At 44.3% G+C, this 57,671-nt stretch carries 49 protein-coding genes and 1 pseudogene (1 of these 50 running past the window's edge); 18 read left to right on the top strand and 32 right to left on the bottom strand.

What is annotated here, in order from left to right; genetic code table 11:
• Nucleotides 1-14: the 3' end of an ISAs1 family transposase gene (locus PSI22_RS11825; protein WP_273579919.1), read on the top strand. The gene continues 1,108 nt to the left of window position 1, outside the view; only the last 14 of its 1,122 coding nucleotides appear in the window; its start codon lies off the left edge, out of view; it ends in the stop codon at nucleotides 12-14.
• 53 nt (nucleotides 15-67) lie between these two features.
• On the opposite strand, the gene PSI22_RS11820 is transcribed toward PSI22_RS11825, so the two are convergent.
• Nucleotides 68-364, bottom strand: coding sequence for a hypothetical protein (locus PSI22_RS11820; RefSeq protein WP_273579918.1), 297 nt, complete (start codon nucleotides 362-364; stop codon nucleotides 68-70).
• Nucleotides 357-557, bottom strand: a complete 201-nt coding sequence (locus tag PSI22_RS11815; RefSeq protein ID WP_273579917.1) for a hypothetical protein — start codon at nucleotides 555-557, stop codon at nucleotides 357-359. Before PSI22_RS11815 ends, PSI22_RS11820 begins: the two co-directional genes overlap by 8 nt.
• A gap of 594 nt (nucleotides 558-1,151) precedes the next feature.
• On the opposite strand from PSI22_RS11815, the gene PSI22_RS11810 reads away from it, so the two are divergent.
• Both PSI22_RS11810 and PSI22_RS11805 read left to right on the top strand, forming a co-directional pair.
• Nucleotides 1,152-1,616: a VapA/VapB family virulence-associated protein gene (locus tag PSI22_RS11810; RefSeq protein WP_273579916.1), complete on the top strand. Its 465-nt coding sequence runs from the start codon at nucleotides 1,152-1,154 to the stop codon at nucleotides 1,614-1,616.
• A gap of 487 nt (nucleotides 1,617-2,103) precedes the next feature.
• The gene (locus PSI22_RS11805; RefSeq protein WP_273579915.1) at nucleotides 2,104-3,321 is read left to right on the top strand and encodes an MFS transporter; all 1,218 of its coding nucleotides are present in this window, start codon (nucleotides 2,104-2,106) and stop codon (nucleotides 3,319-3,321) included.
• 97 nt (nucleotides 3,322-3,418) lie between these two features.
• On the opposite strand, the gene livF is transcribed toward PSI22_RS11805, so the two are convergent.
• From livF to PSI22_RS11725, 16 genes and pseudogenes are all read right to left on the bottom strand, one after another.
• Nucleotides 3,419-4,120 carry a high-affinity branched-chain amino acid ABC transporter ATP-binding protein LivF gene (livF, locus tag PSI22_RS11800; RefSeq protein ID WP_273579914.1) on the bottom strand — a complete coding sequence of 234 codons (702 nt, stop codon included), beginning with the start codon at nucleotides 4,118-4,120 and terminating at the stop codon, nucleotides 3,419-3,421.
• A gap of 1 nt (nucleotide 4,121) precedes the next feature.
• Complete coding sequence (livG, locus tag PSI22_RS11795; RefSeq protein WP_273579913.1) at nucleotides 4,122-4,895, bottom strand: high-affinity branched-chain amino acid ABC transporter ATP-binding protein LivG; 774 nt, start codon at nucleotides 4,893-4,895, stop codon at nucleotides 4,122-4,124.
• Nucleotides 4,892-6,166, bottom strand: a complete 1,275-nt coding sequence (locus PSI22_RS11790) for a high-affinity branched-chain amino acid ABC transporter permease LivM (protein ID WP_273579912.1) — start codon at nucleotides 6,164-6,166, stop codon at nucleotides 4,892-4,894. Before PSI22_RS11790 ends, livG begins: the two co-directional genes overlap by 4 nt.
• The gene (livH, locus tag PSI22_RS11785) at nucleotides 6,163-7,089 is read right to left on the bottom strand and encodes a high-affinity branched-chain amino acid ABC transporter permease LivH (protein ID WP_273579911.1); all 927 of its coding nucleotides are present in this window, start codon (nucleotides 7,087-7,089) and stop codon (nucleotides 6,163-6,165) included. Before livH ends, PSI22_RS11790 begins: the two co-directional genes overlap by 4 nt.
• Nucleotides 7,090-7,159: 70 nt before the next feature.
• Complete coding sequence (locus tag PSI22_RS11780) at nucleotides 7,160-8,272, bottom strand: branched-chain amino acid ABC transporter substrate-binding protein (protein ID WP_273579910.1); 1,113 nt, start codon at nucleotides 8,270-8,272, stop codon at nucleotides 7,160-7,162.
• Between the two features lie 528 nt (nucleotides 8,273-8,800).
• Nucleotides 8,801-9,060, bottom strand: a pseudogene (locus PSI22_RS11775) (ISAs1 family transposase); the annotation flags it as partial.
• A gap of 356 nt (nucleotides 9,061-9,416) precedes the next feature.
• Nucleotides 9,417-10,385, bottom strand: a complete 969-nt coding sequence (locus PSI22_RS11770; protein ID WP_273579908.1) for a hypothetical protein — start codon at nucleotides 10,383-10,385, stop codon at nucleotides 9,417-9,419.
• 252 nt (nucleotides 10,386-10,637) lie between these two features.
• Nucleotides 10,638-11,549, bottom strand: a complete 912-nt coding sequence (locus PSI22_RS11765; protein WP_273579907.1) for a hypothetical protein — start codon at nucleotides 11,547-11,549, stop codon at nucleotides 10,638-10,640.
• Between the two features lie 223 nt (nucleotides 11,550-11,772).
• Nucleotides 11,773-12,726 (bottom strand): hypothetical protein, encoded by a 954-nt coding sequence (locus PSI22_RS11760; protein ID WP_273579906.1) that lies wholly within the window; start codon nucleotides 12,724-12,726, stop codon nucleotides 11,773-11,775.
• A gap of 127 nt (nucleotides 12,727-12,853) precedes the next feature.
• Nucleotides 12,854-13,825, bottom strand: coding sequence for a hypothetical protein (locus PSI22_RS11755; protein WP_273579905.1), 972 nt, complete (start codon nucleotides 13,823-13,825; stop codon nucleotides 12,854-12,856).
• A 26-nt stretch (nucleotides 13,826-13,851) separates the two neighbouring features.
• Complete coding sequence (locus tag PSI22_RS11750) at nucleotides 13,852-17,022, bottom strand: toxin VasX (RefSeq protein ID WP_273579904.1); 3,171 nt, start codon at nucleotides 17,020-17,022, stop codon at nucleotides 13,852-13,854.
• A gap of 18 nt (nucleotides 17,023-17,040) precedes the next feature.
• Nucleotides 17,041-18,252 (bottom strand): DUF4123 domain-containing protein, encoded by a 1,212-nt coding sequence (locus PSI22_RS11745; RefSeq protein ID WP_273579903.1) that lies wholly within the window; start codon nucleotides 18,250-18,252, stop codon nucleotides 17,041-17,043.
• Entirely contained in the window at nucleotides 18,252-20,261 is a 2,010-nt protein-coding gene (tssI, locus tag PSI22_RS11740) for a type VI secretion system tip protein TssI/VgrG (RefSeq protein ID WP_273579902.1), read from the bottom strand. The genes PSI22_RS11745 and tssI overlap by 1 nt, the downstream gene beginning before the upstream one ends.
• Nucleotides 20,262-20,273: 12 nt before the next feature.
• Entirely contained in the window at nucleotides 20,274-22,016 is a 1,743-nt protein-coding gene (locus PSI22_RS11735) for a type VI secretion system baseplate subunit TssF (RefSeq protein ID WP_273579901.1), read from the bottom strand.
• Between the two features lie 620 nt (nucleotides 22,017-22,636).
• Nucleotides 22,637-23,308: a DUF4276 family protein gene (locus tag PSI22_RS11730; RefSeq protein ID WP_273579900.1), complete on the bottom strand. Its 672-nt coding sequence runs from the start codon at nucleotides 23,306-23,308 to the stop codon at nucleotides 22,637-22,639.
• Nucleotides 23,305-24,417, bottom strand: a complete 1,113-nt coding sequence (locus PSI22_RS11725) for an AAA family ATPase (protein WP_273579899.1) — start codon at nucleotides 24,415-24,417, stop codon at nucleotides 23,305-23,307. Before PSI22_RS11725 ends, PSI22_RS11730 begins: the two co-directional genes overlap by 4 nt.
• Nucleotides 24,418-24,621: 204 nt before the next feature.
• On the opposite strand from PSI22_RS11725, the gene panM reads away from it, so the two are divergent.
• A complete protein-coding gene (panM, locus tag PSI22_RS11720) occupies nucleotides 24,622-25,023 on the top strand; it encodes an aspartate 1-decarboxylase autocleavage activator PanM (RefSeq protein ID WP_273579898.1) in 402 nt (133 codons plus the stop codon).
• Here the strand turns inward: panM and PSI22_RS11715 are convergent.
• The 5 genes from PSI22_RS11715 to ftsY all read right to left on the bottom strand — a co-directional run bounded on the left by PSI22_RS11715 (nucleotide 25,011) and on the right by ftsY (nucleotide 30,585).
• On the bottom strand, nucleotides 25,011-26,150 hold the full coding sequence (locus PSI22_RS11715; protein WP_273579897.1) for a glycerate kinase: 1,140 nt from the start codon (nucleotides 26,148-26,150) through the stop codon (nucleotides 25,011-25,013). The two genes, panM and PSI22_RS11715, sit on opposite strands and share 13 nt — an antisense overlap.
• A gap of 106 nt (nucleotides 26,151-26,256) precedes the next feature.
• Nucleotides 26,257-27,111 carry an RNA polymerase sigma factor RpoH gene (gene rpoH / locus PSI22_RS11710; protein WP_038195889.1) on the bottom strand — a complete coding sequence of 285 codons (855 nt, stop codon included), beginning with the start codon at nucleotides 27,109-27,111 and terminating at the stop codon, nucleotides 26,257-26,259.
• Between the two features lie 227 nt (nucleotides 27,112-27,338).
• On the bottom strand, nucleotides 27,339-28,319 hold the full coding sequence (ftsX, locus tag PSI22_RS11705; RefSeq protein ID WP_273579896.1) for a permease-like cell division protein FtsX: 981 nt from the start codon (nucleotides 28,317-28,319) through the stop codon (nucleotides 27,339-27,341).
• Nucleotides 28,312-28,977, bottom strand: a complete 666-nt coding sequence (gene ftsE, locus PSI22_RS11700; protein ID WP_273579895.1) for a cell division ATP-binding protein FtsE — start codon at nucleotides 28,975-28,977, stop codon at nucleotides 28,312-28,314. Before ftsE ends, ftsX begins: the two co-directional genes overlap by 8 nt.
• A 6-nt stretch (nucleotides 28,978-28,983) precedes the next feature.
• Nucleotides 28,984-30,585 carry a signal recognition particle-docking protein FtsY gene (gene ftsY, locus PSI22_RS11695; protein WP_273579894.1) on the bottom strand — a complete coding sequence of 534 codons (1,602 nt, stop codon included), beginning with the start codon at nucleotides 30,583-30,585 and terminating at the stop codon, nucleotides 28,984-28,986.
• A gap of 330 nt (nucleotides 30,586-30,915) precedes the next feature.
• Here ftsY and rsmD point away from each other — a divergent pair, with 330 nt between their 5' ends.
• The 3 genes from rsmD to PSI22_RS11680 all read left to right on the top strand — a co-directional run bounded on the left by rsmD (nucleotide 30,916) and on the right by PSI22_RS11680 (nucleotide 34,356).
• A complete protein-coding gene (rsmD, locus tag PSI22_RS11690) occupies nucleotides 30,916-31,494 on the top strand; it encodes a 16S rRNA (guanine(966)-N(2))-methyltransferase (RefSeq protein WP_273579893.1) in 579 nt (192 codons plus the stop codon).
• Between the two features lie 41 nt (nucleotides 31,495-31,535).
• A complete protein-coding gene (locus PSI22_RS11685; RefSeq protein ID WP_273579892.1) occupies nucleotides 31,536-31,805 on the top strand; it encodes a DUF1145 family protein in 270 nt (89 codons plus the stop codon).
• A 247-nt stretch (nucleotides 31,806-32,052) separates the two neighbouring features.
• A complete protein-coding gene (locus PSI22_RS11680; protein ID WP_273579891.1) occupies nucleotides 32,053-34,356 on the top strand; it encodes a zinc/cadmium/mercury/lead-transporting ATPase in 2,304 nt (767 codons plus the stop codon).
• Nucleotides 34,357-34,568: 212 nt separating this feature from the next.
• Here PSI22_RS11680 and tusA read toward each other — a convergent pair whose 3' ends face one another.
• Complete coding sequence (gene tusA / locus PSI22_RS11675; protein ID WP_038209016.1) at nucleotides 34,569-34,823, bottom strand: sulfurtransferase TusA; 255 nt, start codon at nucleotides 34,821-34,823, stop codon at nucleotides 34,569-34,571.
• A 176-nt stretch (nucleotides 34,824-34,999) separates the two neighbouring features.
• On the opposite strand from tusA, the gene PSI22_RS11670 reads away from it, so the two are divergent.
• Nucleotides 35,000-35,668, top strand: coding sequence for a 7-cyano-7-deazaguanine/7-aminomethyl-7-deazaguanine transporter (locus PSI22_RS11670; protein ID WP_273579890.1), 669 nt, complete (start codon nucleotides 35,000-35,002; stop codon nucleotides 35,666-35,668).
• Nucleotides 35,669-35,891: 223 nt separating this feature from the next.
• Nucleotides 35,892-36,992, top strand: a complete 1,101-nt coding sequence (locus PSI22_RS11665; RefSeq protein ID WP_273579889.1) for a glycerol dehydrogenase — start codon at nucleotides 35,892-35,894, stop codon at nucleotides 36,990-36,992.
• 31 nt (nucleotides 36,993-37,023) lie between these two features.
• Here the strand turns inward: PSI22_RS11665 and PSI22_RS11660 are convergent, their stop codons facing one another.
• The 3 genes from PSI22_RS11660 to PSI22_RS11650 form a co-directional block, all read right to left on the bottom strand.
• Nucleotides 37,024-37,227 carry a DUF4172 domain-containing protein gene (locus tag PSI22_RS11660; RefSeq protein WP_273579888.1) on the bottom strand — a complete coding sequence of 68 codons (204 nt, stop codon included), beginning with the start codon at nucleotides 37,225-37,227 and terminating at the stop codon, nucleotides 37,024-37,026.
• Nucleotides 37,228-37,665: 438 nt separating this feature from the next.
• Entirely contained in the window at nucleotides 37,666-37,821 is a 156-nt protein-coding gene (locus PSI22_RS11655; protein ID WP_273579887.1) for an MbtH family NRPS accessory protein, read from the bottom strand.
• Nucleotides 37,769-41,005, bottom strand: a complete 3,237-nt coding sequence (locus tag PSI22_RS11650; protein ID WP_273579886.1) for an amino acid adenylation domain-containing protein — start codon at nucleotides 41,003-41,005, stop codon at nucleotides 37,769-37,771. Before PSI22_RS11650 ends, PSI22_RS11655 begins: the two co-directional genes overlap by 53 nt.
• Before the next feature lie 930 nt (nucleotides 41,006-41,935).
• Between PSI22_RS11650 and glpT the strand changes: the two genes are divergently transcribed.
• Nucleotides 41,936-43,285 carry a glycerol-3-phosphate transporter gene (glpT, locus tag PSI22_RS11645; RefSeq protein ID WP_273579885.1) on the top strand — a complete coding sequence of 450 codons (1,350 nt, stop codon included), beginning with the start codon at nucleotides 41,936-41,938 and terminating at the stop codon, nucleotides 43,283-43,285.
• A 542-nt stretch (nucleotides 43,286-43,827) separates the two neighbouring features.
• Entirely contained in the window at nucleotides 43,828-44,904 is a 1,077-nt protein-coding gene (glpQ, locus tag PSI22_RS11640; protein ID WP_273579884.1) for a glycerophosphodiester phosphodiesterase, read from the top strand.
• 87 nt (nucleotides 44,905-44,991) lie between these two features.
• Here glpQ and epmA read toward each other — a convergent pair whose 3' ends face one another.
• Nucleotides 44,992-45,969 (bottom strand): elongation factor P--(R)-beta-lysine ligase, encoded by a 978-nt coding sequence (gene epmA, locus PSI22_RS11635; RefSeq protein WP_238099838.1) that lies wholly within the window; start codon nucleotides 45,967-45,969, stop codon nucleotides 44,992-44,994.
• 851 nt (nucleotides 45,970-46,820) lie between these two features.
• Between epmA and frdA the strand changes: the two genes are divergently transcribed.
• The 6 genes from frdA to PSI22_RS11605 all read left to right on the top strand — a co-directional run bounded on the left by frdA (nucleotide 46,821) and on the right by PSI22_RS11605 (nucleotide 50,900).
• Nucleotides 46,821-48,617 carry a fumarate reductase (quinol) flavoprotein subunit gene (gene frdA / locus PSI22_RS11630; protein WP_273579883.1) on the top strand — a complete coding sequence of 599 codons (1,797 nt, stop codon included), beginning with the start codon at nucleotides 46,821-46,823 and terminating at the stop codon, nucleotides 48,615-48,617.
• A complete protein-coding gene (locus PSI22_RS11625; RefSeq protein WP_038256325.1) occupies nucleotides 48,610-49,344 on the top strand; it encodes a succinate dehydrogenase/fumarate reductase iron-sulfur subunit in 735 nt (244 codons plus the stop codon). The genes frdA and PSI22_RS11625 overlap by 8 nt, the downstream gene beginning before the upstream one ends.
• A 14-nt stretch (nucleotides 49,345-49,358) precedes the next feature.
• Complete coding sequence (frdC, locus tag PSI22_RS11620) at nucleotides 49,359-49,754, top strand: fumarate reductase subunit FrdC (protein ID WP_273579882.1); 396 nt, start codon at nucleotides 49,359-49,361, stop codon at nucleotides 49,752-49,754.
• A 13-nt stretch (nucleotides 49,755-49,767) separates the two neighbouring features.
• Nucleotides 49,768-50,124 carry a fumarate reductase subunit FrdD gene (gene frdD, locus PSI22_RS11615; RefSeq protein WP_273579928.1) on the top strand — a complete coding sequence of 119 codons (357 nt, stop codon included), beginning with the start codon at nucleotides 49,768-49,770 and terminating at the stop codon, nucleotides 50,122-50,124.
• Between the two features lie 147 nt (nucleotides 50,125-50,271).
• A complete protein-coding gene (locus tag PSI22_RS11610) occupies nucleotides 50,272-50,547 on the top strand; it encodes a type II toxin-antitoxin system HicA family toxin (RefSeq protein ID WP_196243558.1) in 276 nt (91 codons plus the stop codon).
• Entirely contained in the window at nucleotides 50,544-50,900 is a 357-nt protein-coding gene (locus PSI22_RS11605) for a type II toxin-antitoxin system HicB family antitoxin (RefSeq protein WP_273579881.1), read from the top strand. Before PSI22_RS11610 ends, PSI22_RS11605 begins: the two co-directional genes overlap by 4 nt.
• A 70-nt stretch (nucleotides 50,901-50,970) precedes the next feature.
• On the opposite strand, the gene PSI22_RS11600 is transcribed toward PSI22_RS11605, so the two are convergent.
• Genes PSI22_RS11600 through PSI22_RS11585 form a run of 4 tightly spaced genes read right to left on the bottom strand, consistent with a single transcriptional unit; the run spans nucleotide 50,971 to nucleotide 56,401 of the window.
• The gene (locus PSI22_RS11600; RefSeq protein ID WP_273579880.1) at nucleotides 50,971-52,746 is read right to left on the bottom strand and encodes an acetyl/propionyl/methylcrotonyl-CoA carboxylase subunit alpha; all 1,776 of its coding nucleotides are present in this window, start codon (nucleotides 52,744-52,746) and stop codon (nucleotides 50,971-50,973) included.
• The gene (locus PSI22_RS11595; protein ID WP_273579879.1) at nucleotides 52,743-54,341 is read right to left on the bottom strand and encodes a 5-oxoprolinase subunit B/C family protein; all 1,599 of its coding nucleotides are present in this window, start codon (nucleotides 54,339-54,341) and stop codon (nucleotides 52,743-52,745) included. The genes PSI22_RS11600 and PSI22_RS11595 overlap by 4 nt, the downstream gene beginning before the upstream one ends.
• A gap of 31 nt (nucleotides 54,342-54,372) precedes the next feature.
• Nucleotides 54,373-55,140, bottom strand: a complete 768-nt coding sequence (locus tag PSI22_RS11590) for a LamB/YcsF family protein (protein WP_273579878.1) — start codon at nucleotides 55,138-55,140, stop codon at nucleotides 54,373-54,375.
• A 10-nt stretch (nucleotides 55,141-55,150) separates the two neighbouring features.
• On the bottom strand, nucleotides 55,151-56,401 hold the full coding sequence (locus tag PSI22_RS11585) for an NRAMP family divalent metal transporter (RefSeq protein ID WP_273579877.1): 1,251 nt from the start codon (nucleotides 56,399-56,401) through the stop codon (nucleotides 55,151-55,153).
• A gap of 353 nt (nucleotides 56,402-56,754) precedes the next feature.
• Here PSI22_RS11585 and PSI22_RS11580 point away from each other — a divergent pair, with 353 nt between their 5' ends.
• Complete coding sequence (locus tag PSI22_RS11580) at nucleotides 56,755-57,414, top strand: GntR family transcriptional regulator (protein WP_273579876.1); 660 nt, start codon at nucleotides 56,755-56,757, stop codon at nucleotides 57,412-57,414.
• Nucleotides 57,415-57,671 lie beyond the last annotated feature (257 nt).

Raw genomic sequence — 57,671 nt, 5'->3', positions numbered from 1 at the left:
TTAATCAATTTTAGCCTACTAAAATTTCATGCGTAACCCCTGTGTGAGCCACTTAATTGAATTATATCTATCGATTGAAGTTGGTCATAAAATCAGATTCATAATCATTGTCACAGAAAGACAAATTCAACGCTGAAACGATTTTATCCGTATTCTCTTCTGAGATATGTAGCAGCCCTATGCAACGGTCAAAATGGGATTTATTGCTGTTCATCATATCGACAGATTCCCGATATTCATCAAGCAGCATGACAATCGCTGTACCGCCTGCAAAATAACATTCAGCATCTTCGATAAAATCGGCATCAAGGGATTCAAGAATACGCGCTATCTTGGCGTGATGTTCCAGCCGGTATTTATACATTTAAAATACCGCCGCCGTATTCTTTTACCAATTTATCGATTAGCGCCTTCTCATGCGGTTCCAGCGCCTCTGGCTCTACATATTTCCAGTTGCGCTCATAAAAGGCTAAAGCTTCCCTTTCATCTAATTCAGCGTCATCTTTTAGATACCATGCGATCTGCTTCATTTGAGGATAATCAGCAACGTGCAACATAATTTCCTCCGTTAGGTTCTAATGTGCATATGTACGTAGTATAGCGCTTTTTATCAGCAACATCCAACACTGGATAAATACGTAATTAACTGATATTAAACATAATAGTCTATATTACAAAGAGCCAGATTCAACCTACTTTATTCGCTAAGTCGTTTGTTCAAATCGCGCAGCAAGACTCTGTAAATGAACTGCCAGCCTTCACCATACACCTTGCCATAGTCCAGCGTGGGCAATCCCACACATTGCCTGATATAACGTTGCAAAAAGTGGGCTAACTTATGCGTAATAATACCTATTATTTATTATAATTACTTGAAAATATTTTCTTGTGTACTAGACTTTAAAGTAGAAGCTGATCCATCAATTTATAATAATGTTGGAATAGCTTTTAGTTTGTAGCATATCGCCTTAAAAAAAGACGAATATGACAGAATTATTTTACATAAAAATAAAAATCAATTTCTATCACCAAAATAACTAAATTTTATTTCTAATAAATCTATAAATTATGCTTCTATTATATTATTCCAAATGAAAATAGATATTTAATATCCTGATAACTTTTTATTCCTTATACTAAGGGTGAATTTTATGAAAGATACTAAATTGGTATTGCCAGATGAACTTAAAGCTGAGGCTATAAAGGCTTTCTGTGATTCAATGAGTGGTAAAAGTTCATCTAAAAATATTGATAAAACAATCAAAATGATGTTCGATAAAAATGATGAATATTTGTTTGGTGCATCAGTATCTATAATAAGTGAAATCATTCATTATCATGTCACGGCAACACTTGACGATGGTACCAAAAAATTTTCGGGAGGAGCTTGGGGAGCAAGTACAGCAGGTTACGCAGATTATTGGTCGGGGACTGTAACGACTGCAAATCCTCCTGATCTTTTTGCGAAAACAGTTCATTTTTGGGCCTATACATGGACATTTGCGGGTAAACTTATATTTCAGGATAGTAACTATTATCCGTTGGGAGGCTTTATGGGAAAGGGAGCTGGCACCCTTACAGGCCTAGCTAAGGGCGATGGTGATTGGAATCCGTGATTAAGCAGTCACTTTTTTAATCATAATTTGATAACGTCTAAATTAAATTTACAGGGTGATTGTTAAAATCTCATAATCACCCTGGATTTTTATTTATCCACATATCCAATAAGTTAATTGGCCATTGTACGACAGATCAATTTAATAAATCAGCAATGCTAATATTCTGGATTTCAATCTCATGCAAAAACTCAATAATATCGCCATGACATCAATTAAAGTTTCAATCGTAGAATATTAACAATCAATTATTTAACTTAAATTAACTATCACATTAAGTAAAAAATAGTTATTACAGCACCGATAAATCCGCCTATAGCAGTAACAAACTGAAAATTCATAGTAATAATTATGTTTATTTGTAATATTAAAGATTCAAATGGCTTATGATGACTGCCCATTCCCAAATTTTATTGATATTGCTAAGATCAATAAAATTACAGGAAACTTCTTAGAAATTCTGTCTCAATTAGGTAAAGATTAGCTGATGAGTGAATTTTCTTCATTAATAAAAAAACTGCCTTTTTCAGTAAAGGCATTATTATGTTGCAGTTTCCTTCGTGCAGTAAGTTTTTTTGCTCTGATCCCATTTTGGCCGATCTTTCTTCATGAAGGCTGGGGGCTCTCTCAAGATAGCTTAGGCTTCGTGCTCGGCTCTACAATGCTGATTGCCGAGTTAATCAGTCTTTATGGGGGGTTTTTAGCAGACCGCTACGACAAGCTGTGGTTGATTATCTCTCTCGACACCATAGTCGTCGTCCTCTACATCATTCTGACTATGGTCGGAAATCTGGGTTTGATAGTGCTCCTCTTTGTCTTGGCAACAAGTGCATCATCATCTATTGGGGTTGCAGGTAATGCATTATTAACGGATCTTCTGGAATCGGGTTTGCGCACTAAAGTCATTTCACTGCGGTACGCAATCCAAAATATTGGTGGTGCTCTGGGCCCCGCTCTTGGTGCGTGGGCTGCACTAGGACATAGCCGTGGGCCGCTTGTTGTGGCTGCTATTGCTATCGGGTTATCTTTATTAATATTGTTTATGACACGGCGTTCCTTTAACGCTGTGGATGCGGCTTCTTCCGAAGAAAAATCTAACCTGAACTTTGCCCCGACTATAAAAATATTAATCCGGGATCGTCAGCTAATGTTGTTTCTGGCAGGTGGCATCCTGAGTATGACGGTTTATGGGCCATTGCTCACCTATCTTCCGCAATACCTGAGCACACTCGAATTTACAGCATCAGAGGCTTATCAGAAGGTAGCTATGGCAGCGACTGTCAACTCTGTCGTTGTTATTGCATTACAGTACTATCTCGGGGGCCGCGTCACCACTAAACACCTGTTGGCATGGATTAATGTGGGAACAATAGCATTAATTATCGGTCTCCTCGGACTGGCATCAAGCTCCCTGCTTATCGTCTGGATGATTGCAGTGACAATCTTCACTCTCGGTGAAATCATACTTCTTCCAGCAGAATATGCAGCTATCGAGCAACTCGCCCCAAAACACCTCCGCGGCAGCTACTTCGGTGCCCAAAATCTCGTATATCTTGGACTGGCTCTCGGCCCCATAGTATGCGGCATCGTGCTCACCTATATGGTACCTGTAGCCATGTTCTTTTTCTTAATCGGCATTGCACTGATCAGCTTGATTTTTTATTACCTTGCTTTCCGCAGGATGAACAAAAAACAAAGTGACTAATCCATCGGACAATCCACCCATAGATGAGCGAGACAATCTGTTTTTTTTGGTTCCAGTTAGCGGGGACAAGTTCGTTGAGGGAAATCTTTTCTGGCAATTATCCGCCAAGATAAGCACTCCGAACGGCTTCATTGGCTAACAGCGCGGCTCCGCGGTCTTCCAGAACAATATGACCATTTTCCAGCACATAGCCGCGATCGGCCAATTTCAATGCCTGATTAGCATTCTGTTCAACCAGAAAAATCGTCATACCTTCATCGCGCAATTGCTGGATGGTGTCAAAAATCTGCATGATGATAATCGGCGCCAATCCCAATGAGGGTTCATCCAGCAATAGTAATTGAGGCTGGCTCATCAACGCCCGGCCAATCGCCAGCATCTGCTGTTCACCACCAGACATCGTACCTGAACGCTGGCTGCGCCGCTCAAGTAAACGGGGGAAGAGCTGGTAAACCCGGGTGATACGTTCATGGTATTGCTGCTTATTCGCAAAAAATCCCCCCATCGCCAGATTTTCTTCTACTGTCATGCGGGCAAATACCCGCCGCCCTTCCGGTACGATGGCAATCGCTTCACGCATGATACGTGCCGTCTGCCATTGAGTAATCTCGTTGCCCCGAAAGATAATGCCGCCTTCCGTTGCCCTTGGATCACCACACAAAGTACTGAGCAGAGTGGTTTTTCCTGCCCCATTGGTGCCAATCAGGGTGACGATTTCCCCTTGCTGAATGTTCAGGCTGACTTGGTGCAGCGCCTGTATTTTGCCGTAATGAGCAGATACTTGATTAAACTCCAACATGTTAATAGGCCTCACCCAAATAGGCTTTAATCACTTCCGGGTTATGACGGATCTCTTCCGGACGCCCTTGTGCCAAGGGTGCGCCCTGATTCACAACGTAAATACGATCTGAAATTCCCATCACCAGTTTCATATCATGCTCAATCAGCAAAATAGCAACCTGATACTGCGTTCTTAATTCTACAATTAAGGCATCCAACGCTTCCGTCTCTTTCGGGTTAAGTCCTGCGGCGGGTTCATCCAGCATTAATATTTCCGGGCGTGTCACCATACAACGGGCTATCTCCAAACGGCGCTGCTGCCCATAAGCCAGATTGCCCGCCTGACGGTTTGCCAGTGGCAGCAATCCAACCCGTTCCAGCCAGATAGCTGCGCTGTTGAGCGCCTCAGCTTCCGCCCGTCGGAATGCCGATGTTTTCAATAAACCCGCAAAAATGTTGTTTTTGAGAAATCGATGTTGGGCAACCAACAGATTTTCAATCACGGTCATTTCACGAAACAGCCTGACATGCTGAAAGGTGCGGATAACGCCCAACCGGGCAATTTCTTGCCCAGACAAGCCTTCGAGGTGTTTTTCCCGCAGTTTTATCATGCCGCGGGTTGGCCGGTAAAAACCGGTCAGGCAATTGAATATCGTGGTCTTTCCTGCCCCATTGGGACCAATCAAAGAAACGATTTCACCTTGGTTCAAGGCCAGCTCTACGTTATCAACTGCGAGCAAACCACCGAAGCGCATGGTCAGCCCTGAGACCTGTAATAAAGGGGTCGCATTCATGCTTTGTCGCCTCTCTGTTCAGTACTTAATTCAAGCTGACGACGTTTCATCGGCAATAATCCCTGTGGCCGCCAGATCATCATCAACACCATCAAAGCACCCAGCAGCAACATGCTGTATTCGTTCAAATCACGCATCATTTCACGGGAAACTACCAAGATGATGGCAGACAGGATCACCGCGGTCTGAGATCCCATTCCTCCCAGCACAACAACCGCCAGAACAAAAGCAGATTCAGCAAAAGTAAAAGATTCTGGGCTGATGAAGCCCTGTCTGGCTGCAAATAAGGTGCCAGCAATGCCAGCAAAAGCCGCGCTGATAGTAAATGCAGTCAGTTTAATGCGCGTCGGGCTAAGCCCCAGTGAACGGCAGGCAATTTCATCTTCACGCAGGGCTTCCCAAGCCCGTCCCAATGGCATCCGCAACAGGCGATGAATGACAAGCAGCGTCATTACCACCAGTAGCAAAGCCACCAAGTAGAGGAAAATGATCCGGTCACTGGGGTCGTATTTCAACCCAAAGAAATTATGGAAGGTATCCCAGCCGCCCTCTTTGACACTACGGTTAAATTCTAATCCGAATAGGGTAGGTTTAGGAATTTGGCTTATGCCGTTTGGCCCACCGGTGATTTCTGTGTTGTTCAGCAATAGGATACGGACGATTTCCCCAAAGCCCAGTGTGACAATCGCCAGATAATCTCCCCGCAATCGCAGAACCGGAAAACCCAGCAGCAACCCGAACAATGCCGCAGTCAAACCCGCCAGTGGCAGGCTCTGCCAGAATCCCAAACCGTAATAGTGGTTCAATAACGCATAGGTATAAGCCCCAATCGCATAAAAACCGGCATAGCCCAATACCAATAACCCTGACAGACCGACCACAACATTCAGCCCCAAGCCGAGCATGACATAAATCAGGGTCAGCGTGGCAATATCGACGCTACCGCGCGAAACCACAAAAGGCCAAATAATGGCGGCAGCAACAATGAGTACTACCAGTAATTGCTGTTTTCGGGTTGATCCATCCAAATCAGCTAACTTCCGGCTTTTTGACGGGATCTTCTGTACTGCCTGCTGGATCATGGGACGACATAATTGAAATAGAAAAACGATCGCACAACCTACGGCAATCCACATCCAGCGCACTTCGTCAGCACGCTGCACCACAAGTTTTGTGCCTTGCAGGGACAATTGCATGCCCATCATGAAAGCCGCCAAGATAAACAGCGTTACCGTAGCAATAATCGCATTAATCCAGTTGGCTGTTTTCATACTTTTTCTACCTCCGGACGGCCTAAAATTCCGGTCGGCATCACCAACAGCACGCCAATCAGTAAAGCGAATGACACGACATCTTTATATTCCGTACTTAAGTAAGCTGAGGTCAGTGCTTCCGATACACCAAGGATCAATCCCCCCAGCATCGCTCCCGGAATACTGCCGATACCGCCCAGCACAGCCGCAGTAAAGGCTTTCATCCCTGCCATAAAGCCGATATAAGGATTAATCACACCATAGAACTGCCCCAGCAACACCCCTGCCACCGCCGCCATTGCTGCACCAATGACAAAAGTCATGGAAATCACGCGATCAGTATTAATGCCCAGCAAACTCGCCATTTTCAGATCTTCAGCACAGGCACGGCAGGCTCGTCCCATGCGGGAGTAGCGGATAAACAATGTCAGTGCCAACATAGCTACGATTGTGACGATCCAGATGGTTAGCTGCATTGCGGTCACACTGGCAGCAAAACCGTTACTTTCTCCTAATGTCCACTGCCCGCTGATCAAACCGGGCAGTGCCAGATCACGGGAGCCCTGCGAAAGGCTGACGTAATTTTGCAGAAATATCGACATACCGATGGCAGAGATCAGGGCAATCAAACGCTTGGAATGACGCACAGGCCGATAGGCGACGCGTTCAATGCTCCAGCCATAGGCGCTCGCAATGATGATCGAAGCCAAAAATGCCGTCGCGATCAGCAACCAGCCGACATCAATACCCATCATCATCAGGGCGGCAATCACAATAAAAGAGAGGTAACTGCCTATCATATAAACTTCACCGTGGGCAAAGTTGATCATTCCGATAATGCCATAAACCATAGTGTAACCGATGGCAATCAACGCATAGGTACTGCCAAGAGTCAGGCCGTTCAGCATCTGCTGAATAAAATAAAGAATGTGTTCTGACATAAGACATCTCTCTGAAAAATCGCCCCTGCGCCAAGACAGGGGCTAAAGGCGATGTAAAAGCCTATTCTTTTTATTTTGCTGCTGTGGATGTCCCGTCGGCATGCCACTCAAATACACCAAATTCGAAGCCTTTCAGGTCACCTTTTGCATCCCAGCTCAGGTTCCCCATTGCGGTATCAACGGGATTAGCTTTCAAATCTGCCGCCAATTCAGCGGGTTCGGTGCTGCCAGTGCGTTTCATGGCTGTACTCAGAGATTGCAAGGCAGCATAAGTTGTCCAGACAAACGGGCCGGTTGGATCTTGTTTTTTCGTCTTGATGGCATCAACGATAGCTTTGTTCGCCGGAACCTGATCGTAACGTTTTGGCAGTGTTACCAACATGCCTTCCGACGCAGCTCCAGCAATATTGGACAGTGACGTGTTGCCCACGCCCTCCGGCCCCATAAAACGGGCTGTCAAACCTGCTTGTTTTGCCTGACGCAGGATTTGCCCCATTTCAGGGTAGTAACCACCGAAGTAAACAAAATCAACGTTCTCTTTTTTCAGGCGGGCAACCAGTGCCGAGAAATCTTTATCGCCCGCAGTCACGCCCTCAAACAAAACGGCAGTGATACCGGCTTTTTTCAGACTATCGCGCACGGAACGCGCCAGCCCTTCTCCGTATTGTTGTTTGTCATGAACGATAGCCAGACGCTGTGGTTTGATACTATTGCCAATAAATGTAGCGGCAGTCGGTCCCTGATCAGAATCCAGCCCCGTGGTACGCAGGATCGTCTGATAGCCACGGGTTGTCAGATCGGCATTGGTTGCCGCTGGAGTGATCATCATCACGCCTTCATCTTCATAAATATCAGAAGCGGGCTGTGTCGAGGAAGAACATAGATGGCCGATGACATAACGGATATTGTCGTTAATAATTTTGTTCGCGACTGCAACGGCTTGTTTCGGGTCACAGGCATCATCGTATTCCACACCGACCAACTTATCGCCATTGATACCGCCTTTGGCATTGATATCTGCAATAGCCTGACGTGCTCCTGTAAATTGCATATCGCCATATTGCGCCACCGGCCCCGACATCGCTCCCACGACTGCGACTTTGATCTCTTTTGCCCACACAGACTGGCTCATCGCCATTGCGATAAAACCGGCCAAAACTGTTTTCGTTTTTGATGCCTTCATCTGGTTATCCCCGCTTTATGATTAGTTTGTTGTGTTTATTTTTTTAGATGTTTCATTATCTTAGGCGGATAAATGTTGTTTCTTGCCAGTGATGAATGAATCATGGTTTTTTATTAATAAGATTTTATTTATCATGATATTAAACAGGAGTTTTATCCTGTAAATCAAATCAATGAGGCAGTAAAAAGCATTAATAACAGAATAAAATAAGGGGGTAATTGCTTGTGTTTTGCTCAAAGAATGGTGTGATGTGCTACTAATATGTGATAGGCCCAATTTTTAACTCGGAAAATTCATGCTGTTAAAAATATTTTTCCAATAATTTTGGAAAAATTGATATAACTTACCGAAATAGTTAAATTTATCCAATTTATACAGTAGATTATAGAAAATTAACAATTAAACACGCTATGATTTCATTCACTCTGAATATTATATCTTCGTTTGTATTAATTCCCTGAATACTCCCGATATGATTGCCAAGCAGGCTTTCAATAATCATTGGAATACCTATGAGAAAAGTTATATACGTTTTTGCGTTGTTTCCAGTTTGGCTAAATTTAATGCCAAGCGCCTGATGATAGCCAGAGATTCAGCCTCATTCCTGTCATGAACTCGACATACATCTTCTTGATAAACCACATCAGTGTCCAATGAAGACTATTTTCAACGCGCCAGTGCTCACGGATTGATGCACCAATAAATTCAGGAGCGATGTCAGGCGAAGACGGATAAAAAGACGTATCCACCGTATTTAATTTCTTATCTTTCCGATGCCTTCTTATAGACCATCAAAATAAAATAATAACTAGGGTGGTTCCTTCCTTCTTCACCATAAGAAGATTTCGAGATATTATAAACCAATTCTGATTCTCCCAATCTAAAATCAGGTAATAGAAAACTATAAATCATCTTTATTTTTTCTTTTTTTTAAAAATTGGACTAATAAATGAATTTAATTTCGTTATCTTTAGCCATACAAAACAATCCCATATAAAAATTTAATATAAATGATAATAAAGTAACGATTTACAATATAATTTTTTAAACTTTAAAAATAGCACCGAGATAATTATAACATTCTTCGGTGCTATTTTTTCTGGAATAAAAATATAACTCACTGTATTAATATTTTTTCCAGCGATTATTTAGGATAAGTCGCCCCTTTCGGTGGCCCAAGCCTATCCAATTCAGCTAAAATTGCCGTAATCTGAGTTTCCCAATCCGTTGGTTTTATTTGCTTACGAAACCACGGTAATCGCTCTTGACGTTTAAAATCAACTGAACTGACAGCCTCTTTTCCTTGTAATAAATATTTTGACATAAATGCAAAAATATAAACTTTATCCTCGTCTGAGTTGAAAAGACTAAGATAAGGGATAAAAAACTGATATGTCAGTTCATTCTTTTCGTTCAGCCCATAACATTTAAAATGCAAAATATTATTAGCAAACGCTACGCCTAATTCTTTATAGCGAGATACATACACCTTCCCTTTTTTCCAAGTATAAAAAAGTTGTCTTTCATGATCAATGATGAAATTTGCAGGCTTACGTAATCTTAAAAAAATGCTGATAATAAGAATATTGGCACTCAGGAAAAACAACCCGAAACTGGCATCTATAATCAGGTATCGCCTAGCCCTTTCTTCACCATAATAGCTATCTTTAGAATAACGTATATATAGATATTTTAGCAGTGACACTTCTTTATCATTCGTTATTACTCTTAACGATTTAGTATATGCAGGTGCATTTGGGTTTAAATTAAATTGTTCTCCATAATATTTTTTTGCATTCTGAACAGACCAAAGAAAATTCCTTTCGTTAGCTTTCCATCCCTTAACAAAATCATTAATAAAAAATCCAAAACCTAACATAAACCCAATCATCACAGGTACTATAACTTCTTTTCTTGCTCTGATAAGATTATGACGAAAATGACACTCCTTGCTATTTATCTCATCCAAAAATCCTGCACGTTTTACGGTTTTATTATCCAGCAGAATTAGTTTTTGCTCCAGAACAGGATCACCAAATGTAGATAAAGGCTCTGTTGGAGGTGTCTTCACTCTAAAAATTTTCTTGAATATTTTTTTAATTAATATACTCATTTAACGTAATACCTCATCTTCATATCCATAAACCGCATTTTCCAACGTTGGCTCTTTTCCCCATTTATAACGCAAGGGTGAAATAGTATCTTATTTAAGCATATAGTACCAAGAAATATCTATATATAGAGAGTCATCAGTATCCATTTTTACAATTAGTATTGCCAGATCATTTATTAAAGAGGTTTTACAGAGCGTTAATAAACGCTCTGCATTCTATTTATTAATTATTGTAAAACTTGATTTTCTTCATTAAATATTGTCCTCAGATGTTTCCTCAGCCTGAGATACATTTGGAGGCATAATTTTATCTAACTTAACCAAAATATCTTCGACTTGAGATTTCCAATCAGTTGGTTTTGGTTCTTGACGCAAAACAAATAGCGATGCAAATAACGTTCTTTGACGTTGAAAATCGACTGAACTGACAGCCCCTTTCCCTTGAATTAAGTATTTCGCCATAAAGGTCAATAAATAGAATTTTCCTAACCATGAACTATAGATATTGGGAATACGAGGTCTGAAAGTATGAATAAACAAGTTATTATTTTCATCAAAACTATAAGTTCTTAAAAGCAAAATATTTTGAGAATGTACAACCTCTAATTGTGTATAGCGTGCAACATACATTTTTTCTTTTTCCCACGTATAAAAAATTTTCTTTTCTCTATTAATGATAAAAGGAGCTAATTTATGAGAGAAAAACAGAAAATACGAAAGAAAAGAATTCGCAGTAAGGAAAAGCAGAAAAAAACCACCATCCAATAATAAATAACCTCGTACAGTGGATTTTTTATAGAATCCATTATCCATATATCTAATATAAAAATATTCTGGTAACGATATAGTTTTGGAATCAGCAATATATTTATATGGTTTTAAATCCTCTGGTAATTTAGAGTTTAAATAAAATTCATCACCATATACATCCTTAGCATACTCAACCATTCTAAAATATCCTTTTTCATTACCTTTCCATGCTTTAATAAAATCATTAATAAAAAAACCGAATCCCAATAAAAATCCTATAAGAGTAGGAATAATAATATTATTTCTATAATTGTTAGTCTCGTTAATTATTACACAACCTTTATCATTAATTAATTCAACAACTCCCTCATTTTCTAATTGCTCCTTATCTAATATTACAATATCTTCCTTCAAAAGAGAATCGCAAACAGTTGACATTCGTGATAATTTAATTTCGTTATCTTTGGCTATACAAAACAATTCCATATAAAAAATTAATATAAATGATAATAAAGTAACGATTTACAATATAATTTTTTAAACTTTAAAATTAGCACCGAGATAATTATAATATTTTTCGGTGCTATTTTTTCTGGAATAAAAATATAACTCACTGTATTAATATTTTTTCCAACGATTATTTAGGATCAGTCGCCCCTTTCGGTGGTCCAAGCCTATCCAATTCAGCTAAGATTGCCGTAATCTGAGTTTCCCAATCTGCTGGTTTTGAGTTTTTATGTAAAGGAAATATTGATGATTGGCGTTTAAAATCCACTGAACTGACGGATTCTTTTCCTTGTATCAGATATTTTGCGACAAAAGCCAATAAATACTTTTTGCTTATTATGTCGTCTATTAGGTTAGGGATACGGGGTTCAAAAGCATAAATCATCAGTTTGTTATTTTTATCAAATCCATAAACTCTTAAATACAGAACATCATATAGATTAACAACATCGACTTGAGAATAACGCGCAACATACATTCTTCCCCTACGCCAGGTATAAAACAGTTGCCTTTCCAGATCAATAACAAGAGGGGATATTTTACGAAGTAAAGATAATACCCATAAATGAATTAAAATCATGGTAATAGAAAATAGAAAAAACCCACCATCTAGTAACAAGCCTTTTCGAGCTCTCGATTTACCGTAGAAACCACTATCCGTATAACGAATATGAAAATATTGAGGAAAAGAGATGCTCTCTGCATCAGCAATATACTCATAACTTTTATAATAATCTGGCAATTTAGGATTTAGATAAAAATCTTCCCCATATTTATTTTTAATAATACTAACAATTCTTAAATGAGATTTTTCATTAGCTTTCCATGATGTAATGTAATCATCAATAAAAAAACAAAAACCTAATAAAAAACCGGCTAAAGAAGCAAGTAAAACATTTTCACGATAATTACTCCTGCCATATCGTATTTCACATTTTTTATCATCAATTAAATCAATAAAACCCTCTGTTTTTATTTGCTCTTTATCCAGTATGCCAATGTCTTCATCCAAGAAAGGATCACACACTGTTGAAAGCAGGTTAACTTTGATATCACTAGTTTTTTTATAGTCCATATATTTCATAAATAATTTCTTCATTTATTTCATAATTGGAAAAAGCCTCTTTCCAAAATAGTTACAGAGCGCTGATAAACGCTCTGCTGGAAAGTTATGTATTTGAGAAATCCTAAATTTTTCTATCTACTTTCCATTAAACTCTTTCCTTATAAAGACTTTCAGACACAGAAACATGAGGTGAACCAGATTGACCTACTTCAGCCAAAATTGCTGCAACCTGTGACTCCCAATCTGCCGGTTTTGGCTCTTCACGTAACCAAAAAAGTGGTTTTCTACGTTTAAAATCAACCAAACTAACAGCATCTTTTCCTTGCACAAAATATTTTGATAAAAAGGTCAGTAAATATTCTATATCTATCCTTGTATTAAATACGCTTGGAAATTTAGGTGAAAAAAAATAGTTAATAATCTTATTGTTCTTACCGTATCCACAGGCTTTGAATCCTAAATTACCTGAGGAATTATAGACTTCCAATTGAGCATAATTTGCTACATATACCTTCCCTTTCACCCAAGTATAAAAAATCTGCCTTTCTCTATCGATGATAAAAGGAGGGATAGTACGAACTTTAAGTAAAAAATAAAAAGAAACAATAATAAAAAATAGATAAAGTAAGAAAAAACCACCATCTGTCATTAAAAAATATCTTGCCCGCTCTTCACTATAAAACCCATCTTTGGAGTAACGAATATGCCAATATTTTAAAAGTGAAATACTCTTATCGTGTGCAATATACTCATACATTTTTTGGTAATCTAGCACTTTAGGATTTAAATAAAAATACTCACCATATTGTTTCTTTGCATAAGCTACACTTCTAAAATAACCTTCCTCACTCGCATTCCATACTTTTAAATAATGGTTAATAAATGTCCCCATTCCAATCAAAGAACCAATAAAGTACAAATACATAAAGAACCGCCTCATTAAATTTAAGCTATTTGTAAAACGGCATTCTGTATCATTAATACTCTCTAAGCATGCTATTTTTTTTGCCTCTTTTTTATTGATTTTTCTGAATTTTTCGTTAAGAGCATCAGGGCATAACTCTGAAAAATTTTTCGTTTCAATAATATTTTTTTTAATAGAATATGTTCTACTCATAAGACAATCCTTTTTTACAGATAAAATTATCCACGCAATACTTCATCATCATAACCATAAATAGCATTTTCTAGTATTGGTTCCTTGCTCCATACATAACGCAGAGGAGAAATAACAGATTCAGTAGGCATATAATACCAAAATATTTTACTGTGTGAGGCTTCAAGTGAATCCATTTCTACTGTTAACGTTGTTAAACCACCTTCATCAGTTAATTTTTCATATCCCGCTTTCATCAATTCTTCAAAATTATTTTTAGCTGATTGCCGTATACTAATGTTTGATGCAACGACATTTGGTGCAGCAGGTGCATATGGTGAGCCAACCGCTAGCGCAGAAAGAGTAGAAGGTATTACCTGATAAAAAATCTCCGATTTTCCCCATTGAAAGCTGGGTAATGTGAAACGATATATTGCTTTTTTATCTTTAAACTCTCTTTTTAATGTTGGCGCCATAAAAAGATTAGCAAATTCCTGATATTCAACTTTAGTAGCATTACTAATTTCATTACTCATTTCTATTATTCTCTCGAACTGCACCTCAATTTTTTCGGGGCGTGGATCATCCCTACTCCAAAAAGCATACTTTTCCCCATTTCCCCAAAAACAGTTCTGCAATAAGTTTTCAAACTCATCCTTACTAAATATAAGAAGGTATAGTATTCCCAGAATGACAATAAATACTCCCACCCAAAAAAATGCTAAAGCGGCGCCAGTCAATGTAACTGCAGCCGCTTCCATTGTGGCTGCCCCTGCTACAACTCCTGTCGTAGTAGATGCAGTAGTTACCGCCGCATACCCATATGCAAGTGTCATCAGCAAGGTACCCGAACCAATCGAGATATGGGAATATCCTTCCCCCCGATTACCTAATCCAAAAGCATTGACCGCATCAGTATAAGACAGAATAGCACTAGCTACCCCAGAAGTACCGATACCTAACCGTGTAAAGGTGACCATATTTGCACTATTAAGTAGCATCTTACTTGATGCTTTGCCCACGAATGCCCTTGCGGCCGGACTACCCAATTTCGGTACTAATGCTCCGGCACTAATCATTGCCCTACCAATAAGGTTAGAAGTTCCCCTCACAGCAATAAGCCCACCTAATATGGTATTCATGAATGTCCCGGCAAAATACATAGGAAGCCTGTTTGTACCAAAAGGAGAATTATTATCAAAACTCGACTGAGCTAATAACGTATTTAGCGTATAAGCCTTCATAAACAAATCTAGCCCCACTAAACTACTATCCAATAAATGACTAATATATTTGTTATTATGTTGAAAGAATTTTATTCCCGTATTGAACTTAGGCTGCTCATAATGAATAGCAGACATTTTTATTTTCTGGCGCCCAGTATAATTATCAATACATTTAGCCCAATCAAATACTTTCTTTATTCCTGCTTTTTGTACATGAGATTTAATTTTATCTGCTGCTTTTTTCAAATATTCTGATTGTTCTTTTGGTTCTATCTGTTTCAAAAAATTATAAAAATCTTTTTCTGTCAGTGTTACATATTGACCTTTTTCTATACGTATCCCCCAAATGGCCAGACACTTAGGTATCAGAACCTGAGTTATCTTTTCTATACTTTTTATATGCAAGTCCAGTGCTTTTTTATGTGTTTTTTCTGCAAGAAATACATAAAATTTCCCCAGTATCGGACCAATAGCCTCCAATAATGTATCCACTCCCTGTGCAAGATTTTTAGCGACCAGTGTTTTGTCAGCACCAGCATGACCCAATGTATTCACAATACCATTACGGACAACATCCCATGTACTACTTGATTCAGATGCTTGTACTCCACCCAATAGTTGTTCTACCTCTCGTATCCCTATTTCAGAATTAAGTAATGGACCAATTAATTCAGCAAATAAAGTACAAAATACTCTAAATTCTTCGGCATCTCTTTCGGTAATAACATCCTTTTTTTTAGTTACAGAGAAAAAATATTTAAAATAGTGCGCCAATCCCCCTCTCTGATCTGAAATGGAATTTTTCTCAAAAAAAGATTTATATAGACTGACTGTTTCTTTCAGTTTTTCTGTTGTCTCAGAAATCGGAGTATTTAATTTAGGCCACCAAGTTTTCCAGTTCTCCTGATGAATACAATCCTTAAGATATTTTTTAATTTTTTCATCCTTTGACATCTCCATTTGTTCAACAAATTGCCCTATAGAGATAGGATGCATATAGGTTGCTACATAATTTATTTGCCAAGCCGAAAGTAACTCATACGCCATTAAAATATCACGCTGATATCCCACCGGATCATGCAAGACCACAATCTTCGCTTTATCTTTGTAATAAGGGCAGATAAGACTGTCGATATAACGCATTTCCATCTCGGCATCCATGAAAAAACTGCCTTCCGTCGTGATATCCCCCAAATCAGCAGCGTGTAAAAGCGGATCGGATAATTGATTTTTGTATGCCTGAAATTGTTTTTCAGGATCTTTGAAATCTTCCACTAATCCGTCGAAATGTTCTTGTCTGGCATCAATGGCATAATCTGATACCTCACTGTCTAAATCCACAAATTGCATCGCACTCTTGCGGAAGTTTTTATCGTTATCCATCTTATTCAGGACAGATTTAGCCAGCTCGACTTCACTGTAAACGAGACTGATTTGGGTCACATCTTTATCTATCGCCAGAAAAGGATAGCCTAATCCCGCGGTACCGCTGGCAGGGTGGATTTCTTCCCACGATGAGCTTCCGGCTTTTTGCTCATATTTAGTGTATTTTGTGACCATCCCCCTTTTGCCCTCTAAGGTGACAATTTCAGGGCTGAATTTGAAAATCAGTAATTTGCCACCCTGTTGGGAGCCCCTAGTTTTAATCGGCCCTTCTTCTTTGACATAGATCCAACCCGGTCTTGGCATGCGAATGCTATAGCCCCCCAGAACGCTGGCACTTAATGAATCATCATCAGGATCAATAAACGTACTTATTGACGGCGGTAATTGAGCATCTATCCATGTGTCACCAAAGAAATTCATATAGGCATATCTGACAGGATAAACTGGCCGGATATTGGCGTCACAGGGCCTGACAACGGTATCCATGTCCAGCTCATGAGGTATGCGTGCCTTCGCCTCATCGACCATTTTTTCAAACGTTTTTGCCGCTTTTTTCGCGGCGGTCTCAAGAGCGTCACCCGCGCTCGTTAATATCGATTTTTCCATTTCTCTTCTCTCCTTGTGTTAACTTAATGCCCGGTTTTTAAAACAATATTCATAACAAGCCAGCGCCCGTACCTCTTGCGCCTGTGCTTCGGCACAGGCATGCTGCCATGCCCGCTGCCAGAGTGCTTCGTTACCCCGCGCCAGACTTCTGCCCGCCACCAGATACAGAATGGAACGCTGATGGGCGAAACCCGCCAGACAGGCAAGATTGGCCTGTTGCACCACAAAGGCGGGCAGCTGTTCTTGCTGTTCGGGCGACAGTTCAGGCTGGGTCTCTGCAATAAATTTCACTATCTGCGCCACCGCCCGCGCTTGGGTCTGCCCCGCCAATATGCCCACCAGAGAACGGTTGATGGCCACGGGAGCCGTTTTTTCCTGATCCAGGCTGTTTTCAGCCACAGAAAGGGCGTAGTACTGCCCCGTCTGGCTGTCGAAATAACCGATCCGCATTATCGGGCGCATAAAGTGCATCAGTTGTTCATCCGGCAGGCTTTTCAGTAGCGGAAGCAAGCCTTGCGGCACATAGAAGCGGTAAAACACCCAGGATTGGTGTTGTTCATTTCTCAGATAGGTGAATTTACGCAGGTGATTACGGATCACAGGAAATGGCTGGTCACTGTCGATAAAAATGCCCGGCTCCGGGGTGATCGGCTGGGTGATCTTCTGCTGAAAAACCGAGTGAACCGTTGGGTCATCCGTTAACTCCACCAGATAAGGGGCGCTGTCTTCGAGCGTGATTTGGGTTTCTCCCTGAAACAGGCTTTCCCATCGCAGGTTGGAGACCATCAGGTCTGGCACGATAAAACTGCCCATGACCCGGCGGTAAACCGTGGCATCAATCACCATATAGCGGTATTGCCCGCTCGCTCTGGCGGGCAGGGTTTCCGTCACGGCAAACTGCAATACGCCACGCGCGGCCGGTAGGAGGGGGTTGTTATTGTATTCGTCCAACGGGATCACCCGGGCATTCCGCTCCACCCCCTGCCGGAACTGCCGCAATAGCGGCAATTCGACATCAGCGCTGGCGGCAAGGTATTCAGGCAACGGCTGAATACCTTGGTATTGCCCCGGTGAATCTCCCGCCTGCAGGACATATTCTGCCAGTGCCGACAGCGCCTGCTGCTTACTCGTTGCATGGACAATCGCCCGGGCAGAGTCATGTTCGCCTTGTGGCGTGGTATAGGCATAATCCACCACCCAATGTTCGGCATAATCGGGTATCCAGGACATTATTCCGATGACTCCTGCTGCTTACGGGCTTTTTCCCGGCAATCCTCGGCCATGACCAACCCTTCATTAGCTGAGCCGCTGAGTGACGGCACCGTGCCCGGGCTGCCCCCCGTTACCGACACATCCCCTTGCAGGGTGATTTTGCCGGTGATCGTCACCCCTGAACTATCCAGCTTAATCGACCCTGCCTTGCCTTTGATCAGCACGGATTCGCTGGCCTGTAGCGTATGGACTTTCGTCAGGCTCTGGATGTTGTTGACCACATTCAGGGTGTAGTTGTTGTTGATTCTGGCGGTTTTGTCCCGGCCCACTTCTTGCAGGTGATCCGCAAAGATATTTTCCTGCCAGTTGTTGTTGATGCGGGTTTTGCGATCTTTGGTGATGGTTTCAAACTGGTTCAGGTCAATCTGGATGTGCTGTTCATGCATGATCCGGATGAATTCATCGTGACCGATTTCATGTTTGCGGTTGTTCAGAACATGGTGGCTTTCATCGTGACCCACACGCTGGGTCTTATCGTGGTTTATCTCGATAAGCTGATCTTTTTGGGCGTGGATATAGATCTCTTCACGGCCTTTCGCATCTTCAAAGCGCAATTCGTTAAACCCCTCACCTTTGTGGGTGCGGGTCTTGAAGGTGGTGCGCGTTTTTTCCGCCGGCAGATCCAGCGGTGGGCGGTTGCGTCCGTTGTAGGTACAGCCGGTGACGATCGGACGATCAATATCCCCGTTCAGGTAGGAAACAATCACCTCCTGACCGATGCGCGGGATCGCCATAAAACCATAGCCATCACCATTCCAGCCCTGCGCCACCCGTACCCAGCAGGATGCCCGGTCGTCCGCGTCATCGTAACGGTTCCAGTGGAAATGCACTTTGATAGCGCCCTGTTTGTCGACGTAGATCTCTTCCCCCTCCGGCCCCACGACGGTGGCCACTTCATCGCCATCCGCCAGTGGCTTGTAACGGAAAGGCGGGCGCCAATCCTGCCTGCCCGGAATAAAGGAAATCTGGTTGGTCAGGGTGGTCCCCTCCCCGGCCTCACCGGAGGCTTGTGGCTGATGCCCCTGATGGGAAACCGTGACTATCTGCCAGCGATCATTCATGGCACCAATCGGGTGGGATTGCAGAACGAAAATCCGCCCCGGTCTTAATTTGATACAATTGGTACTCGCTTTACCGACTTTGCTCTGGTTCTGCAACTGCTCCAGCCGCAATTGGGTGAAAGGACGACCTTCTGCATCCTTCTGAAAACGGCCATAACTTTCAAAAACTGAATGCCCCATGCCTTTTTCCAGTGCAGCGGTATGTTGCAATGGGTAGGAGGGGCGCAGGAAGTTGTTGTCTTTATGGAGGGTTTCATCGGGGCAGAGGTATTCGCCATAATTCCACTGCCATGCGGTTGAATCACTGTTGTCGGTATTGGCCTGAACGTTGTAGGTCAGGGTCAGTGCCGCCAACATGCCAAGGTGAGCGTTGCTGTAGAACAGCTTGTCCTCTTCAAACCAGAACATGATGCCCTCTTCCGCTGCCAGACGGCACCAGAAATCGTAGGCAGATTCACGTTTTTGGGTGGTGTATTCCCGTATCGCATGTTGCTGATGATCTTTATAGAATTTACTCTCCGCCTTGATGCGATGCTCTTTCAGCAACCGGGCGAGAATATCCGGTACGGATTGGTAATGAAAAATCCGGCTGTCCTGATTGAGCGTCATCAACCACATTTCAGGACGGACAATAAAGGTGTAATAGGTACGCAGACCGTCAGTATTGCCCTGCTCTGCCCCCGCTACAATGCCGTTGACGGTGCGTTCAGTGACGCCATCGCGCATGACGGTCAGAGAAGCGCTGGTGCCAAGCTGCTCGCTGAGCGCCACGTTATCCAGTGAACTGACGACGGTCATGGTCAGGTGAAAAAGTTGCGATAACCCTTCCTGTAAACTGAAATCCACGACCTGAAAGGTGGTTTTCGGCAGTCGGCCTATCCGGCAGGTAAAAACTAATCCATCCATTGTAGAAATTCCTTACATGATTGAGCGATAACCTTCCAGCATTGAAGGTGACAGATACCATTCCGTCCTTGAAGGCTGGCTGAGCACGCGCATTCGCAGCCATGTCCCCTGGGCAAGGCAGAACGGGAAGAATTGGTATAATGAATTGGCGAATCGGTACATTTCACCGGCACTGGTATAGGCTGATTCATCCATTTCCAGGGTGATAAGCAGGCAGCGGACAGGCCTGCCCCGGATAAGCCTGTCGCCCCATTTCGCGGTGATATTGCTGATCCCGTCAATCATGCGCCGGATGCTGCGGCTGCCCGGGCGATCACCCTCTGGGTACAGGTCAAAATCCTGCAACAGTTGCCTGACCGATTCCACGCTCTCTAAGGCGTAGCTGCCAATGGCATAGTGTGACAGGAAATCCCAATAGCGGAGGCTGTCGGTAATGGGGGGATAGGTGCGTGAAGTGGGCGTGATGTTTTTTAATTGCAAAATCTCGGGAACATTTTCACCGCCCAGATAAATCGCCCCGGATGTCAGGGGGGGCAGGTTCTGTTCAAAGCCATAAAAATGGCAGATGAATTCGCACTCCGGCGGTTTATGCATTAATTTCCCTTCCCTGTCATAGAACACCACTTGGTAACGGACTCTATTCCATTCATCATGGGGGGTTTCAAGTCCGTAGAACCCGGCGTTGTCATATTCAGGGTGGTAACGCTCCATGCCGGTCAACAGGCTCGCCGGATAGAACCGATACTCATTCCCACGGTGCTCTTCTTCGCTGCCCGGCTCATTTTTCAACTCAATGCCGACGATATGCAAAATTCCCTGATTAGGTGCCAGCGGCAGAGGATAACGGGCGGTTTCGGCGGCAAAAGGCAGTGTAACCTGACAGTTGCGCTCCATGTTGACAACAGGGACACAATGTAGCTGAAATGCCGATTCGATTTGTTCCGCAGATAACGGCAGTAGCGTATTTAATGTCAATTCCACACTGAATTCGCGATGTTCCGCCAGTTTGAGTTGTTTCGCCATTATTGGCAGGGGTAAATCCAGAAATTGGTTGATATGTGGCAGATAGAGCGATTCTATGAGCAACTGGGGTGCCCAATTGTCATCTTTGGCCGATGACAGTGCCAGACGGGATGCACCGAAACGGGCTTCAAATCGCTCTCCCTGAGCTTTATAAACCTGCCCGTTGTGGTGCAGCTCGGCATCGGTGTAATACTGCATAAGCCCCAGCATCAGTATATCGGCGACTGGCTCATCACTGCTCAGGAACAAGCTTATCGGTCTGGTCTGCCACTCCGCTTCTTTACCGGTGTAACGAAATTTCAGGATGATTTTGGTCGCCTGTATCTGATGTATGATTTCACGGGAAACCAATGTCAGGGGGGCAACCGGGCACGGACGACACATCACAAATGGCTGACCTGCCTCGGTATAAACCTCGGTTCCTGCCGGGATGGAAAAATCGGAATCTCCCTGCCCATGACTGTCGAACTGGATAATACTGGTTGCAGGAAGGCCTTTCAGCGGCTGGGCACGCAATTTTTGCAACAATGGCCGCGTCAGTTCAGGAAAGCCATCCTCGATTTTTTGCTCCAGGCGCGCCGTTAACACAGAGGCGCCCTCAAAAAGTCTTTCGACATCAGGATCCCCGCCCCCCAGTACATCACGGAGGTGCGGGTTTTCTTCACTCACAATTTTCGCAAGTTGCCTTAAATAATCGAATTCCCGCTGATAATAATATTCAAACGATTTCACAACTGACTCCTTTTCCTTAAAGCGGCATGTTGTGAGAATGACCACTTTGCCTTTATACCCGTCCTTCAAGTTGCAGCGTTGTTGGCGTCCTGAAATACATAGGGCATATGTTGAGTTTATTAATTTCAGGTAAGTGAAAAATCTTCATCAATTCTTATCAATTAAAAATAACTGCTTAATATATACGTTGTCGGGGGTATGTCAAAACAAAAATAGCACACATATTGTTCCTTTATTCCCCCTTTATTCATCGCAAAAATATTAGAGGCTCTCAATATTATTATTTAAAATTAATAAATCAATTTGATGAATTGATGCGTTCGCCATTAAAAACTTTAAAGCGGTACTGCTCCCCACGGAAGGAGCCCGTGCCAAAGCAGATTTTGTTCAAAGAATGGTGTGATGTGCTACTGATATGCGATGGGCTCAATTTTTAACTTGGAAAATTCATGCTGTTAAAATTTTTTGCCAAAAATATTGGAAAAAGTAAGATAAATTACGATTAACGTTGGAATTTATTTCATTGAGGTCGGTGAATATATGAAGTTAACAATTAAACAAATAATGGTTTCTAACTAGCCTGCGGTCATCAACCTTAACAGCAGATGACCGCAAACTGTTCAACGACTTAAGTTTTCCAATTGGGTAACCCACTCATTAAAATGCCTACATTTTTCTCTCAATTTCTGCAATCCAATATGTTCAACAACAGAAACACCTGCGCTAACTTTATCGTAATCAGAAAGTGCGTTAAAAATTCTCTTTGATGGGGCTGTTTCTTTGCCATCATTAATAAGCTCTGGATTTTGATCTTCAGCCATACTAACCAAAGAAGCGATGGCAGTATCATGCTCAAGGTATTCCCAATCTAATTTCGCAGGGTCAGAAAAAATTAAAGCTTCAAACTCATGGAGCTGTATATATGGAATGAATCTTTCATCCTTTACATCGTTCAAGAATGCATCCTCAAGCATTTGAACTCTGGAATAGGCATCTTGCTGATTAGCTTGTCGATAATTTGGAAAATCGTCAGGCAATGCATATAAATCAAACATTGTTGTAAATCGACAGTTACTGTCCCGATCTTCTTTCATCCAAGTTTGAATATCCGCTTTTGCCTTTTGATAACTAAGTAATCCTCCACGATATTCTTTTGATACCCGCTTATCTCTACCCGTCAAGACACAGCGGGCATCAGCATACACGCCAAAGGCCGCTAAATGAGGTGCCAAAACGCGGGAAACGAAAGCCTTCTCTGTTTGACCTTCAGCCGTCACGTGTAATCTAATCACGGCTGCCCTCCAAGAACGTTCTTCTCCCATAGTTCAGATAAACTATAGCGCTGAAGCCATTCACTCAAACTTTCATGTTTTAACTTTTTAAAGGTGCTTGCTCCAGTCTGATTATCACGCTCAACAATTATCAGCTGTTCGGCATCAAACTCATCTACTAACCGTGTAGATTGGGTTGCAACAACAATCTGTGTGTTTTTTGAAGCACGTTTGATCATTCCTGCCAACTCGGTAATTGCTTCGGGGTGCAAACCCAATTCAGGTTCATCAAGTACAATCACTTTAGGCAATAATTCTGGTGGCTGAAGCAATAAAACCGTAAGAGCCATAAAACGAAGAGAGCCATCTGATATCTGTTCCGGCCCAAATAAATGATCAGGGCGGTAATTGTCAGACCAATTCAAACGAACAAATAACTCATTCCCTGGCAAGACATCCAACACAAAATCTTCAAATTGGGGCATTACCTTACGTATATGCCTAACTATACGATCGTAATAAGTTCGATACTGAGCACTATCCTTCATCATCTTAAGGAAAGCGGCAAGATTTCCAGCATCGCTTCTCAAATAGCTCGCATCATCAACATAAGCTCGGTCTTTGATGCGTGATGTATCGGATGTATCGTGAAATTGAAATGTTTTTATTCCGGCAAGGAAGGCAGTTATTTTTTTGCTTGTCGTATGTTTGTCACTGTGTAACCCTGATTCACTTCCATCTCTTGGTAAAACATATTTCGACTGTGTTGCATTATTCTGTTTTTGAGACGTTACACACTCATCGCTAAAAAAAAGCCGATCTGAAAGAGCATAAGACAACGTGGCCTCATAGGTATCCCATGCAGCTTCATCTTCTAATCGAATACTGAAGTTCATTGACTCAGTGACTTTTGAGCCATAATGCAAGAGTTGGCTGACCCCCTGCCGCCCAATATATTTCTGCAAAGCTCCCGATGTCATGGATACCAGCATACGAAAGAAAGATATTAAGTTGCTTTTACCTGAGCCATTGGCACCGAGCAGCAACGTAATATTGCCAAATACTATGGTTTGCCCTTTCACATTATCAATGGATTTAAAGCCTTTGAGGCTTATCTCAGTAAGCTTCATTCTGACCCCTTAATGTTATGGAGTTTATCTCGTATGACTTAAAAACTACTATAAAGATACCATCTACTCTACGCCATGTTAAATCTCCTGACATGATTATTAATTTATTCAATAAGTTGAAATTAGGAGCGATTTTTGTTTGCTCACAGCATGGTGCAATGTGCTATTAATTGACTGATTGCTTCATCATCGTGGAACAACTCTATGAAATTAACAATTAAACCAATAAGGATTTTATCCCCACAGGATAAGATTGATTTGAAAAAAATTTGGCCGGAACAAGATACGCAGGAGTGGGAAGCGCTGTTAGCAGGTGATCAAAAACTGTTTGTAGCACAGTTTAATGGCCGTCTACTTGCCGCGGTTAAAGTGACACTCAATCCATCAACAGGGATACTGGAAGATTTTTGTGTACGGGAAGTGACCCGTCGGCGCGGCGTGGGGGCTTATCTGCTGGAGCAGGTCAAGGCCGCGTTCCCGGAGATCAACCGTTGGGAATGGAGCCTGAATCATTTTCCTGATATCCACGCTCCAGCGTTGCGGGGTTTTATGGATGCCTGCGGTTTCCGCTATGATGCACAAAAGAATGACTATTATTGCGAATAAGCCATACGCCAAACCGAGGCTACGTTACGCGCCGTTACCCGTAAGTTATCAGCACCATTGGCAAGGGCATCGGAAAGGGGGCAAACACCCGGTACAATGGAAAACACTGCATCCAACCCGTGCTGATGCACGACATGATAATCACGGCTCATTCCCCCAACCAAAGCGATGGTGGGAATACCAAACTTTTTGGCGACACGGGCAACGCCAATCGGCGTTTTGCCCTGTATGGTCTGGCTATCCATACGACCTTCACCCGTAATCACCAAATCCGCACCCTGAATGGCTTCTTCCAGTTTCAGGGTATTAATGACAATCTCAATACCCGACTGCAAGTTGGCATCCAAACAACCTAACAGGGAAGCGCCCATACCTCCCGCAGCGCCTGCTCCCGCGACATCAATCACTTTTTTGCCCGTCAGTGATTCAATTTTCATCCCATAATGATGCAATGCCGAATCCAACGCTTTGACCATTTCCGGTGTCGCCCCTTTTTGTGGGCCAAATATCGCGGATGCCCCCCATTCGCCACATAATGGGTTATTCACGTCACAGGCTACAGTGATTTCAAGCTGATTAAGACGTGGATCAAGAGAGGAAAGATCGATGCTTTCCAATCGGGTGAGTGCCGCACCACCCAATGGCAGGATGCGGTTGTCCCCATCCCAAAGTTTCGCACCCAGTGCCTGCATCATTCCTGCACCGCCGTCGTTGGTAGCGCTACCGCCAATACCCAAAATCAACTTCTGCACACCGTGTTCCAGCGCAGCCAGAATGAGTTCTCCAGTACCGTAACTCGTCGTTATCAAAGGGTTGCGCTGTTCCGTCGGCACGAGATGTAAGCCAGAAGCGGCGGCCATTTCAATGACGGCAGTTTTCCCATCGCCCAGCAAACCAAAGAAAGCATCAACCGGCTGCCCTAAGGGATCGGTTACTGAACATGAAATTCTCTGCCCGCCCGTTGCGGCCACCAGAGATTCCACTGTACCTTCGCCGCCATCTGCCATTGGCAACTTGATATAAGTTGCCTGCGGAAAGATTTCCCGAAATCCCTGCTCTATCGCCTCCGCGACTTGCAAGGCACTCAGGCTTTCCTTAAATGAATCAGGAGCAATCACGATTTTCATAACAATGTCCTCTATGCTCTGGTGCTTCTAGCCAGCGTTTCGTCGGGCAGCAGGCACAAAAAAAGCGATAATTTAATTATCGCTTTTTAATCCGTCAGTGATGAGTTTACGCTTCAATTGCCAGTCGCAATTTCTTCATCGCGTTCTTTTCTAACTGTCGGACACGCTCGGCTGATACACCATACTTATCCGCCAGTTCCTGCAAGGTGGATTTGTTGTCATCATCCAGCCAACGGGCGCGGATAATGTCCTGACTACGCTCATCCAGCCCTTCCATCGCCAGAGAAAGTTTATCCGCCGCGTGGTTTTCCCAATTGTCTTCTTCAATGCCATCGGCAAAGTCAGAAGCCTTGTCCTGCAAATAAAGCACCGGAGCCACTGGCTGGCTGTCATGACTGTCATCATCAGACATATCAAACGCCATATCCTGTGCCGACATGCGGGATTCCATCTCACGGACGTCTTTGCTGGTCACCCCTAATTCTTTGGCAACCAAATCAACTTCGTCCTGATTGAACCACCCCAGACGTTGTTTAGCCTTGCGCAAATTAAAGAACAGTTTACGCTGGGCTTTTGTCGTTGCGACTTTCACAATGCGCCAATTACGCAGTACATATTCATGGATTTCTGCCTTGATCCAGTGAACAGCAAAAGAAACTAGACGAACGCCTACTTCTGGATTAAATCGGCGAACTGCTTTCATCAGGCCAATGTTGCCTTCCTGAATTAAATCCGCCTGTGGCAGACCATAGCCAGAATAACTGCGAGCGACATGAACAACGAAGCGCAAGTGAGACAGAATCAGCTTTTTCGCTGCATCCAGATCTCCCTGGTAATGCAGCCTTTCTGCCAGTTCCTTCTCTTCCTCTGCGGAGAGCATAGGATAAGCATTGGAGGCACGGACGTACCCTTCCAAACTACCTTGTGGAACTAATGCCAAAGTTTGCATTTCTTTTGTCATTCAAATTCTCTCAAATCAGATCCAAATTGATGGCCTTGTAAATTTTGCCTGAGCTAACCGATAAGGTTTATTCAAGCCAAAGATATGTCTATTTTACCATCATAGAGATCATATTCAAATCATCTAAATGGTATGAATATGGATACAAATTGCTAACTGTGTTTTCGACCGCAATTTCTTCGACCGTAATGCAGCCCAAAAGTTCACCTGAAAACCAACAAACGGACTCATTCCGGCCTGAAACGGCGTAAATGCTGAATAGTCGCAAGCCATGCCGCAAGCCAGCCTATCATGCCCGAAATCAGTACCAGCAACAGGGATTCATCCCATCCCAAACCGTACAATTTAAAAGTAGTGCCAAAGACACCTGCAACGTCCGTAACGACATTGGAGAGTTTCCAAACCAGTAACGATGAAAGGATCAGAGAAAAAATCGCGCCCAATCCCCCCAGCAATACGCCGCCATTGAGGAATGGACGCAGAATAAAGCCATCTGTTGCGCCAATCAGTTTCATGACATTGATAGTTTCGCGACGACTAAAGATACTGAGACGAACGCTGTTACCAATGACCAACAGCAGCGCAACCACCATCAAAATGCCTATTACGGCAGCAATCTGGCCAATAAGATTTGCTAAGGCAGTGAGACGGGTAAACCAGCTCTCATCCATTCTGACTTCTTCGATACCTTTGATCTGGGAAACCCGATCACGTAATGTTGTTAATATCGTCGAATCTTGAAAATCCATTTGAGGAGAAATAATCGCAACCGCTGGTAGCGGGTTTTCTTCCAATAGATTTAAAGCACCAGCAAAACCAGACCATGCACGAAATTCATTCTCGGCTTCTTCACGGGACAGGTAATTCACCGATTTCACACCATCCATGACTTTCAACTGCTCAATCACCTGTTTGGCGCCGCCGTCGTTCAAGGATTTATCCAGATAGACCGTAAGTTGCGGAACGGGATACCACTGTTCCACCGCTTGATTGACATTTTTCCAGACGATGTAAAACACGCTCGGCAAGGTCAATGAGATGGCGATCACCATGATAGTCAGCAACGTCGCCAGCGGCTGGCGCAGCATATCTGACAAGGTGCTTTTCCACGCGTAACGCTGCTGTACGCGCCAGCCCCCTTTCAATGATTTGGACTTGGGTTTAGGCGGTGTTGTTTTTTTCGCTGAATGACGGACATTTTTAACCATGATGTCCTCCTTGCATACGCCCCTGATTCAACGTCAGGATACGGTAATTTCTTCGTTCAATGAGAGCAATGTCATGCGTCGCCATCAGAACCGTCACACCAACGCGGTTAAACTCTTCAAACAGGCGCATGATCCCCTCAGACAGTTCCCCATCCAGATTTCCCGTGGGTTCATCCGCCAGCAGAACGGTAGGTTTGTTTACAACAGCGCGGGCAATACCAACACGCTGCTGCTCACCCCCAGAAAGCTGAATGGGAAAGTTTTTCGCTTTGTCCAGCAAGCCTACCTTATCCAACGCCGCAGATACCCGTCGGCGAATATCCTCGGCGCTTGCCCCTGAGATGATCAGCGGCATAGCGACGTTCTCGTAAACCGTGCGATCCAGCAGGAGATGATGATCCTGAAAAATCATGCCGATCTGACGACGCAGAAAAGGGGTTTCACGGGATTTCAATCGGCTGATGTCATGCCCCCCAAACCAAATATGGCCTGCACTTGGGCGTTCTATACCGCAGATAAGTTTCAAAAGCGTACTTTTACCCGCTCCTGAATGACCGGTTAAGAATGCCATTTCCCCTGGAAGCAGATGAAAATCCACCCCTTGCAGCGCTTGCCGCCCTCCCAGATAGGCTTTACTGACCTGTTCAAAGCGAATCATTGATAGTTAATCCTCTCGGGCAAAAAGAGCCTCTATAAAATCGTCAGCCTTAAATGGACGGAGATCTTCAATGCCTTCCCCAACACCGATGTAACGAATAGGGATATCAAATTGGTCGGCAATGGCGAAGATAACCCCTCCTTTGGCAGTACCATCCAGTTTGGTCAGTGAGATCCCGGTCAATCCAACCGCTTCATGAAAGAGTTTAGCCTGACTGACCGCATTTTGGCCTGTGCAGGCATCCAGAATCAGCATAATTTCATGCGGAGTCTCTTCGTCCAGCTTTCTCATCACCCGGACAATTTTTTTCAGTTCTTCCATCAGATGGGATTTATTCTGCAAGCGCCCTGCGGTATCAGCGATCAGAATATCAACGCCTTTCGCCTTGGCAGATTGGATCGCATCAAAAATGACTGAGGCCGGATCTGCGCCGGTATGCTGTGCAATTACTGGGATTTTGTTGCGCTCTCCCCAGACCTGCAATTGTTCCACCGCTGCCGCACGGAAGGTATCCCCCGCCGCTAACATGACGGATTTGCCCTGAGACTGGTACTGACGCGCCAGTTTACCGATGGTTGTCGTCTTACCAACGCCATTCACACCCACCATCAGGATGACATAAGGCGATTTACCTTCTATATCCAGTGGCTTATCAACTTTTGTCAGAATATCTGACATTTCTTCTTTCAGTTTCGTGTATAACGCTTCCGCATCTTTTAATTCTTTGCGGCTGGCATGAGCGGTTAAATTGTTAATGATCTTACGGGTAGTTTCGACACCAACATCCGCAACCAGTAACTGCTCTTCCAATTCTTCAAACAGATCATCATCAATTTTCTTGCCGCGGAATAACCCTAAAAATCCGGAACCCAGATTCTGGCGGGTTTTCACCAAACTACGTTTCAAGCGCGCAAAAAAGCCTTCTTTACCCGGGCGCTCCTGTTCTTTGGGTAATGCGGATGGTTCTTCTGCCAGACGCTGCTGTTCGGCTTCTTCCGCAGCACGACGGACGGTTTCTTCGGCCAAACGTTGCTGCTCGGCTTCTTCCGCGGCACGACGGGCGGCTTCTTCGGCTAAACGCTGCTGCTCGACTTCTTCCGCTGCGTGACGGATGGCTTCTTCGGCTAAACGTTGCTGTTCTGCTTCTTCCGCTGCGCGACGGGCGGCTTCTTCGGCTAAACGTTGCTGCTCGGCTTCTTCCGTTGCGCGACGGGCGGCTTCTTCGGCTAAACGCTGCTGCTCGGTTTCTTCCGCTGCGCGACGGGCGACTTCTTCGGCCAAACGCTGCTGTTCTGCTTCTTCCGCTGCGCGACGGACGGTTTCTTCGGCTAAACGTTGCTGTTCTGCTTCTTCCGCTGCGCGACGGGCGGCTTCTTCGGCCAAACGCTGCTGTTCTGCTTCTTCCGCTGCGCGACGGACGGCTTCTTCGGCTAAACGCTGCTGCTCGGCTTCTTCCGCTGCGCGATGGGCGGCTTCTTCGGCTAAACGCTGCTGCTCGGCTTCTTCCGCCGTTGATTTTTCTTGTTCAAGTCGTTCTTCTTGCTGTTTCTTTTCCTGACGACCACGTCCAAACCAAGAGAAGAAACCTCTTTTTTTCTCTTCTGCCATTGGGCACTACACTCCTCGCGGTTAATTATGGCGTTTAACAGCCTATCCCATTAAGCTATTTTCTTTACCCGTTTGCGGGTGCAATTAATTCTTATTGGGATAAGCTAAAAACCTATCCCCGCAGACGCTTTGTTTTTCAACCACTACGCCTGCTGCGATAGGTTCTAACGGTGATAAAATCCAGTCTAACATTTTCATCACATCACAACACATATCTATGTGTGGATTTCGTGGTAAATTAATCAATGTATTTCTTCATTCTCATTTTTTGTATCCGTCGTCTATTATGCAAATAGCATCGGATGACAAATGCTTAAACTATGTAAAATTATGACTAAAAAATCACAGAGCGCGTCTTTGGGACAAATCCGCATTATTGGCGGAAAATGGCGCGGGAGAAAATTACCCGTTCCTGATAGTGAGGGGCTACGTCCGACGACTGATCGTGTCCGTGAGACACTCTTTAACTGGCTGATGCCCATCATTCAGGAAGCTCGCTGCCTGGATTGCTTCTCCGGCAGCGGAGCTCTTGGGTTTGAAGCCTTATCGCGCAATGCAAGTCACGCGACCTTGCTTGAATATGATCGTAATGTAGCAAAACAATTGTCAGCCAATTTAGCCTTACTTAAGGCCGAAAATGCTAATGTGGTACAGGGAAACGCCCTGCAATATCTCAACCAGACAGGCACACCTTTTGATGTGGTTTTCCTCGATCCCCCATTTCGCAAGGGGATGCTTGCTGAGACAATCAACTTACTGGAAGCCAACGGTTGGCTGGCTGAAGAGAGTTGGATTTATGTTGAAGCGGAATCAGAATCTGCTGCAACAGAAGCTCCCGCAAACTGGCAGTTACATCGGGAAAAAATTGCCGGGCAAGTTGCTTACCGACTGTATATCCGCCGCCAGTAGTCTGGCAACAGACCTGCTTAAATACGATTTTGGAGTTAATGATGTTTATTCAATTAGGAAAAGTTATCATGGTTCTCGTTTGGGGAATTATGATTTTCAATTTGATCCAGCCCTTTCCTAAGCCATTAAGATATTTCATGGATATCGCCATGGTTTTCACAGTGATAATGCATGCCTTTCAACTTTTGCTATTAAAAAACTCCCAGCCCAAAGATCAAAAGTTTTCTGTTTTTCTTCAGACCAAAATCTTCTTCTTTGGTGTGTTTGAGTTATTGGCTTGGCAGAAAAAACAGCGTCAAGATAAGAAATAACGTCCCATTCCCTTTCTATTTGGTGTCAGTGATGCCGACGGTATTCTGTCGGTATCATTTATTTTGATTATTCACTCACTGGTTATCTAATCAAATAACAAGAGAAGAGGGGATAAATGTTTTCATCTCATTTCAAAGAGCACAAATCATCAAAAAAATTCATTGTTTTGAATTTGACTCTGGAGTTTACTCCAGAGTGTAGAGTTAACTGTAACCCATTTGGATTAACTCTATTGAGAGGCCGCCTATGTTCTCCATATTTAAAAAACATAAGCAATTACAGCACGGCTCTTTGTCTTACAAAAATAAAGAGCATCAAGATAAAAACCACGAGCATTCCCACGGCTCTCATGGCAAAGAAGATAAAGATTCACACGACTCCCATCAACATGATCAAGGGCACTGCTCACACGACCATGCCCATACCATACGGGATACAACCCCCCTTGAATTAACCGCCAACCAACGTTTTAACTGGATCATCCACGGCATGGATTGCCCAAGCTGTGCAGGCAAAATCGAAAATGCGGTTAAAAAATTGCCTGAAGCTAAACAGGTCAAGGTGCTGTTTACGACGGAAAAACTGGTGGTCGATGCTGATTCTGATATTCGCGCAGCCGTCGAACAAGCGGTAAAGCAGGCGGGTTTTGAAATCAAGCAAACGGATTCGACGACTAAATTACCTCCAGCGGCAAATCACTGGAAAACCTTTTCCCCAATTCTCATTCTTATAGCATTAATGGTCATCAGTTGGGGCATTGCAAAAACAAATCCACCCGCTGGACAGATTGCTTTCATTATTACCACGTTGATAGGGTTATATCCGGTCGCTACCAAAGCCATCAAACTGATCCGTTCAGGGACTCCCTTTGCTATTGAAACTCTGATGAGTGTCGCCGCTATCGGTGCTCTATTCATTGATGCTACCGCAGAGGCGGCAATGGTTATTCTGCTGTTCAAATTGGGAGAAGTACTGGAATCTTATGCCGCAGGGCGGGCCCGCCGTGGTGTCAGCGCCTTGATGGCTCTGGTTCCTGAACAGGCGCTACTGGTGACAGGAGGAGAAAAGAAAACCGTTCCGGCGGCTGACCTGCGTCCGGGGGATATTATTGAGATTGCGCCGGGTGCCCGTTTACCTACCGATGCCGAGCTACTCAGTCCGTTCGCCAGTTTTGATGAAAGTGCTCTGACGGGTGAATCTATTCCAGTTGAACGCCAGCAGGGAGAAAAAGTTGCTGCGGGTTGCCTCTCTGTCGATAGCGCAGTGCAAATGAGAGTGATCTCTGAACCGGGACACAATGCCATCGACCGCATTCTTCAACTGATAGAAGAAGCGGAAGAGCGCCGTGCTCCCATTGAGCGCTTCATCGATCGATTCAGCCGTATTTATACACCGCTGATTATCTTGTTCTCTGTACTGGTCGTGGTAATCCCTCCCCTCGTCCTTGCCGAGCCTTGGGAAACTTGGCTCTATCGTGGACTGACTTTGCTATTAATCGGCTGCCCCTGTGCGCTGGTTATCTCAACGCCCGCCGCGATCACTTCTGCACTGGCGGCAGCGACCCGTCGTGGTGCCTTAATCAAAGGCGGAGCGGCATTGGAACAGCTCGGTTCAGTCACCACCATTGCGTTGGATAAAACCGGTACACTGACCGAAGGAAAACCCCGGGTCACGGAAATCGAACCCGTGGAAAACATCAGCGTAGAAACACTGCTGGCGCTGGCAGGGGCGGTCGAAAGCGGCTCACACCACCCATTGGCAAAAGCTATCCTCAACGCGGCAGAAAATAAAGGCGTGACGGTTGTCGAAGCTGAACACCGTAAAGCGTTGGCTGGGATCGGGGTTGAAGGGCTATTGTCGGGGCAGAAGATTCTGGTCGCGGCTCCGGGGCGGCTGCCAGAAAATACGTTATCCACCGCATGGAAACAAAGGGTCACGGAGCTGGAAAGCAGCGGTAAAACGGCGGTTGCCGTGGTACAGGGTGAGCAATTTGTGGGTTTGATTGCCATGCAGGACACCTTGCGTCAGGATGCCATAGACGCGATCCGCGCCCTGAAAAAACAAGGCGTCAATGCCGTGATGCTGACTGGCGATAACCCTCGTGCTGCGGCCGCTATTGCAGATCAATTGGGGATCGATTATCGCGCGGGTCTGTTGCCGGAAGATAAGGTAAAAGCCGTCACTGAGCTAAATGAAAAACACCATACCATGATGGTCGGTGATGGCATCAACGATGCCCCTGCCATGAAAGCGGCCAGTATCGGCGTCGCTATGGGGAGTGGTACTGATGTTGCGCTGGAAACAGCAGACGCCGCCTTAACACACAATCGGCTGACAGGTTTGCCTGAAATGATCACCCTGTCCCGTACAACGCACTATAACATCCGCCAGAATATCACCATTGCGTTAGGCTTGAAGGCGATATTCCTTATTACCAGTCTATTAGGCATCACGGGGCTGTGGATGGCCGTGCTGGCTGATTCAGGCGCCACGGCGCTGGTTACAGCGAACGCCATCCGGCTGCTGCGGGTTAAGTCGCAGAAACGATGATTGATTAATCCGCGGATTGATTAAGGACCCAGACCTCTTAATCAAGAGATAAACAAGATAAATTGAAAAGGTGCAAAAATGCACCTTTTCAAGATTACAGTGACTCAAGATTGCTATTAAGGAAAAAGGAAATATGGCACCCAGTGAGGTGATTGATGCTATCCAAGTGCCATATTAGAAGCCTAGCACAGCCCATTTTTTCTGCCAGTCACTTAAGCTACATTTTCGCTTTTTTTGATCAAATATCGATAAGGAGTTTGCCCTGTCTCCTGTGCAATCAAGGCGTGCTCCATAAAACGGCAAAAACCCGGAATATCTCGGGTCGTCGCCGGATCATCAGCAATGATCAATAACGTCTGGCCAGCATCCATATGGCGAACGATCTTACGTACCATCATCACGGGCTCAGGACAGCGTAACCCCTGCGTATCAAGCGTTTTGTCAGGGTTAGCAAAAACATTGGACATAACAATCTCTGTAGGTTCAAACACACTATGGCGATGGATTATATTACAAAATATCATCAACTGCCGCACTTTGCTTTTGTTGCGCAACGCGCGTATGATGCGTTTCACCTGATAATTCAGGCAAAGAAAGTTTGTTTTTTTGGGTTCCCTTACCCCATTCATCAAAAAGGTACAATATGTTCCATTTGACCACGCAGCAGAAAGCCACGGCGTTGATCTGGCTTTCACTTTTCCACATTTTGATCATTACTTCCAGTAACTATCTGGTGCAATTGCCTGTCTCCATTTTTGGTTTTCATACCACTTGGGGAGCATTCACATTTCCTTTTATCTTTTTGGCAACCGATCTGACCGTACGCATTTATGGTGCACCATTGGCACGAAAGATCATCCTCACTGTTATGCTGCCAGCACTGCTGATTTCCTATTTCATTTCCGCGCTATTTTTTCAAGGAACGTGGCAGGGATTCGGGGCATTAGGAACCTTTAATCTGTTTGTTGCCCGTATTGCAGCCGCGAGCTTTATGGGTTATGTCCTCGGCCAGATATTGGATGTGGGCGTTTTCAATCGCCTGCGTCAGAAACGCCGCTGGTGGATAGCACCGACTGCCGCCATGTTTTTCGGTAATTTGCTCGATACACTGGCATTTTTCTTTATCGCATTTTATCGCAGCAGTGATGCATTCATGGCGACGCACTGGGTAGAGATTGCTCTGGTGGATTACGCTTTCAAGCTGTTCATCTGTATGCTTTTCTTCCTGCCCGCTTATGGCATCCTGTTGAATTTAATCCTGAAATTTTCCTTCTCTCATTCAACAGATAAAACACTGGTCAACAATCATTGAAGCAACATTACGCCCCGAATCAATCAGGGCGTAAATAAATCTTTCGATTTTATCTCACAGATCGCGCATTTCCTGCTTTGGCTCATAACTTCCCTGTATATTTTATCGTATAGTGTTGGCGGACAGGCAAACAAATACTTTTATTCGAAACTGCTAATGATCTGCCACACGCCAGTGTTATGACAGTTCATGTTGAGTTTCCAGTGAAGAAGGAATATTTCTTATGCTGAAAGTGATCCAGTCTCCATCCAAATATATCCAAGGGCCAGGTGCGTTATCTCACATCGGCCAATACACCAAAATGCTTGCTGATCACGTTTTCGTGATTGCCGATAATTTCGTGATGAGCCTCATTGGAGATACCGTTAGCAAAAGTCTGGAAGAACACGCAGTAACCAGCCATTTTGAGATCTTCAACGGTGAATGCAGCCGTGGCGAAATCAAACGCCTGTCAGACATTTTAGTGAAGAATCAATGTCAGGCCGTGATTGGGATCGGAGGCGGCAAGACTCTTGATACCGCCAAAGCTATAGCGCATGAATGTAAATTACCGGTAATCATTTCCCCCACTATCGCTTCCACAGATGCCCCAACCAGCGCCCTTTCCGTTCTGTATACCGAACTGGGTGAATTTGATGGCTACCTGCTGTATCCACAAAATCCCAATATCGTACTGATGGATACCCATATTATTGCCAAAGCACCGGTTCGTCTGCTTGTGTCAGGAATGGGGGATGCACTTGCCACCTATTTTGAAGCCCGGGCAAGTAGTGCGGCTCATAAACCAACGATGGCTGGTGGTGCGACATCCAATGCCGGGCTGGCTCTGGCCAAACTGTGTTACGACACCTTACTGGCAGAAGGTTATAAGGCAAAACTCGCGGTAGAAGCAGGTGTCAGTACTCCGGCAGTGGAAAATATCATTGAGGCGAATACTTATCTCAGTGGTATCGGTTTTGAAAGTGCGGGGCTTGCCGCTGCCCACGCCATTCACAATGGCTTCACCGTGCTGGAGGAATGTCATCATCTCTATCACGGAGAAAAAGTGGCGTTCGGCACACTGGCACAATTGATGCTGGAAAACAGCCCGAATGAAGAGTTGGAAACCGTGCTCGATTTCTGTGTTCAAGTCGGTCTTCCTGTCACACTGGAGCAACTCGGCTTGCGAGACAGTGAGAAATTGCACCAGAAAATCATGGAAGTTGCCAAAGCCAGTTGTGCCGAAGGTGAAACTATTCACAATATGCCGTTTAAAGTCACCCCAGAACAGGTCTATGCAGCAATAATGGCCGCAGACCGCATGGGCATGGATTGGTTGTATTAATTTATCTAGTACGCCATAAAAACCCCGTCCTTCAGTTAGCTAAGACACTAAATAATAGTGTCTTAGCTAACTGAAGGACGGGGAGGATGTCAACAAGTGTCGTCTGCTCTGTGTTTTCAGTCTCAGATCTACCTAGCAATAGCCCCTGATTAAAATGAATCTGTCGCAGAACTGGCGCCAGTACACTTTCGTCCCATTGAAAATCAGGCCAATCTTCGTGCTGCCAAATCCACATTAGACATTCACCTCATGATGCAAATAATCAACGCATTCTACTCACAAGGTGAGGCGATTAACAACGCTATTCGCCTCACAAAATGAGGCAAATAACACGCCTAATTGCCTCATACCCTCAACGCCCGGAATACGCTTAGTCAATTCAATAGAATAGGCCGCTCAGCCCATTTTTTCCATGTGGCACGGGGTATGGAACGCCATTTTCCGCGGAATCTGTTTCAATCGCAAAATATATTCAAAATCTACAGTTGCTGTTTGATAAGGAACAAAAACGAACTCAAAACGCGCATAGAATGGAATAAGAAAACCAGTATTGTGATAAACAGCACTCTATCTGACAAGATAGGAATAGAAGAATAAATAAAAGGCATGCTCCTTCTGGAACATGCCTACTATTTATAATGAATATTTATTAATATGACTTAATATCCGTCATCTAGTTTGTTGGCTTCGGCCAAATACCAGCAATATGATTGAGGCATTCTTCTTTAGAACCTATCATCCCGATTGCCACCCACCCGACTGGAAGCACATAGGCCTCAGGCCAGACCGAATACTTTTTTCTGCTGTTCACGACCACTATCCAATTCATGGCTTCGTTTCCTGTTAGCTGTTCCAAGATAGGCCTCCGGTTTGAAGTTTTCTGGCAGTGCTGCGGGTAAGAAACCTGTATCTATCAAATATTGCAATACTTGATGGACATATCCTGCCGTAATGACGGGGCATTTAATGTCAGTGTTGGCCAATAATGCCAGCGTTTGCTTCAACTCCAGTTCTGGGTGAATTTCATGAACATAAACCGGATCTAACGCTCGATAAGGTTTCTCTGTCATGTCCCTAATCAATGGGATCAATGGATACAACGGGTGTGTATCATCCAGTGCAAGGATCTTCTCTTTACCCTCATTGAAGGGGACTGGGTTGAGGATATAACCAAATTCCTGTACCCAATCGAAAAATTGCCGGATAGAGACTTGAACCGGATTAAACAAGTTAAAGAATTTACCATCGGATTTCGGTTGCTTGGAGATATGAACCAACGATGCAGCGACATAATCAACCGGTACAATATCAAGCAGCAATCCATGCTCAGGGTAAAAGCCCATTGCCAGATAACCTTTCAGGGAAGCAACGAGATAATCATTGCCTTGTGCAGCTCCTGTGCGGGTATGCCCAAGGATCAGACCCGGACGATAAATACTGACGGGTACGCCTCGCTGGCGGGCAATATTGATGATCCCTTCAGATACCCACTTACTGCCTGAGTAACCTGAAGGATCTCGTACCGACTCGCTCATAACGCGATCATCTTCCATAAATGGACGGGGTGATTCTGTGGCAAACAGGGCATTCACGGAAGAAACATAATGGAAATGTTTCAGCCGTGCTGTGCAGGCAAATTCCAGCGCGGTTCGGGTTCCATCGACATTAATGCTCTTCAATGCGCTATAAGGATAGATAAAGTTAACCAACGCCCCGTTGTGATAAATCACATCAACGTTTTCAGCGAGCTGTGCCCATGTTTCCGGTAACAAGCCAAAGCGTGGCTGCCCCAGATCTCCGATAATGAAATCTACGCGCTCAAGCCCGTTAGCAACATCAATCTGGTACTTGTCAAACCCGGCCTTAATTCTGTCTCGTGCGTGTTCTTCATCAGAGTCACGGCACAAACAGACAATTCTGGCCGCAGTCTGTTTCAACAATTGCTCCAGCAAATGCAAACCAAGATATCCTGTGGCTCCGGTGAGCAATACTGTATCCGGCTGATACCAGTTAGCATGAGGCAGGCCATCAGGGCGCACGCTTTCTTTCAGGTAGACATCCTTTCTGAGCGTTTCTGCATGTTGCTGAATTAATGCCTCACTATGATAGACTCCCCCAGCGCTAGCCGGATTTGCCTGATATGCTTCCATCATTTCATCCAGAATAGAGGAGATTCTGGCAACCGTAGGTTCAACATAGATACCTGAAATCGGTATCCGGAGTGAAAAGGCTTTCTCAATCCGTTCCACCATGCGGGCAACCAAAATAGAATGCCCCCCAACCTGGAAGAAATTATCGGTGACACCCAATACGTCTGTCGCCAGCAGGTCACGCCAAATTGCATAAACCTGTTTTTCAGTTTCTGTTTGAGGCAGTACAACGTCATAGCTGGCATTCAACCGCTCTGCGACTTCGTCTAACCGTTTTCTATCGCGTTTGCCACTGCTTGTCAGTGGGATATAAGGGATACGATAATATTCGGCAGGTATCCAGGCTTCGTGCAGAATTTCCCTGAGTGAAACCTGAGTTTCATGTACCCACTCTTCGGGTACAACCCTATTGGGATCGAACAGTACAAACGCCTGAATCTTGGCAAGATCGCCACTGCCGACAACACGGATAATCGTATCCTGTACGCCATTTTGTTTTCTTAATGCGGTTTCAATCTCGCCCAACTCGATTCGATATCCACGCACCTTCACCTGATCATCCTGCCTTCCCATATAAATGAGAGAGCCATCTTCAAGCATACGTGCCATATCTCCGGTCAAATATGCTCTTTTACCTTTTTGTGTCATATCGGGGACGTATCGTTTGGCCGTTTCGGTTGGGTTATTGCGATATCCAGCCGTCACCCCAAGCCCACCGATAAGGATTTCACCGACCGTTCCTTTCGGCACCGGCCGCAAATATTTGTCTACAATGGTGATGGTTGTGCCGGGGATCGGCCCACCCAATTGAACCTTATCTCCTTTTCTCATACGAAATGCTGTTGACCAGATAGTGGTTTCGGTTGGGCCATAGAGATTCCATAAAGTGCCACCGGATGCCGTTAGTTGATCAGCCAGATCCTGTGACAACGCCTCTCCCCCACAAATCATGCTCATCTCTGAACGCGGTTTCCAGCCAGCATTCAAGGCCATTAACCAAGTGACCGGCGTCGCTTGTGCAAAAGTGAATTGAGGATCAGACAGCGTTTGTGACAACGCCTGCGCATCACGCTGAGTATCGATTGATGTAATGTAGATACTGCCGCCATGAACGACAGTCAGTAGTAATTCCACCAATGAGATATCAAAAGAAAAGGTCGTCAGGGCAAGCATACAATCATGCTGATTGACTGACAGTAACTTGCCTAATGCACACAGGCAGGCAGCCAGATTGTCATGCTGCACCTGTACCGCTTTTGGCAATCCAGTAGAGCCAGAAGTGAACATCACATAAGCCGGGTGATCACCCAATACAGGCATATCGATGTTTTCTGTTATTTCATCATTAATTATTTCACTGGTGTTATTCAGGAGGGTGTGCAAAGGGATTAATGTTGATGCCTTCAGCCCCGCAGATACCGTATCATCCGATACGAGAACACTTTCCGACAGGCTGGCGAGAATATCATTCAGACGTTTTTCTGGCATCATCGTATTGAGGGGAATATATACCGCCCCAATTCGCCAAACCGCCAGCATAGTAACAAACCACGGAATTCCCCGTTCGGCAGCAATGGCAACGTTGCTCCCCATTTTAACACCGTACTGATACAAAATATTTGCTGCATTTTCAACACGCTGCTGTAATTCACCAAATGCCAAGATTTCATAGGGATCAGAAACCGCAATGTCATTCGGTATCGTTTTCGCCAGTTTTGCCAAGCGAGATGGCACGTTATCAAACCAGGGTTCAAGTGTTGCTATCCTATGACTGATATTATTACTATTAATATTGTCATCGGGTGAAGATGTTTGCTCAGTGAATGCTGTGTGTAATATTGCCTTGTGTGTGTGTGTATTCATAATGATGTTCTCTTTCTGTCTTCCATTTTATTTCATCACTTTTTATGATGAATGGAGACATCAATGCTGTTAGTCGTTAACATTCAGTTTTCGCCTACACTCAGCTATTGCAAATACCTTATGTCGACATTCAACTGAATAGGAAAAATAAATTGCATAAAATTTCATGCTAATTTAATAATTTTATTAACTAATATTATTTTGTAATCTTTAATTAATTAACCTAAAAATAAAGAGGTTATTTATTGGCTAACAGAGTGTATTACGCCTTATACAATCTAGTATAGCTTTGATATTATTATATTATTTAACAAAATAGAGATTCAAAGCCTCATGATAACTGACATCATGAATATGAATAACTATTTAGAGTAATATCTACTATTTTGAATTATAAATTCAAACACTTTATTTGTAATTGCGTTATAAAAAACGCCAAACATGTAAATAAAAATAAACGACACAGCTAAACAGAGGCATTATTGAAATAGTGATCATTCGTTAAAATCCCGACGATAAATGTCACACTTTATTTATGAATTTATGTCTGTATGATTTTATTAAAATATAATTTCATATTTTTACAACTTTATATTTACTGAGTATTAACCCCTGCCAATAATATGGATTAATTTTAAAAAAAGAACATAAACGAACTTTAAACGCTCACAAATAACAAGCAAAGCGCTTTATTGTGACATGCGTCACTATAATATCAGTAAATTATATTTCAAAACTCTAACAAATCACTCAAAATTGCGGTCTTTGCGAAATCATATCTACAGGTCAGCGATACATCACAGATATAGCATATTGTTTTGGCTATTATTTCCTTCTATATAGAAAATAGTTAATGAGAATTCTTCGTTTAACATCATCATCGCTCAGAGATGGTCATTCGCTAACACCAAAAGTCATGTGGAGACAAACATGTTAAGTATTTTTAGACCGGCACCCCACAAAGCCCGGCTGCCCGCGCAAGAAATAGATCCACTCTATCGTCGCTTTCGCTGGCAAATTTTCATGGGGATCTTCTTTGGGTATGCGGCTTACTATTTAGTAAGGAAAAATTTTGGACTGGCAATGCCTCACTTAGCGGAACAAGGTTTTTCCAAAGGTGATCTTGGCTTCGCTTTGTCAGGGATTTCGATTGCATACGGTATCTCAAAATTTATCATGGGTTCCGTTTCTGATCGTTCCAATCCACGTGTTTTCTTACCTGCCGGCTTGATACTCGCAGCAGCAGTGATGCTGTTTATGGGTTTCGTGCCGTGGGCAACTTCCAGCATTGCCATCATGTTTGTCCTGCTATTTCTGTGCGGCTGGTTCCAGGGCATGGGCTGGCCTCCCTGCGGCCGTACTATGGTTCATTGGTGGTCACAGAAAGAGCGTGGTGGGATCGTTTCTATCTGGAACTGTGCGCATAACGTTGGTGGCGGCTTGCCTCCGTTACTGTTCATGCTGGGTATGGCGTGGTTTCAGGACTGGAAAGCCGCATTTTATATGCCTGCATTTGCCGCCATCCTTGTCGCAATTATCGTATTTTCCTTGATGCGCGATACTCCACAATCCTGTGGTTTACCGCCGATCGAAGAGTACAAAAACGATTATCCGCCTGACTATACGGACAAAAATGAAAAGGAATTGACTGCAAAAGAGATTTTTTTGCAGTACATTCTGCCTAACAAATTGCTGTGGATGATCGCGATTGCCAACGTATTCGTTTATCTGCTGCGCTACGGTATCCTCGACTGGTCACCAACATACCTGAAAGAAGTGAAGCACTTTGCTATGGATAAATCGTCCTGGGCTTACTTCCTCTACGAATATGCAGGTATTCCCGGTACGCTGCTGTGTGGATGGATGTCTGACAAAGTGTTCAGGGGCAACCGTGGTGCCACTGGCGTATTCTTTATGACACTGGTGACTATCGCCACCATCGTATTCTGGTTGAACCCGGCGGGTAACCCAAATATCGATATGCTCTGCATGCTGGTTATCGGCTTCCTGATTTACGGCCCAGTGATGCTAATTGGCCTGCACGCTCTTGAACTGGCACCGAAAAAAGCAGCGGGAACAGCGGCAGGCTTTACCGGTTTGTTTGGCTACCTCGGTGGTTCGGTTGCCGCCAGTATCATTGTCGGTTATACCGTTGACTTCTTCGGTTGGGACGGCGGATTCATGGTCATGATCGGCGGCAGTGCCCTGTCCGTCGTTCTGCTGTTGTTTGTCATGTTAAGCGAGAGTAAACATAAGCAGGAAATCGCTCGTAATAGCTAGCCAGTAAATTACCGTCACACAAACGGTAATTACACGTAAAATTGACCGCAGTATCATTGTTAATACTGCGGTTACTTGAAAGATTAATTGCCAAATCCAACTGACTTAACTAATTCATTGTTTCTTATTACAGGTTTACTTATTCACGTCGTATTTGGTTAAATATATTACTGATTTTTACTTTATATATTTTCTCTTCATGGCCATAATCATTTTATTTCCAAGTAGTTATTTAGATTAAACATTTATAAAACCAAACCAAATCTATGACATTATTAGTTTACCTATTTATATATCGTATTGAATCAAAAATACAACATCAACAGCACGTTTAAAGAATGAACATTACTGTCATAAAACTGTGACATACCACTGATAAAATCAGTATTCAGCATTGTGTTATGTCGTTATTTTATATAAAAAGCTGCATTGAATAATCATCATATTCTTCTTGCTGTTTTAAAAAAACAAGCTAAAAAAATAACATCATTTTTATTTAAGATTTTTATTACTATACATTACTATAAATGTGGAGAACCCCAATGCAAACCCCTATCAAAACCATCATGGCAGGCCTGCTGTTAGCGTCGTCGATGTCCGGTATTGCACATGCCGCAGATAAGATTGTGATCGCCCATCGCGGAGCCAGCGGCTATCTGCCTGAGCACACACTGCCTGCCAAAGCCATGGCCTATGCACAAGGTGCTGATTATCTGGAACAAGATCTCGTCATGACCCAAGATAATGAACTCATCGTGCTGCATGATCATTATCTTGACCGCGTAACAGATGTGGCAGAGCGCTTTCCAAACCGTGCCCGTGCTGATGGCCGTTACTATGCTATTGATTTTACCTTACCGGAAATTAAGTCCCTGAAATTTACCGAAGGTTTTGATATCAAGGAGGGTAAGAGAGTACAAAGCTATCCCGGACGTTTCCCAATGGGGAAATCAGATTTCCGCATTCATACTTTTCAGGAAGAAATTGAGTTTATTCAAGGTATGAACAAATCTACTGGCAAGAACATGGGTATCTACCCTGAAATCAAAGCTCCATGGTTCCACCGCCAGGAAGGTAAAGATATCACCGCCAAGGTACTGGAAGTCCTGAAACAATACGGCTACACCAAAAAGAGCGATAAAGTTTATCTGCAATGCTTTGATGCCAATGAACTGAAACGCATCAAACATGAGCTGGAACCGAAAATGGGCATGGATCTGAAGTTGATACAGCTCATCGCTTACACCGACTGGAAAGAAACTTATGAGCAGAAACAAGATGGCTCATGGGTGAATTATAGTTATGACTGGATGTTTAAACCGGGTGCCATGAAAGAAGTGGCAAAATATGCCGATGGCATTGGCCCTGATTACCATATGCTCATCTCCGATGATTCCACACCAAGCAACATTAAGCTGACAGGTCTGGTGAAAGAAGCCCATATGAGCCATTTGGCCGTTCATCCATACACTATCCGTGTCGATCAACTGCCAAAATATGCCACCAGCGGTAATCAATTATTCGATATCGTTTTCGATAAAGCCAATGTTGATGGTGCTTTCACCGATTTCCCTGATTTAGCCGTGAAATTTCTGGAAAAACGCCACGAACATAAATAATCAACACTAGCAATGAAGGGGCAGCCAGAAGCTGCGCCTTTAGCAATAAAATCGTTGGATTAAAACCCCCTGACGCCAATAGTTGCGTCAGGAGATCCCGACCGGAAAAGCAATCACTTCACTGATCCGTTCAGCGCCCAGCGCAAGCATGATCAGGCGATCCACTCCCAAAGCGACTCCGGCACATTCAGGCATCCCGTGTTCAAGGGCTTTAAGCAGATGTTCATCAATCGGCATAACCGGCAATCCCATCGCTTCACGCTTACGATTATCCTGCACGAAACGCAGGCGCTGTTCATGGCTGTCAGTCAGTTCACGAAAGCCATTCGCCAGTTCCATGCCTTTGAAATAGACTTCAAAACGCTCTGCAACACGGTGATCTTCCTTGCTGATTTCAGCCAAAGACGCTTGTGAAGCCGGGAAGTGATAAATAAATGTCGGTTTTTCAAGCCCGATATGCGTTTCAACGCCCATAGTGAAAAGCAGTTGCAACAAGGTATCCCGATCTTCTTCCTGATCAGCGATATTGCTGAGATCGAGCTTCGCTGCCACTTCACGCAGTTTTTCTTTACTCGCGGTAAGCGGGTCAATCTCCAGATAGCGAATGAACGCCTGCTGGTAAGAAAGGGATTCTGCACTTTCGCAATCTAAGATCTGCTGTAACAGATCATCCACTTCATTCATCAAGCGGTACATGTCGTAATGTGGACGATACCATTCCAACATGGTGAACTCAGGATTATGGTGACGGCCCGCTTCTTCATTACGGAAACTGCGACCCATCTGATAAATGGAACCACTTCCTGCTGTCAAAAGACGCTTCATGTGGTATTCGGGGCTAGTCATCAGATACAGAGTCAAGCCATCCGCCGCTCCCGGCCCGACAAACCGTGTCTGGAAAGGCACAAGATGGATGTCAGTGATGGTCGCCTGACTCATGGCAGGGGTTTCAACCTCCAACACCCCACGATCTGCGAAAAAGCGCCGTATCTCCGCAAGAATCTTCGCCCTTTTCAATAAATTGGCGATAGGGGCACTTGGCTGCCAATCCGCGACTTCATTCATGTTCCAATGACTCCAAAACAAAACAAAACGCGCAGTTTACTCATATCAAGTCCACTAGACAAATTTTCAACATCAGATTAGTGAATATCATTTTTACTTGCCACTCTCCGCTATACCAGTGAACAGAATACCCCTGTCCTATATGTGGAAAATAGCAGGACATAAAAAATAAAATTTGATAAACATTAAGCCAAAATTTATACGCTATGAATTGCAATACTGCTGTGAGAACAATATCAAAAAAATCATAAAGTTCGGATTAATTGACTTTCTATAACGAAACATTAATTAATGATTTTGATAAAAATATTTAATTAAAAAACAATCCAAAATTATTATTAATATAATGTTTTCTGTACAAAAAACAAAAATAACCGCCAGAAAAACCCCAAGAAATTAATCTAATTTTCTATTGTCGAAAATAAAAAGTAATACTATTTTCTGGAAATAAGAAGATCGCTATCGTAGCATTATTCCAGATAGTATTAACAAATATTTCATAATGATTTTACTTATATTTATAATAAGAATAATTTCCTATATAAATAATTTAAAAAACCACAGAAGAATGATCTAGATCACATTATTTCGGCAAAATCCCACAAAATCCGCATTTATATCAAATTTACTCTCTTTACAATTGGCTATACTTAATCCATACAAAAAGTAACAGATAGTGACCCTAAATCGTTAAAGCATAACAAATTATCAATAACACTCGCTTAAACAAGAAAAATTATCACTGTGAAATAACACAGATAAAGAAAGTGACGAGTGATAACGCATGGGGTCCTTTAGCCGATTTTAACTCATTTTATTTGAACCACCCACTTGAACAATGGAGAAGCGCAGTGCAAACCTTCAATGCCGATCTAGCCATTATCGGAGCCGGGGGCGCAGGCCTACGGGCAGCCATCGCCGCTGCTGAAACCAATCCCCAGCTCAAGATTGCCCTGATCTCAAAAGTTTATCCCATGCGCAGCCACACCGTGGCCGCAGAAGGTGGATCAGCCGCCGTCACTCAATCCCATGACTCCTATGACTTTCACTTCAATGACACCGTGTCGGGTGGCGACTGGTTATGTGAACAAGATGTGGTTGAGTATTTCGTCAAACACTGCCCGACAGAAATGATCCAGCTGGAGCAATGGGGCTGTCCCTGGAGCCGCAAGGAAGACGGTTCCGTGAACGTGCGTCGTTTCGGCGGCATGAAAATCGAACGGACATGGTTTGCCGCAGATAAAACCGGCTTTCATATGCTCCATACTCTGTTCCAGACTTCCCTGAAATACCCACAAATACAACGCTTTGATGAGCACTTTGTGCTCGATATTCTGATAGATGAAGGTCAGGTGCGCGGTTTGGTGGCACTGAATATGATGGAAGGAACGAAAGTTCAGATCCGTGCCAATGCGGTCATTATGGCAACGGGCGGGGCAGGACGCGTATACCGTTACAATACCAATGGCGGCATTGTCACGGGAGATGGCATGGGAATGGCATACCGCCACGGCATACCACTGCGTGATATGGAGTTTGTACAATATCACCCAACTGGCCTGCCGGGTTCTGGTATTTTGATGACAGAAGGCTGTCGTGGTGAAGGTGGCATACTGGTGAACAAAGATGGCTACCGCTATCTACAGGATTATGGGATGGGGCCAGAGACGCCCCTTGGCCACCCCGAAAACAAATATATGGAACTGGGGCCGCGAGACAAAGTTTCTCAGGCTTTCTGGCATGAATGGCAGGCAGGCCGGACTATCGCGACGCCGCGTGGTGATGTGGTTCATCTGGATCTGCGCCATTTAGGTGAGAAAAAACTGCTCGAACGCTTGCCATTCATCTGTGAGTTGGCAAAAGCCTATGTCGGTGTTGATCCGGTTAAAGAACCGATTCCTGTTCGCCCAACGGCACATTACACCATGGGCGGAATCGAAACTAACCCGCAGTGTGAAACCCGCATCAAAGGGCTGTTTGCTATTGGCGAATGCTCTTCCGTCGGCCTGCATGGGGCAAACCGCCTCGGTTCCAATTCACTGGCAGAACTGGTGGTATTTGGCCGTTTGGCAGGTGAAGAAGCCGTCAAACATATTCAACAAGCCACACCTGCCAATGAAAACGCGCTGGATGCACAAACCCGCGATATCGAAGATAAACTCAACAAACTGCTGAATCAGAAAGGCGGTGAGCGCTGGGCGAAAATCCGTGATGAACTGGGTACTTCAATGGAAGAAGGCTGCGGGATTTACCGTACTCCAGAGCTGATGCAGAAAACCATGGATAAAATTGCGGAGCTGAAGGAACGCTTCAAGCATATCGAAATCACTGACCGTTCCAGCGTGTTCAATACTGATCTGCTCTACACGATTGAACTGGGCTTTGGTCTGGATGTCGCTGAATGTATGGCGCATTCCGCCATGCACCGCAAAGAGTCCCGTGGAGCCCACCAGCGCCTTGATGCAGGTTGTACAGAGCGTGATGATGAGAATTTCTTGAAGCATACGCTGGCGTTCTATAACCCAGAAGGTGCACCACGTTTGGAGTACAGTGATGTGAAAATCACTAAATCCAAACCCGCGAAGCGGGTCTATGGTGGTGAAGCCGCAGCACAAGAGAAACAACAGAAGGAGCAGGCGAATGACTGAGATGAAAAACCTGAAAATGGAAGTCATGCGCTATAACCCGGAAATCGACAGCGAACCTCATTTCGTCACCTACGAGGTGCCTTATGATGAGCAAACCTCCTTGCTGGATGCGTTAGGCTACATTAAGGACAATCTGGCTCCCGATCTGTCTTACCGCTGGTCTTGCCGCATGGCGATCTGCGGTTCCTGCGGCATGATGGTAAACCGAGTGCCAAAACTGGCATGCAAAATCTTTCTGCGCGATTATCCGCAAGGGATGAAAATTGAAGCGCTCGGCAACTTCCCCATTGAACGAGACTTAGTTGTCGATATGACTCACTTTATTGAGAGTCTGGAAGCTATCAAGCCTTATATCATTGGCAATGATCGCAAGCCCGCTGATGGCCCGAATGTGCAAACACCTGCACAAATGGCGAAATATCACCAGTTTTCAGGCTGTATCAACTGCGGCCTGTGCTATGCCGCCTGCCCGCAGTTCGGCCTGAATCCTGAATTTATCGGCCCTGCCGCAGTCACGCTGGCACACCGTTATAACCTTGATAGCCGCGACCACGGCAAGAAAGAGCGTATGCCTCAGATCAACAGTGACAATGGCGTGTGGTCTTGTACTTTTGTCGGTTACTGCTCTGAAGTTTGCCCGAAACACGTCGATCCGGCGGGTGCCATTCAACAGAGCAAAGCAGAAAGTGCCAAAGATTTCCTTATCTCCATGCTGAAACCACAATAAGGGAGGAGAGAGTAATGACGACTAAACGTAAACCTTATGTGCGCGGTATGGAATCCCATTGGTGGCATAAATTAGGCTTCTATCGTTTTTATATGATACGCGAAGGCACTGCCATTCCCGCCATTTGGTTCAGCCTGCTGGTGCTCTATGGTCTGTTTGCCCTGAAAGATGGCTCAGAAAGTTGGGCGGGTTTTATCTCTTTTCTACAACATCCGGCGGTACTGGTGATTAATATCATCACCTTGCTGGCGACCTTGCTGCATACGAAAACGTGGTTTGAACTGGCTCCGAAAGCGCTCAATATCATTGTCAAAAATGAAAAAATGTCACCAGAGCCGATTATCAAACTATTGTGGGCGATCACTATCATTGCCACCGCCGTGATTCTCGGCGTTGCACTATTTTACTAACCCCTAGGAGGATCTGATGAATCAACGACCTAAGCGTTCCGATGAACCGATTTTCTGGGGTCTATTTGGTGCCGGTGGCATGTGGAGCGCCATTGTTGGTCCGGCGATGGTTCTGCTGCTGGGCTTTCTGATCCCGTTGGGATTGGCACCGGAAGCACTCTCTTATGATCGTGTTCTGACATTCTGCCAGAGTTTCATTGGCCGCATTTTTTTGTTACTGATGATCAGCCTGCCGCTCTGGTGCGGAATGCACCGTCTACACCACGGTATGCACGATCTGCAAATCCATATCCCAGCCAGTAAATGGGTGTTTTATGGAGCAGCCGCTATTTTGAGTGTGGTTGCCTTGATTGGGGTGTTTACGCTGTAGCTCTCTCAAGTCCTTAGATAATTAACTGGCTAATAATATCCGCCCATGTTGGCGGATTAATTTTTTGTCTTTTTGTGACTTCATCATTTGACTGCAAGTTTCCAGATATCTATGATGACTTCATTACTTGAAGTCGGGATGCAAGGAATGAATAAACAAGTTTCAGCGCTCCGAACGAGACAGCAGAAAACGTTAGAACAAATATTTAAAACGCCGGTTCCAGCAGGAATTAAATGGTCAGATATAGAATCTCTGATTAAGGCATTGGGCGGTGAAGTTAAAGAAGGCCGCGGCTCACGATGCAAATTTTTACTGAATGGCAAAATAGCAAATTTCCACCGTCCTCACCCATCACCAGATACAGACAAAGGTGCTGTGGCTGGCTTACGGGAATGGCTGGAAAGTGCAGGAGTCACACCATGAATAAACAAAATATCAATATGATGGAAATAGCCGGACAACCAGTTGTTATTAGTTATGTACCAGAAATAAACATGTTCCGAGGTAAATTTGTAGGGCTATCAGGTTATTGTGATTTTGTCGCCGACAGTATCGCAGGATTGCACGCTGAGGGGCGCATCTCACTCGATGAATATTTATCTGATTGCAGAGAGGCTGACATAGAACCTTATCAGCAGCGTGAGAAAACAAAAACGTTTACGTTACGATATCCAGAGTCATTCGGTGAACGATTAAATCGAGCCGCTGCCGAACAGCAAGTTTCTGTTAATTCATTCATTTTGTATACATTAAATGAACATATGAGGAATGTATAACACCGCTACCCGCCTATATTGGCGGGTATTTCCTACCGATACAAAGTAGTCTTATTCATAGTGACAGCCGCTATTCAATATGAGCCAGAATGCTTTCTACATCCTGATAATCCCCTGCCTGTACACAGAATGTGATTTTCCCTGCACGGTGTGCATTAATTTGCACTTCCATTTTCATGGCTTCCATCACGGCAATGAGTTCTCCCTCATTGACCTGTTCACCTTCTTTCACAATCCAAGAATGTAAGATACCGGAAATCGGTGCTTTCACCTGACGAGAGTCTGCCGGCATTTTTTCCTTTATTGCAGACTGGGAAGATTGCTGTTCCCCAACCGGCGCCAAATGAGAAAACCCCGCTAATAAATCGGCAGGCAATCCGAGCTCATGCCTGCGGCCATCAATTTCAATATATGTACGCGTGATGCTGTTATCTTCTGTCACAACCTGACGTGGTAACGCTTCAATCTCATTTACAAAATCCGTTTCAATCCAACGGGTATGAACATTAAAGACATCATCAGAAACAAAATCAGGATGTTCGATCACGGCTTGATGAAAAGACAAAACTGAAGCCACACCACGGATTTTGAATTCCCGTAGTGCCCGACGTGCGCGCGAAATAGCCTGTTCGCGGGTTGTGCCTGTGACAATCAACTTCGCCATCAGAGAATCAAAGGTCGCAGGAATAGTGGAGCCACTGATCACGCCAGAATCCAGACGAATACCGGGGCCGGAAGGCGGGGTAAATTCGCTGATAGTCCCTGACATCGGTAAGAAACCTTTGCCTGCATCTTCAGCGTTGATACGAAACTCAAATGAGTGGCCTCTTGGAACTGGCGTCTCCTGAATACTCAATGGATGGCCTTCCGCAATTTTCAACTGCTCAATCACGAGATCGATGCCTGTCGTTTCCTCCGTGACAGGATGCTCTACTTGTAAGCGAGTATTCACTTCCAAAAAAGAGAGTGTTCCATCGGCGCTTAGTAAGAATTCAACTGTACCCGCTCCCACATAATTGGCTTCCGCACAAATCGCTTTTGCCGCCTGATGAATACGCTCCCGTTGCTGTTGAGTCAAAAATGGTGCCGGGGCTTCTTCCACTAATTTCTGGTTGCGGCGCTGTAAGGAGCAATCACGGGTGCCAAGCACCACAACATGGCCCTGTTTATCCGCAATAACCTGTGCTTCTATATGACGCGGTTTATCAAGAAACTGTTCGATAAAACATTCGCCACGGCCAAATGCGGCTGTCGCCTCACGCACTGCCGAGTGATAAAGTTCTTCCACTTCATCCAGCCGCCAAGCGACTTTCAGCCCACGCCCCCCTCCGCCAAATGCCGCTTTAATCGCAATCGGCAAGCCATGTTCCTCCGCAAAAGCGACAACTTCCTGCGCATCTTTGGCTGGCTCCGACGTACCAACGACCAATGGCGCACCAACTTTGTGGGCGATCTTACGAGCCTTAACCTTATCGCCAAGTTCATCAATGGTTTCAGGGTTAGGGCCAATCCAAATCAATCCTGCGTCCATAACGGCACGGGCAAATTCAGCTCGCTCAGACAAGAACCCATATCCGGGATGCACCATCGTAGCCCCCGACTGCTTCGCTATCGCCAATAAACGTGGAATATTGAGGTAGGTTTCTGCGGAGCTATTCCCCGATAAACCGTAAGCTTCATCTGCCAATTGCACATGTTGAGCACTAATATCAGCATCCGCATAAACAGCAATAGTCTGCACGCCATAATCACGGCAGGCTCGAATAATACGAACGGCAATCTCACCACGATTGGCAATCAGCACTTTGTTTGGATTCTTATTTATATTGTTCACAGTGGTGTTCATAGCAAGTCTTCACTCCCTGATATTTCGTGGAATTGTCTGATGGGATTAAATCGAATTTTAGCGTTGACCGGGATCTGACCAGCAAGATCAAGATGATAATGTGCCACAGAAGCAATGACGGGATATCCTCCTGTCAATGGATGATCAGACAAAAACAACACTGGCTGACCACTGGCAGGAATTTGGATGGCTCCGGCACAGGTTCCTTCGCTAGGCAGTTCTTGGCACTTAATGCGTGATAGTGAGCACTCACCATTTAATCTTAAGCCAATCCGGTTGGATTGTGGCGTCACCTGCCAAATCTGGTTTCGTAATAAATCAATCGACTCTTGAGTAAACCAGTCAGTGCGAGGGCCAAGGAGTACATCCAATACCACAACCTCATTTTTATTCGGCATCACAAAAGCAGGCGTCTCAGAGAAAGACACCGCAGAGCAATGAGATGTTGTTCCCACGGCCAATTTATCTTCGGCTTTTAGTGGCTCAGGCCCGATATGAGATAGCGTATCAAATGAGCGACTGGATAATACGGAGGGGATCGTAAAACCACCCCGCACGGCCAAATAACAACGCGTTCCCGCATCAGGTCTTCCCAAGATAATTTCATCACCATCATTTAAATCAATGGGTTTGTAAGCACTTACATGAATGAGTTCACCCTGCGGAGTTTTGATCTCAATTGGACATAGCGCACCTGTAACAGCAACCATCATCTGCCCACAGGCGATAGCTTTAAAACCACCCTGCACGATTTCCAGACACGCTTGTTCGGAAGAATTCCCTACAATACGGTTTGCACTTCGCAAAGCACTTTTATCCATCGCTCCAGATTCTGATATTCCCAATCCTGATTTACCCAAACGTCCTAAATCTTGAAATAGGGTTTGCAATCCCATACTCCGGATTTCTAAATAGCGGGAAGTTTCAGATTGAGAAACCGGATTAGTGCGTGAGGTTTCTGGCAAACTTACCGTTACAGTGGCACGTCCAGCATCCCGAAAATTGACACGATAACCCGGCTGTAATAGAGCAGGATCAGGACGGGAAAGATCCCACATACGTTCGGTTGTGATGCCGATAATCTGCCAACCACCGGGACTCGCCTGAGGGTAAATACCACTGAATTCTCCCGCCAGTGCAACCGCACCAGCAGGAATACGGGTTCTTGGTGTTTGCCGACGGGGAATATTCCACTGTGCCGTATCCGACACCATATAAGCAAAACCAGGCGCGAATCCGCTAAAAGCCACTGTATATTCGTTTTCGGTATGCTGGCGGATAACGTCTTGAACCGTACACCCCAATATTTCAGCAACTTCCGCTAAATCGTCACCATTATAGTGCACCGGAATTTCAATCTGTTTTCCTTGAGAATAACTGCACTCATGCAAGTCACGGTGACCCATTTCTGCCACGAGTTGGTGAATTGAGATTTTCGTTGGACGAAAACGAATCATCAGGGTTCTCGCCGCAGGTATAATCTCTTCAATCCCCAATACAGGAGCAATACTCAGTGAATCAAACAACGCCAGTGTTTCTGGCAATCCACTGAGTTCAACAAGTATTGTATTGAAATTAACAGGTAAAAAACGCAAAGTGATCTCCTGAAATCATAAACCCGTATGGTTATGCGTGGATAAATGACTGAATGGTAATCCCTGCCTGTTGCAGAACTTTTTTTACCTGTTTTGCCATATCCAAAGCCCCCGGACTATCCCCATGTACACATATGGAATCCGCCTTGATAGGGGTGAATTTGCCATCAATGGAGTCCACCCCACCTTCAGTCACTAATTGCAACATGCGCTGCGCCACAAGATCCGCATCGTGCAACACCGCACCAGCTTCACGACGAGAAACTAGCTCCCCTGCTGCGGTATAAGCACGATCCGCAAAGGCTTCTGCAATAGTTTTCAAACCCTTTTCCTGTGCCAACCGGAGGATGTTTGATCCCGCCAATCCAACTAAAGCAAGGTTAGGATCAATCACCAAAATCCCTTCAATAACAGCAAGTGCCTGGCGCTCATCATTAGCTATCGTGTTATACAGCGCACCATGCGGTTTCACATAACGAACACTTGTTCCTGCAGCCAGAGCCAAACCTTGCAGAGCACCAATCTGATAAATCACATCTGCTGTCAATTCATGGCTGGCAATATCCATATTACGCCGACCAAAACCGACTAAATCGGGATAAGATACATGGGCTCCGATAGCAACTTGGTTTTCCTTTGCAGATTTAAGTGTCTGCAAAATACCTACCGGATCTCCGGCATGAAAACCACAAGCAACGTTTGCGCTGCTGACAATACCCAGCATTTCTGCATCATTACCCATCTTCCACTGACCAAAACTTTCACCAAGATCACTATTTAAATCAATTGCTTTTATCATGATTATTCTCTTAAGCTGCTTTCAGAAAAGCGAAAATTGAACTAATAGACATCGCTCCCATATACCATGTCAGTACACAGGTGATGAACCCTGACCATAGTAACCAGCGGGGATAATGGTATCCTCCCATGAGATCAGCCCGTTTCCAGCCAACATAAACAAAGATGGTCAAACCAAGGGGTAAAATCAGCCCATTAAAACCGCCTGCAAACACCAGCAAAGCGGCTGGAGGTGTTTCCATCAATAAATAAACTGCTAATGAGAGGGTAATAAAACAGAGAGTAACGATATTGAGCTGACGATCAGTCAATTGTTTTTTAAATACGCGGGCAAAAGAGATAGAGGTATAAGCCGCTCCAATAACACTGGTGATTGCCGCAGACCACAGAATCAAGCCAAAAATACGCAACCCAAATTCACCCGCTACGACCTGAAAGGCTTGTGAAGCAGGATTTGCCGTTTCACTGGCAATATCGAGTGTGACACCACTGGCAACCACTCCCAATATTGCCAAAAATAAAAAATAGCGCATCAGCCCTACTGCCAAAATACCTTTAGTTGCCGCACTGGATACAGCATCAATGTTCTCTACGCCTGTCATGCCTTTATCCAGCAGACGATGGGCTCCTGCATAGCATATGTAACCACCGACTGTTCCCCCCACAATTGTCGTAATAGTCGCAAAATTGATGTCATCAGGCAGAACCGTTTGCCGCAACGCCTCCCCCACTGGAGGATTGGAAACTATCGCAACAAACAGGGTCAGCCCTATCATAACTACGCCCAATACGACAATAATCCGATCAATGGCAACCCCAGCCTTACTCGAGGTAAAAATATAAATCGCCATCAAGGCACTTAATAATCCGCCCCATTTAGGTTCTAAACCAATCAGAGCATTAAACCCCAATCCAGCGCCGGCAATATTACCGACGTTGAAAACCAATCCTCCAAACATCACTAGTGCAGCCAATAAATAACCGCTTCCGGGGATCGCTGCATTGGCGATATCGGCCGACTGCATCTTAGTTAAGGTAACAATTCGCCAAATATTTTGCTGTACCACAAAGTCAATCAGGATCGAGGCCAAAATACCAAAAGCAAAAGCGGCGCCCATCGTTGCAGTAAATGTTGCTGTTTGCGTAATGAAACCCGGCCCAATCGCCGATGTTGCCATCAAAAAAACCGCGGCCATTAAAGACGACCGCCGATTTACCGCAAAGTTAACCGTTTCATGTTTTACTGTTTCCTGTATTGCCATAGGCCATGTTTCCCTGTCATTGTTATCGTATTTATTATTTCCTAAGCAATATTCGTACCATTGTGGAACTAAATAACTATGTTGTTAACTAATTCACATATAATTGTTGAACAATAAATAGATCATGTTGAGAAAATGAGCAAATAGAATCGTTTTATGGGTTATAAAAGTTCAATACAGATCACTTTTCAGCATCTATCATCAAGGAAAACACTAAGATGCATCATTTCAGTGCAATACGTTTCCCTATAATGATCCAATGTCGGTAACTTGCTGGTTATCAGGGAATGTGTGAAGATTAACTTTTGATCATCGAAGGCGCTTTTTCTCAGCTATAAACCCAATGGATGACTATGAAAAAAGAGAGTTCTCCCCAAATTTTGAGTAAAAAAATTGCTGAAACAATACGGAATAAATTGGTTATTGGGGAGTTGTTACCCGGGCAACGCTTATCAGAAGCCGCGCTCAGTGAACAGCTTGAGATCTCACGCAATACGTTACGTGAAGTATTCCGCGTTCTAACTCAAGAAGGATTGCTGAAATATCAGCCCAATCGCGGTGTATTTGTAGCGATTCCCGATATTGCATCCATTATTGATATCTATCGGGTTCGACGGCTGATTGAATGTCAAGCTCTCACTCAGGCATATTCCATGCACCCCAGCGTTGCCAAAATGAAAGAGGCTGTGACCAGTGCTCAACTGTATCGAAATAACCAAGATTGGGTTGGCGTCGGCACCGCAAATATGCGTTTTCATACCGCAATTGTGGAATTAACTGACAGTGAAAGATTGATTGCTTTCTACCGCAATATCTCAGCAGAACTTCGTTTGGCTTTTGGGCTTTTGAATGATCCTGAGCTACTGTATGCCCCTTATATTGATAAAAATGCATATATACTGGAGCTTTTAGATTCTGGTCAGACAGAATTAGCAGCTAAAAAGATGAAAGATTATCTAGAGTTATCAGAAAGAACAGTATTGGCGGCTTATACTCGTAAAAATAACGAATAAAATTTCTCAAACGCAAAAAAGCCACCTCTGTTGGGTGGCTTCTCTAGCTAAATTGATTTCTGGCAGTTGATCAAGGACTTTCCTGCCGTTCCCCCTTCGAGCTGTCGCACTTTGCGCAATGTTCAAAATCATATTCAACAATTTTGTCCTACACTCGGCACCGCAGACAACCTTCACGTCAGGTGGATTTTCTCATGTTTAAATTTTTCACAAACGCAAAAAAGCCACCCGACGGGGTGGCTTCTCTGGCTAATTGA

The organism is Xenorhabdus aichiensis, from assembly GCF_028598775.1.
GTDB classification, from domain to species: Bacteria; Pseudomonadota; Gammaproteobacteria; order Enterobacterales; family Enterobacteriaceae; genus Xenorhabdus; species Xenorhabdus bovienii.
Note: the sequence above shows the minus strand (reverse complement) of the source record. Positions and strands in the feature narration are given on the sequence as shown.

Coding starts and splice junctions, on each gene's coding strand:
- PSI22_RS11820 (WP_273579918.1), bottom strand. CDS start 364: ATGTATAAATACCGGCTGGAACATCACGCCAAGATAGCGCGTATTCTT.
- PSI22_RS11815 (WP_273579917.1), bottom strand. CDS start 557: ATGTTGCACGTTGCTGATTATCCTCAAATGAAGCAGATCGCATGGTAT.
- PSI22_RS11810 (WP_273579916.1), top strand. CDS start 1,152: ATGAAAGATACTAAATTGGTATTGCCAGATGAACTTAAAGCTGAGGCT.
- PSI22_RS11805 (WP_273579915.1), top strand. CDS start 2,104: ATGAGTGAATTTTCTTCATTAATAAAAAAACTGCCTTTTTCAGTAAAG.
- livF (WP_273579914.1), bottom strand. CDS start 4,120: ATGTTGGAGTTTAATCAAGTATCTGCTCATTACGGCAAAATACAGGCG.
- livG (WP_273579913.1), bottom strand. CDS start 4,895: ATGAATGCGACCCCTTTATTACAGGTCTCAGGGCTGACCATGCGCTTC.
- PSI22_RS11790 (WP_273579912.1), bottom strand. CDS start 6,166: ATGAAAACAGCCAACTGGATTAATGCGATTATTGCTACGGTAACGCTG.
- livH (WP_273579911.1), bottom strand. CDS start 7,089: ATGTCAGAACACATTCTTTATTTTATTCAGCAGATGCTGAACGGCCTG.
- PSI22_RS11780 (WP_273579910.1), bottom strand. CDS start 8,272: ATGAAGGCATCAAAAACGAAAACAGTTTTGGCCGGTTTTATCGCAATG.
- PSI22_RS11770 (WP_273579908.1), bottom strand. CDS start 10,385: ATGAGTATATTAATTAAAAAAATATTCAAGAAAATTTTTAGAGTGAAG.
- PSI22_RS11760 (WP_273579906.1), bottom strand. CDS start 12,726: ATGAAATATATGGACTATAAAAAAACTAGTGATATCAAAGTTAACCTG.
- PSI22_RS11755 (WP_273579905.1), bottom strand. CDS start 13,825: ATGAGTAGAACATATTCTATTAAAAAAAATATTATTGAAACGAAAAAT.
- PSI22_RS11750 (WP_273579904.1), bottom strand. CDS start 17,022: ATGGAAAAATCGATATTAACGAGCGCGGGTGACGCTCTTGAGACCGCC.
- PSI22_RS11745 (WP_273579903.1), bottom strand. CDS start 18,252: ATGTCCTGGATACCCGATTATGCCGAACATTGGGTGGTGGATTATGCC.
- tssI (WP_273579902.1), bottom strand. CDS start 20,261: ATGGATGGATTAGTTTTTACCTGCCGGATAGGCCGACTGCCGAAAACC.
- PSI22_RS11725 (WP_273579899.1), bottom strand. CDS start 24,417: ATGAAGCTTACTGAGATAAGCCTCAAAGGCTTTAAATCCATTGATAAT.
- panM (WP_273579898.1), top strand. CDS start 24,622: ATGAAATTAACAATTAAACCAATAAGGATTTTATCCCCACAGGATAAG.
- PSI22_RS11715 (WP_273579897.1), bottom strand. CDS start 26,150: ATGAAAATCGTGATTGCTCCTGATTCATTTAAGGAAAGCCTGAGTGCC.
- rpoH (WP_038195889.1), bottom strand. CDS start 27,111: ATGACAAAAGAAATGCAAACTTTGGCATTAGTTCCACAAGGTAGTTTG.
- ftsX (WP_273579896.1), bottom strand. CDS start 28,319: ATGGTTAAAAATGTCCGTCATTCAGCGAAAAAAACAACACCGCCTAAA.
- ftsE (WP_273579895.1), bottom strand. CDS start 28,977: ATGATTCGCTTTGAACAGGTCAGTAAAGCCTATCTGGGAGGGCGGCAA.
- ftsY (WP_273579894.1), bottom strand. CDS start 30,585: ATGGCAGAAGAGAAAAAAAGAGGTTTCTTCTCTTGGTTTGGACGTGGT.
- rsmD (WP_273579893.1), top strand. CDS start 30,916: ATGACTAAAAAATCACAGAGCGCGTCTTTGGGACAAATCCGCATTATT.
- PSI22_RS11685 (WP_273579892.1), top strand. CDS start 31,536: ATGTTTATTCAATTAGGAAAAGTTATCATGGTTCTCGTTTGGGGAATT.
- PSI22_RS11680 (WP_273579891.1), top strand. CDS start 32,053: ATGTTCTCCATATTTAAAAAACATAAGCAATTACAGCACGGCTCTTTG.
- tusA (WP_038209016.1), bottom strand. CDS start 34,823: ATGTCCAATGTTTTTGCTAACCCTGACAAAACGCTTGATACGCAGGGG.
- PSI22_RS11670 (WP_273579890.1), top strand. CDS start 35,000: ATGTTCCATTTGACCACGCAGCAGAAAGCCACGGCGTTGATCTGGCTT.
- PSI22_RS11665 (WP_273579889.1), top strand. CDS start 35,892: ATGCTGAAAGTGATCCAGTCTCCATCCAAATATATCCAAGGGCCAGGT.
- PSI22_RS11660 (WP_273579888.1), bottom strand. CDS start 37,227: ATGTGGATTTGGCAGCACGAAGATTGGCCTGATTTTCAATGGGACGAA.
- PSI22_RS11655 (WP_273579887.1), bottom strand. CDS start 37,821: ATGAATTGGATAGTGGTCGTGAACAGCAGAAAAAAGTATTCGGTCTGG.
- PSI22_RS11650 (WP_273579886.1), bottom strand. CDS start 41,005: ATGAATACACACACACACAAGGCAATATTACACACAGCATTCACTGAG.
- glpT (WP_273579885.1), top strand. CDS start 41,936: ATGTTAAGTATTTTTAGACCGGCACCCCACAAAGCCCGGCTGCCCGCG.
- glpQ (WP_273579884.1), top strand. CDS start 43,828: ATGCAAACCCCTATCAAAACCATCATGGCAGGCCTGCTGTTAGCGTCG.
- epmA (WP_238099838.1), bottom strand. CDS start 45,969: ATGAATGAAGTCGCGGATTGGCAGCCAAGTGCCCCTATCGCCAATTTA.
- PSI22_RS11625 (WP_038256325.1), top strand. CDS start 48,610: ATGACTGAGATGAAAAACCTGAAAATGGAAGTCATGCGCTATAACCCG.
- frdC (WP_273579882.1), top strand. CDS start 49,359: ATGACGACTAAACGTAAACCTTATGTGCGCGGTATGGAATCCCATTGG.
- PSI22_RS11610 (WP_196243558.1), top strand. CDS start 50,272: ATGAATAAACAAGTTTCAGCGCTCCGAACGAGACAGCAGAAAACGTTA.
- PSI22_RS11605 (WP_273579881.1), top strand. CDS start 50,544: ATGAATAAACAAAATATCAATATGATGGAAATAGCCGGACAACCAGTT.
- PSI22_RS11600 (WP_273579880.1), bottom strand. CDS start 52,746: ATGAACACCACTGTGAACAATATAAATAAGAATCCAAACAAAGTGCTG.
- PSI22_RS11590 (WP_273579878.1), bottom strand. CDS start 55,140: ATGATAAAAGCAATTGATTTAAATAGTGATCTTGGTGAAAGTTTTGGT.
- PSI22_RS11585 (WP_273579877.1), bottom strand. CDS start 56,401: ATGGCAATACAGGAAACAGTAAAACATGAAACGGTTAACTTTGCGGTA.
- PSI22_RS11580 (WP_273579876.1), top strand. CDS start 56,755: ATGAAAAAAGAGAGTTCTCCCCAAATTTTGAGTAAAAAAATTGCTGAA.